This is a genomic window from Thermotoga sp. Mc24 (genome assembly GCF_000784835.1).
Taxonomy (GTDB): Bacteria; Thermotogota; Thermotogae; order Thermotogales; family Thermotogaceae; genus Thermotoga.
This window is the reverse complement of the sequence record NZ_JSFH01000004.1, coordinates 1-57,671: the sequence shown is the minus strand read 5'-3', so window position 1 is coordinate 57,671 and position 57,671 is coordinate 1. Positions and strand designations below refer to the sequence as shown.

Sequence of the window (57,671 nt, the reverse complement as noted above, 5' to 3'; positions counted from 1 at the left end):
TTGAAATTTCCGAGAGTCAAATAAGAAGAACCGTTGAGGTAGAGAGAGTGGCTGAAGAAACTCGTATCGTTCTGAAAAACGTAGGAGAGATAGATCCCACTCGTATAGAGGAATACATCGCAAGAGACGGTTACTTTGCCCTCGCCAAAGCGCTCCAGATGAAACCAGGAGAGATAATCGAAGAGATAAAACGAAGCGGGCTGAGGGGAAGGGGTGGAGCTGGTTTTCCAACGGGTCTGAAATGGGAATTCACCTACAAAGCTTCTGCTGATCAGAAATATGTCCTGTGCAACGCCGATGAAGGAGAACCCGGTACCTTTAAAGACAGGCTCATCATGGAGGGTGATCCTCATTCTTTGATAGAGGGCATGATCATAGCGGGGTACGCGGTTGGTGCAACGAAGGGCTACATATACATAAGGGGAGAGTATCACAGTTCGATAGAAATCCTGAAGAAAGCCATAGAACAGGCCTACGAGTACGGATTTCTCGGTGAGAACATCCTTGGAAGTGGATTCAACTTCGATCTGAAAATAAGACTCGGAGCGGGAGCATATGTAGCAGGAGAGGAAACGGCGTTGATAGAGTCCATCGAAGGAAAACCTGCTCGGCCCAGATTGAAACCTCCTTACCCCCCCACCTTTGGCCTTTTCGGGAAACCCACCGTCGTGAACAACGTGGAAACCTTTGTGAATGTTCCAAGGATAATAATGAACGGTGCGGAGTGGTTTAAAAAGTTCGGTACTGACTCGTCACCAGGCACAAAAGTGTTCTCCCTCGTGGGTAATGTGGTGAGAAAGGGAATCGTGGAAGTGCCAATGGGGGTGACGGTGAGAGATCTCATCTTCAAATTTGGTGGAGGAGTTGAGGGTGGCAGGAAGTTGAAAGTTGTGCAAACGGGTGGTAGTGCGGGAACGTTCATCGGACCAGACAAACTCGACGTTCCACTCGATTTTGATTCTTACGCAAAGTACGGAGTTTCCCTTGGATCAGGAGTGATTCTCGTTGCTGACGAGACTCACTGTGCGGTGGATCTCGCACTCGCTGTTATGAGGTTCTTCGAGCACGAATCGTGTGGAAAATGCACACCGTGTCGGGAAGGTACAAGGATGATCGTCAACATTTTGGAGAGAATAAGCAGAGGCGAAGGCAAAAAAGAGGATCTTGATACGCTGAGGGAGATCGCTCGGAACGCGGGAGAAACTTCTTTCTGCGGGCTGGGTCAGAGTATTCCGGTTCCTCTGCTCTCGATCGTTGACAACTTCGAAGAAGAATTCAGAGCCCACATAGGTGCTAATAAATGTCCGGTGGGTGTGTGTGAGTTCATAAAGAAGAAGGAAAAGAAGAAAATCGGTGTTAGAAAACCATAAAGAGGGCGTCAAAGAGACGCCCTCTTCTTTTGATAAAATCTTTTTCAGGGGTGCACTGAGTGGAATTCTCGATCGTCATACTGATCGGTTATCTGACGAAGAAATTTTTCGAAAAAGATACTGGTAAGGTCCTTTCGAAACTCGTGGTGAACTTCACGTTGCCAGCGGCGATCTTTTACAGTTTTTCCACCTCACGTTTTCACTTTTCGAAGTTCGCTTTCACCGCAACGGGTGTTTTAAGTAACCTCCTTCTCATCTTTCTTGCTTTTCTGTTTTTCTCCCGAATAAAGGATCCAAGAGTGAGAATTCCGATCGTTCTCTCTTTCATTGGTTTCAACACGGGATTGTTCATGTACCCTCTGGCGGAAAGCCTTTGGGGAGAAGGATCGGTGGTTAACTTTGCCTTGTTCGACCTGGGAAATTCTTTCTTCATATTTGGTGTGGGGAAGGCAGTGGCTGAGCAAAATAAAAAGGGAATACTGAAGGTTTTCACCTTTCCACCGTTTCTGGTTCTCCTCGTCGGGATAACGATGAACATCTTCAAAGTAGTTCCACCTGGTATTGTTCTCGATGCTGCGCGGACGATAAAGAACGCGAATGCTTTCCTCGTGTTTTTTCTTGTGGGATACTATCTCAGCTTCAGATCGGTTTACGACAAATTCCGTCTGATTTTAATGGCGGGACTCGTAAAGTATGCTGCCGGGTTGCTTGTTGCTCTGATCGCAGTGAAGATCTTCTCTCTTTCTTCTTTCGAAGAGATGAACCTGTTTCTTTCGCCACTTCTTCCTTCTGCTATCATGACACTCGTGTACTCGGTCGAGAAGGGTTACGATGCGGAACTCGCGAGTGGGCTCATCACTTTCTTCACGGTTGTTTCAACGTCCATAATCATGGTGATAAACTACACATGGGGGTGACGTGAATGTGGCTGATACTCAGTGACACTCACGATAACATGGAAGTTTTGAAAAAGGTGGAAGAACTCGTATCTGAGAAGAACATCGAAAGAATTTTCCACTGTGGAGACTTCGTTGCACCGTTCACACTTGGAAGATTGATCAAAGAAGGGGTGGATTTTTACGGTGTTTTTGGAAACAACGACGGAGAGGTGCTCCTGCTAGACAAAAGATCCGGCGGGAGAATCAAGAAACCACCCATTTCCCTGGAGATCGATGGTTTAAGAATAGCAATGATGCACGAACCCGTTCTTCTGGATGCGATCGTTCATTCCCAGGAGTTCGATCTGATTCTCTACGGGCATACTCATAGAGTGGATGTGAGAAAAGAAGGAAAGACTCTCGTGGTGAATCCTGGAGAAGCGTGCGGTTATCTTTCCGGTAAGAGCACAGTCTATTTGTTCGATCCCAGAACACGTGAAGGAGAACTTTTGGAGCTCTGATAACGTTCCACGAACCTTCTGGAAGAGTAAATGATATCTCCGGCACCGACGAAAAGGAAGACGGTGTTCTCACTCACGGGAATTATCTTTTCCAGTTCCGGAAGTTTCTCAACGAAATACGCTTCTTTTCCAAGCGATCTGAGGGAATCCCAGATCATCTTCCCTGAGATGTTGTTTTTCTTTTCTTCGAACGCGTCGTAGACTTCCGTGACCACAACCTCATCTGCCAGCTGAAGCGCCTTTGCGAAGTTTCCATCTTCCCTTTCCAGTCTGGAGTATCGGTGCGGCTGGAATATCACCACGATTTTTTCGTTTTCGAAGACTTCTTTTGCTGTCTGAAGAAGGTTTCTTATCTCGTCTGGTGTGTGGGCGTAGTCGTCTATCACATAGATGTTCGTTTCCGGATCGTGAAACGCGATGGAAAAACGTCTGTGAACTCCCCGGAATGTCTCCAGTGCTTCGAGCGCTGGGGCCAGATCGTACCCGAGTGAGTCGAAGAGTGCTATCACTGCCAGAGCGTTCAAAACGTTGTGAAAACCGGGAACCTTGAGTTTGAACTCGAGATATCTCTTTCCATTTTTCTCCACTACAGCCTTTTGTTCAGCGCGAGAAGCGCTTCTCATTTCGAGAGTGTATGTACCCTTCTTCACGCCAAAAGTCACATCACCGAGATGAGAGGTGAGTTCGTCCTCTGCGAAGGTGACAACCAGGTCAGTGTTCCTGCTGATCTTTTCGAAGGCCGATCTGTATCTGGACAGAGAGTTTCCGTAGTTTTCCAGATGATCTCCTCTGGCGTTTGTGATTATGAGGTAGTTTGGGGAGAACTCTGAGAAGAACTCTTCACTCTCGTCAAGTTCGTAAACTATGGGCCCGTTTCCTTTCTCGTAGTTTCCATGTTCGAGGGAATCCATTATGCCTCCAAGAAATACTGTTGGAGACTTTCTCAAATGTTTCAAAACGTGCGCAACCATGGCCGTTGTTGTGGTTTTTCCATCGGTTCCGGTTACAGCGAACTCTTCCTTTTTCTCTCGTTTCAGAATGTCTCGGAAATAATGCAGTCTGTTCTCGAGTGGAACCCCTTCCATCCTGGCGCGTACTATCTCCGGGTTGTCGTCACGAACGGCGGGGGTTTTTACAACCAGATCGGGATCGTACCAGTTGTCTGCGGAGTGTGGTACAAAAATCGGAATTCCTAATTTTCTTAGATAAGCGGTTCTTTCTGTTTCCTCTATATTTGAACCGTAAACATCGTTTCCATTCAAGAATTCGTGCAAAGCTACGGCACTCATTCCTATTCCACCAATTCCTACGAAATGAATTTTCACATTATCTCCCCCAGTATTTCCTCAGATATTTTGGAAGCAGGGTTTTCTTTCATCTTCTCTATTTTACCTTTTTTCACTACTTTATCAATAGACTCGATTATTTTCCGGGGAGACGTCTCTTTTTCTCTGATAACAATGCCGTACCCCAGTCTTTCTGCTTCAAGAGCGTTTTCAAGCTGGTGTGATTCAGCGGAGCCTTCCCATGGTATCAATATTCCGGGAACACCGTAGTACATCATTTCTGCGATTGTACTCGCTCCTGCTCTTGAAATGGACGCGATCGCTTTCTTCCAGTAGGCTCCCACAGGATCTATGTAAGTTAGCGCTGTTACATTTGGAAAAGCGGAAAGTCTTTCTGTCCAATCGTCTGACCCTGTGGAATGTACAAATAGAATCTCCGGAAGTTCCGGGTACACCTTTTCCATCAGTTCGTTTATCGCTTCACTCCCCAGACTTCCACCGAGAACGAGCACGAAATCCTTCAAAGGTGCTTCTTTTTCTGTTTCTCTCACCGGACATCCAGTGACGACGATTTTATCCCGCCATTCCCTCAGATAATCTCGTGTTCTCTCGAAAGAGACGAAAACTTTCTTCGCGTACTGCGAGAGAACCTTCACTGCGAGCCCTGGAACGACGTTTTGTTCGTGGACAAAGATGGGTATTCCAAGATCCTTAGCGGCCAAACCCACAACTCCAGATATGTATCCGCCCGTGAGGATTATTAAATCCGGTTTGAAGCGCCTCAAATGTTTCTTCACCTCGATTGTAGCAATTCCTATCTTCAAGGCTCTCCACAGGTTTTTTGGATGGTGGAGCGGTCTGTGCAAACCTCTGACATCGATTACAACTGTTTCGAACTCCGGATGATCCTTTCTCACAACCCTTTCATCGATTTTGCCTTTTACGGCGAAGAACAGAACCTTCACATCAACTCTTTTCACAAGCGCCTCGAGGATGGCCAGAAGCGGGTAGAGATGTCCACCGGTTCCACCGCCAGCTGCAACGACCTTTATCACTCTCTTTCACTCTCCAGAATCATATTTCCGATTATTCCAAAACCCATCATCACGGAAAGAAGGGAGCTCCCTCCATAGCTTACCAGGGGAAGGGTTACTCCTGTGACTGGAAGAATTCCGGATATGACACCGACGTTCGTCATCACCTGAAGCATTATCAAAATAGCGAAACCAGAGATGAACGTCCTGACTGATGGAACCGTGTGCATTTTCGTGGCAACCTTCACAAGACTGTGAACTAATCCATAAAATGAGAACAGGACGACTCCCAAGCCTATGAAACCAAGCTCTTCACCCACTATGGCCAGCACGAAATCACTGGTTACCACGGGCACGAAGAGCTTTTCTTCACCGAGAACCAGCCCTTTACCAAGCGTACCACCGTTTCTTATAGCGTTCACCGCTTCAATAACCTGTTCTGAGACGTTCCCTCTCAGATACGATACGAGTCTTTCCATCTGGTAATTTCTCAGAAAATGTTCCAGAACACCGGTTTTATACATGGAAATAAAAAGGAAAATCGTTACCAGAAAGAAGCTCAGCACATAAATCCCGCGAGTTTCAGCAGCGTAAAGTGTGAGGATGACCGTGAAGACGAGAAGCACGAAAGTGCTGAAATCGGGTTCGATCAGAACAAGGAAGAATAGAGGAGAAACGAGGAGAATCGGCTTCAAAAATCCCCTGAAGAGCCTTTTCATGAACAGGGAGTTCTTTTCGACGTACCACGCAAGAAACAGAAGAATGTAGATTTTGACCAGTTCGGATGGCTGGAATGAAAAGCTACCAAGATCGATCCATCTGTGTGCGCCCCTCTCACCCGAAGGGAGAAACAGCACGACTGTCAGAAGAACAAGGGAGAGGACGTATCCCCCCACTATGATTTGTTTTGAGAAGAGCAATCTGTGATCTGTGTAGAGGAAGACAACGAAAAAAACAATGGCCACTGCCAGTTTCATCAAATGGTTCAGCACCACGTGTGCGGTGTCGCTGGCTGGCTTCACATAATCCTGAACTATTTCAAAACTGCTGAGGGATATGAAGCCCACGCACAGGAGTACTATGACAAAGAAAACGAGAGATTTTTCGTTCAAACTTTATCCCCTCCGTGTCGTTTGAAGATCTCTCTGAAGTGCTCGCCTCTTTTTGCGTAGTTTTCGTACATATCAAAACTCGCTCCTCCCGGGCTGAGAAGAATCACATCACCTTTTTCGGAGACTTCCAGTGCTGTTTCGAAGGCTTTTTCCATATTTTCAACGATGCTGTGAGGAATTTTCTCCACAAATGGAGCGAGCTCTTTCGATATCTCTCCGAACATGATGAGATGTTTCAGCTTTGGCCTGGCTTTTTCCACGAAGAGAGAATAGTTTTCCTTTTTGCCGATACCACACATTATGAGAATTACCTTGTCGAAGTTGGAGAGCGCACCCAGTACCGCGTGTGTCGACGTGGCTTTCGAGTCGTTGTAAAAATGTCTTCCATCTATCTGACCCAGGTATTCCATTCTGTGTGGAAGTGGTTTGAAATCTCTGAGGAATTCTAAGAAACTTTCCAGTTCTTTGAACATCTCCATGTAAAGAACGGAAACTGCCAGTATGTTTTCCCTCATCTGATACGGATAGTTCCCAGGAAGTGCGTAACTTTTTCCGTGGACGATCAGTTCTCTCTCCGTGGCGAAGCTTTCATCTGTCCAGAAGGGAATTTTTCTGGATCTCACGCCTTTCAAATCCTTCAAGTGTTCGATGTGCTTGTTGTAGACGAACAGATCTCCTTCTGCCTGAAGAAAAGCCGGTTTCAACTTTGAATCAACGTACTCTTCTAAAGAAGAGTGCCAGTCTAAATGATCTTCGGATATGTTCAGAACGAGGAAGTTTGAAAGATAAGGTCTTTCGCTCCAGAAAAGCTGGAAACTGCTCATTTCCAGCACGTAATAGTCGTACTCTCCTTCCAGGGCTTCCACGGCTGGTGTACCAAAGTTTCCGCCAAGGAAAGTCTTGAGCCCCTTTCTGGAGAGTACATGGTACATGAGAGCGGCGGCGGTACTTTTTCCGTCGGTGCCCGTGATGCCTACGACCTTTTTTGGATCTGTGTTGTCCAGGAAAAACTGAAGCTCCGTGGATAGTTTCACGCCCTTGGAAGAAAGGAGTTCGATTATGCTTGTGTCTGGTTTTATCCCTGGGCTCACGTAGACAACATCGCACTCCAGAAGTTTTTCGGTATGTCCCCCTTCTTCGTATTCTACGGAGTATTCTTCCAGGAATTTTTTCGTTTCACTGTCCAGAGTTTTTGCTTCGCTCACGAAAAACTCTGCTTTTTGATGTTTCAGAAGATATTTCAGAAGGGATCTGTTGCTCTTTCCGAAACCCAGGAAACCTATCCTCATCCTATCACCCCGAAGACCTCAAGAGCAACAAGAGAAGACATCAGATTGAAGACGGTAAACACTGCCACGATCTTTTCCTCGCTCCATCCGAGTAGTTCAAAGTGGTGGTGCAGAGGAGACATTCTGAATATCCTGCGTTTGAAGATCTTGAAAGACCCCACTTGAAGGATAACGCTCAACGTTTCGACGACGGGAATCAGAAAGAAAAGCACCAGATAGAACTCCGTTTTTGTCAGAACAGAGACGGTTCCCAAAACCCCACCGAGTGTGATAGAACCCGTATCCCCCATGAAGATCTTCGCGGGTTTCGAGTTGAACACGAGAAATGCAAGAACACCGGCTACAAGGATCAACAGAGTGTCCTCTGAGATTCCCCTTTCTTTGAGGAAAAACCAGTAAGGGATGCTTCCGCTCACGTATATCCAACCGGCCAGACCGTCCAACCCATCCGTTAGGTTCGTGGCGTTCGAACTTCCGACGATAACCAAGAGTGCGAAGAGGTAATACCACTTTCCCATCTCAATCGCGGAGCCAAAGAAGTCGACGTTGGTTTCGGGACGTATCAGAAGCAACATAATGAAGGCTACAAGAGTCTGAAGCAGAGCTTTCTGATAAGTTTTCAATCCGGTGGAGTCTTTTCTTGCCACACTGAGAAAGTCATCCAGAAAACCAATGAGGAAGAAGAGAAACATGCCAAGCAACACTATCGTGTTTGTCTTAGAGATCATCCCAAACAAAAAACTGGTCAGAACGAACAGAATACCTCCCATGGTGGGGGTACCCTCTTTGTAACCGTGAAGGTCCGGACCTTCTTTCCTTATGTATTGCCCGATTCTTCTGTGTCTGAAGAGTTTTATGAGGATCGGATAAAGAACGAGGTTCAGGAGAAAATTCGCTGCTATCATTTTCTCTCCAACTCCTTCTCAAACATCTCAAGGACTCTCTCAATTCTCACCGCTCTTGAAGCTTTGAAGAGAACCACATCTCCTTCTGTTACTCTGGCAGCAAGATCTTTCGCTATATCTTCAGGATCGTCTGACTTCAGGATGATCTTTTCGGATTTGATCCATTCTGCCTCGGGCTCCGACAAAAAAACGTACACCCCATCTAGAACGTTCAGCTTTTTTCCCAGTTCTTCGTGAAACTCCTTCGATCTCTCTCCCAGTTCTTTCATCGCTCCGACAACGGCGAACTTTTTTCCGGGAAAGCGAAGAAGTGCCTCTATGGAAGTTTGAAACGCCTCAGGGCTTGCGTTGTACGTATCGTCCACGATCAGCACACCTTCTTTTTCTCTCACGTTGAAACGACCAGGAACGGTCTTCAGGCTGGCAAGATCGAAGATATCCACAGTTTCGCCCAAAGCTCTCATGACACACAGAGAAGCGGCGATGTTCAGAAGTTGCCCTCCGTTCCAGTACCCAGAGAGTTTAACTGTGAAAAGAGACTCGAAAGCTTCGAACTCTGCGATCGTGGAACCTTCGTAATACCACCAGCCTTTCAGAACCGAGTCCCCACTTTCTTTACCGAAGAACAGTGTTTTTCTGTAACGAGGCACTTCTCTTCTCAGATCGGAATCGTCGAAAAATGTTACGGCTGTTGCATTTTCTTTCGAGTACTTGATGATCTCCATTTTGGTTTCCATGATTCTCTCTCGTGTTCCAAAAAATTCGAGATGGGCGTTTCCAACGTTGAGGAGAACGGCGATATCTGGAGGAGCAATTTTGCACAGGTGGGCGATATCGCCGGGTTTGCTTGCAGCCATTTCAAGAATTAGGATTTCTTCTCCTTTGTAATCGTTGAGAATAGAGAGCGGCAGACCGTACTCTGTGTTCATATTTCCCGGTGTTTTGAAAACACTTCTTTTGTTCTTGAGAAGGTTGTACAATATTTCTTTCGTAGTGGTCTTTCCTGACGAACCCGTTATACCGACGACCGTGCCAGAAAAATTTCCGAGCTTTTCTCGGGCCAGTTTTGCAAGTGCGTCAACGGAACTTTCTACGAGAAATATTCTATCGGAATTCACTGTTTTTCTCTCAGCGATAACTGCATAAGCACCATTCTTGAGGGCTTCATCTATAAAATCGTGACCATCGAATCTTTTCCCTTTCACGGCAACGAACACGTCACCTTCTCTCACTTCTTTCGAGTTCAGAACGAAGCGCCTTGTGAGGAGATCTTTCATTGTGCATACCTCCCTTTCAGCTTGTCTCTTATGATCTCTTCCACAACTTCTCTGTCCTGGAACGGTACCTTCTTTTCTTCATCGATTATCTGGTATCTTTCGTGACCTCTTCCCGCTATGACAACAGAATCTCCTCTGTTAGCGATAGTTAGGGCCGTTTCAATGGCTTCCCTTCTGTCAAAGAGCACCAGATACGGTTTGCGTTTATCAATACCCTTTATCAAGTCTTCCATTATCTGTTCCGGGTCTTCTCCTCGTGGGTCATCGGTTGTGAGGATTACAACATCAGCGAGTTTTGAAGCGACCTCAGACATCATGGGACGTTTTCCTCTGTCGCTGTTTCCCCCGGCCCCGAAGACAACTATCACTCTTCCCTGAGAGATCTTTCTGACATTTTTCAAGAGCTTTTCCAGTGCGTCTGGAGAATGGGCGAAGTCGACAACAACGTTGAGCCCAATCTTCTTTGCTCCACGTACTACCTCGAATCTTCCCTCGACCCCTGTGAACGTTTCGAGGGAACTCGCCAGGTCTTTTGGATCGTATCCAAGCTGGTGAAGAGCAGCAATGGCGGCCGCGGCGTTGTAAGCGTTGAAATCACCTATCGCTTTTGTGAAAACCCTCAATAAACCATCGGGAGTTTCCAGAACGAACCGTGTCCCCTCCCAGTTCACCTCTATATTTCCCAGCCTGTAATCGGCGTTTTTCGATGTTCCGAAGGTGATTTTTCTCGATTTTCGATTGAAAGTGTCTGCCAATGATTCGTTCAGAATGGATATCCCGTCATCTTTCAACAGATCGAAGAGATGAAGCTTTGCTTTCAGATAGTTCTCGAATGTACCGTGAAAGTCGAGGTGATCGCGTGATATGTTGGTGAATATACCCACATCGAATCTGACTCCCTCGACTCTTTTTTGAACCAGTGCGTGAGAAGAAACTTCGAGAGAGAAGAACTTTCCCCCACCTTCCCTGTTTTCCTTCATGGCGGAAAGAATGGTGATCGCATCCGGAGTGGTGATGTCGTCGTAGTAGGAGTTTTCAAGAATTCTCTTCACAGCGGTGGTGAGAACGCTTCCTTTTTCTCCAAGGGAGGTGAGCATGTGGTAAATCATCACGGTTGTTGTGGTTTTACCGTTCGTTCCAGTGACTCCAAAGGTTAGAACGTCTTTCCAGGGCTCATCGAAGAAGAGACTGGCGACTTTTGCTTCAAAGTAACGCGAATCGAAAACCTGAATGTGAGGAAAATCGAGATCTATCTCCTTTTCAACAACAACTGCTACTGCCCCTTTTTCGATCACTTCGGGTATTATCTCGTGGGAATCGAATTTCTCTCCTTTTCTGCAGATGAAAAGATCCCCTTTTTTTACCTTAGAAGAGTGGTTAGACACACCTGTTATTTCGAGATCATAAGGCGCTCGAACTTCTAAAATGAGATCCTTTAAATTCGACACAATAGTTGATATATTCATAGTAGAACCACCTCTGAAGGAATTTTAACACTTTATTTAAAGCTTTTCCAGACAGGAGGTAGGAAAAATGATCTTAACTTATCATCTCGAGAAATGGAAAGACAGAGAAATTGTGAAAGTAGAACTGATGGAAGATGAATTCAAGGGGAGTTCAACAATAGTTCCCGAAAGATCGTTGGGGGAGCATTACAAGATTTTTGTGGCCGTGCTAGAAGAATATGAGGGGATCCTCAAGGAAGCAAAATCGAGTCAGATTTTTGGTCTTTTCGAGAGACTCGAGGCGCATTTTCCAGAACATCCGAAAGTGCTCTTCTCTTTATCGTGCGCCATGTTAGAGCTCTTTTCCAGCCGTTATGGAATAAAACTCGAGGAAATGTTCGATCTGCCAGACTTCGAACCAGAGGAGCTCGATTTTCCCTCCGGTGATTTTCTGATCTTCCCTGAGATGATTGGACACGTTCTCAGGGTGATGGGATTCATGTCCGCCATGAGAAGCTTTGGAGAAAGAGTTTATCTTGTTGTGAGAGAATATCCGGATTCTAACACCAATTTCATTGTAGATTTACTGAAAAAACTTTCAGACGGTTTTATAGAAGAGGGGTGGAGGTGATAGAATTTTTTGTGAACGAAGGAGGAGAGGTGTGAAGGATGAGGGTGCTTGGATTGATTCTTGCTGGGGGAAAAAGTGATCGTTTGTGGCCTCTGACAAAGGTGAGAGCCAGTGCGGCGGTTCCCGTGTTTGGGAAGTACAGGGCGATAGACTTCACCCTGAGCAACATGGTGAACTCCGGTATCAGAAAGGTGGGTATTCTCACTCAGTACAATCCGAGGAGTCTGATGGACCATCTGGGTTCTGGAAAGGAGTGGGACCTCGATCGGAAAAGCGGGGGACTGTTCATTCTCCAGCCTTACGTTGGGCCAAACAGAGAAGTTTGGTATAGGGGAACGGCGGATGCTATCTTCCAAAACATGACCATTCTGAGAAGGGGCGAGGAAGATCACGTTTTAATAGGTTCAGGAGATCACATCTACAAGATGATCTATAGAGATCTTTTCAGCTACCATCTGAAAAAGGGAGCAGACATCACCCTGCTTGTTAAAGAACTCGATGAAACGTACAACTTGAGTGAATATGGAATAGTTCAGCTCGACGATGACATGAGAGTGGTGGAGATAGAAGAAAAACCTGCCCATCCAAAAGGAAACATCGCGTTTCTCGGGGTTTATTTCATGAACAAAGAGTTGCTCAAAGAGCTTCTCTACGCAACGGTTCCTCAAGGAAAATACGATCTTCTTCTCGACATAGTGATTCCCAACCTCGACAGGTTGAAGGTCTACGCTTATAGGTTTGATGGCTACTGGAGAAATGTGAAGAAGGGAATAAAAGAGTACTACAGGATAAACATGGATATTCTGAGAAAAGAGGTGCGCGATGAGCTCTTCTACAGAAACGGGAAGGTATATACGAAGCTGAAAGATCTTCCTCCTCCAAAATTCACGACCACGGCCGTTGTTGAGAATTCTTTGATAGCGGATGGAAGCATTGTTTCCGGTACGGTGAGAAATTCTATCATTTTCAGAAACGTGCGAATAAAAGTCGGGGCCATAGTTGAGAATTCCATCATTATGGAAAGTACTGTTGTGGAAGAAGGTGCGGTTTTGAGAAACGTGATTCTGGACAAGAATTGTATTGTGAGAGAAGGTCGTGTCATTGAAGGAGACATAGAGTTACCCGTTTTTGAAAAAAGAGCGGTCTTGTGAGGTGAAATTTTATGGGAAACATCGTTGCGATGATACTGGCGGGGGGCCAAGGAACGCGACTCGGTGTTCTCACGGAGAGGATAGCGAAACCCGCTATCCCTTTTGGGGGGAAATACCGTCTCATAGATTTCACTCTGAGCAACTGTGTGAATTCTGGTATCTATAGAGTAGGGGTTTTGACCCAGTACAGACCTCATGTTCTTTCGAAACACATAGGTATCGGAAGACCCTGGGATTTGGACAGGAAAGATGGAGGGGTCGAAATTCTTCCGCCTTACGTGGGTAGGCATGAGTCTGACTGGTACAAAGGAACCGCCAACGCTGTCTATCAGAATCTTGAATTTCTCGAAGAAAACGACGCGGAACTCGTTCTCATTCTCTCGGGAGATCACGTGTACGCTATGAATTACAACGATCTCATAGATTATCATCTGCTCAAGGAGGCAGACGGGACGATAGCCTGCATGGAAGTACCCATCGAAGAGGCAAGCAGGTTTGGTATCATGATAACGAATGTGGATGGGAAAATAGTAGATTTTGAAGAAAAACCGGCAAAACCCCGATCGAATCTGGCGTCTCTGGGAATTTACGTCTTCAATTATGAATTCCTGAAGAAAGTTCTCATCGAAGACGAAAACGATCCGAACAGTTCTCATGATTTTGGAAAAGACGTGATTCCAAGAATTTTGAGAGAAAATCTCGGTTCTCTCTACGCGTTCAGATTCGATGGATACTGGAGGGACGTTGGTACGCTCAGATCTTATTGGGAAGCCAATCTGGAGCTTGTTCTTCCAGTGCCGCCTTTCAACCTCTACGATCCGAACTGGAGGTTTTTCACCCATACCGAGGAGATGCCACCCGCTTACGTGGCTCCTGGTTCGAAGGTTTCCACCTCTCTCGTGAGTGAAGGAGCAGAGGTGTATGGTAATGTTTTCAACTCTGTTATTTTCCAGGGTGTGAAGATCGGTAGAGGAACGGTGGTGAAGAACTCAGTCATAATGACCAGAGCTGAGATAGGAGAGAACTGCTATCTGGAAAACGTGATAATAGCAGAAAGTGTAAAAATAGGAAACAACGTCAGGATGGGAGTGGGTGAAGACGCTGAGAACAAACTGGATCCAAAGGTGTACTCTGGTCTCCTGACGGTGGTGGGGATGAATTCGGTGATTCCCGACGACATGGTAATAGGAAAGAACTGTGTCATAGGCATTGGTGTAGGACCTGAAGATTTCAAATCGAAAACTCTGGAATCGGGAGATTATGTGATACCCAGGGAGGAGTAGTGAGTGGATCTCTATTTTGTGAAGTTCAGGGTCACATCGAAGCTCACATCCGAGATCGTTCAGGGATATTTCCTCGGCAAACTCAATCAGATCCCTGAGTACGATTTTTTTGTGATGCCGGGTCGGTATGTTCGAAAGTATTCGGTAGATCTGAATCTCGGATTTGAGGAGTTCCTTGAAGATTTTAAAGCAAAAAAAGAACTGGCCTTGAAAGAAGTCTCAGAAGCTTCTGTCATAACGGATGAATTCCTCAATTTCTGGCTGATTCAAACCAGAAAACAGAATCTTAGACTGGTTGGGAGTGAGTTTTTCAGGCTCGTTGAAAGTGGTGATCACGAGGCACTCAAGGTCTTCATGGCCGACCTCTTCAGGGAGTGGTCTGAAAAACTGGAAGTGGAAGCGGTAGGAACCCCGCTGGACTATGAAGATGTTTCTCTTGAAGTGGTGAAAGAACATTTTGAAGAACTTTCGACTGATGAAGTTTTCAAATTGTTTCAGAGAGAAGATTTGAGAAATCTCCCAGAAGTGTTCCCAGTTCTTGATCCTTTGAACGGTGTGACCATAAGAGAGATAGAGGTAGAAAAGAAGATAGATTTTGTTATCCTGAACTACGGAAACGAAGAATTTTCGGAGAAGTTCAAAAGGTTTCTGAAGGAAAAGTTCGGAACGGAAAATGTGGCGAGTCTTCCTGGGAAGATCCTCTCGAAAGAGGTTGTAAAGACCAGAGAAGGAAATCTTTATCTTTTGAAAGTGGAATTTGAAGAAGGGATAATTGGAAAGGCCATAGTATCCCCGAATCTGAAGATAAAACGTGGTGAAAGCAGAGTGAAGATTTCCGATGAAGAGTGGATGGAAAAAATAGGAGAGATGCTCAGGGAGGGGGAAGAATCAAACCAGGAGAAATTGAAACTGAGAAAATCTCCTCAACCCGTTCAGAAAGCGGCGAGTTCAGATTTTCTTCTGGCTTTCGTACTAGCGCTTCTCGTCATGGGAATTCTTCTAATACTCTCTTATCTTCTTTTCAGTTAGGATCTCTTGTCATAGAGGTTCTTTTCGCTCTTTTCATCGTTACAATGGTCTTTTTCACGGTTTGCAGTGTTTCCATTCACGCAAGGAGGATCTTTTTGCTTTACAGAGAAAAAGGAGTGGCCGAGAGAACCGCGGATGGTGTGTTCATGAGGTTGGAAGCAAAACAGCCGATTCCTGAGTTCTTGAACGGCTTCGAGATCAGTGTGGAAGGGAGCAAGGTTCACCTGAGAAACCAAGAAAGAGAATACGAGTTTGAGGTGGAGAAATGATACTCAGAGCATCTTACGGAACGATTCAGAAAGTGAATGGAAAATCGTCTTTAGAAATGGACACCGCTTATTTCATGCTTGGGGAAAGGTGCGTTTACAACTGTCTGTACTGTGCTCAGTCACGCTCTTCCACAAGCCCGTCTCATTTTCTCTCCAGGGTCACCTGGAAGGAGATTTCAGAAGATCTGCTCAACAAATTGAACGATTGTTTCAAGAGGATCTGTATCCAAGTTGTTTCTTATGCTGGGTACAGAGAAGACCTCAGATCGATCATTCCGAGGTTTCGAATACCGGTTTCGGTGAGCGTCAGAGCTATCAGTGTGGAGGAGGTTACAGAGTATTTCAAACTGGGAGCCGACAGAGTGGATATCGCTGTGGATGTTCCCAACGAAACTCTCTTTGAAAAAATCAGAGGAGGAAAATACGAGAGACATCTCCATATTCTCGAGAAAGCAGCAGAAATGTTTCCCGGAAAAATCACGACACATGTGATAGTTGGATTGGGTGAAAGTGATAAAGACATTGTTGATTTCACGGTGTGGGCAAAGGAAAGAAACATCGTGGTTTCTCTGTTTGCTTTTACACCAATCAGGGGAACGGCGTTTGAAAACAGAGAAAGACCTTCCCTCGAGCGTTACAGAAAAATCCAGCTGGTAACTTACCTGCTCGAGAAAAACTTGATAAAGCCAGAGAACATAATTTTCGACTCAAATGGTAAAATTATCGACGTCGAATGGAGCGACGAGTTTCCAGAGGAAGCTTTAAAAACTCGTGGATGTCCTCACTGCACACGTCCTTACTACAACGAAAGTCCAAGAGGTCCCATTTACAACGTTCACTGGAGGTGAAACCGTGCTCACTTTCAAGGGAGGAGTACATCCTCCAGAAATGAAGGAATGGTCGAAGGATAAGCCTATTGAAAGGGTACCATTACCACAGAAGGTCTTCGTCTTTCTCTCCAACCACGCGGGAAATCCAGCGAAACCCGTGGTTTCTCCCGGTGACGAGGTAAAAACAGGTCAGGTCATAGGTGAACCTGAGGGTTTCATTTCCGCTTATCTGCACTCTCCTGTGACGGGAAAAGTGCTCGAGATAAATAAGATCCTGCATCCAATCCTTGGAAAGCCCATCGAAGCGATCGTTATAGAAAGAACCTCTGACGATGAGTGGGTCTACATAGAAACTGGGGATTTCGAACGTATGTCGAAAGAGGAAGTCCTGGAAGTCATCAAAAAAGCGGGAATCGTGGGCCTGGGTGGAGCGATGTTTCCTACCCACGTTAAACTCTCACCTCCTCCCGAGAAAAAAGTGGACACCTTGATCATCAACGGGGCGGAGTGTGAACCCGTTCTCACGATAGATCACAGGCTCATGCTAGAAAGAGCAGAGGATATCCTCCAGGGAATTCTGATAATGATGAAAGTTCTGGGAGTTCAAAAAGCCATAGTCGGTGTAGAAAGCAACAAAATAGATGCATATCACAATTTAAAAAAGGTTTTCAAGGGATATCCCGTCGATGTTGCTCTTCTCAAGACCAAATATCCACAGGGTGCAGAAAAGCAGCTCATATACGCGATAACTGGAAGGGTGGTACCGAGGGGAGGCCTTCCAATGGATGTCGGGGTGGTGGTTCAGAACGTCGGTACCTGTGTTGCTGTGAAGGAAGCGGTTGTCGACGGAAAACCACTCGTAGAAAGAGGCGTGACAGTCAGCGGTGATGCTGTGAAAAATCCAAGGAATCTGATCGTCAGAATAGGAACACCCGTGAAGGATGTTATCGACTACTGTGGTGGAATAGACGAGAACACGGAACGTGTCATCCTCGGTGGTCCCATGATGGGAATATCCATCACAAATCTGGACGTCCCTGTTATGAAAGGAACCTCTGGAATAACCGCGTTTCTTCCAAAGAAGCCTCAGCCTCAGAAACCATGTATCAGATGCAGTGAATGTGTTCAAGTTTGTCCGATGAACCTCCAGCCTTATCTTCTCTATCTCCTTTCCACGAAGAGAAAGTACGATGAAGCTGTGGAAAACGGCTTGATGGACTGTATAGAGTGTGGCTCGTGTACCTACACCTGTCCATCGAAGATAGAACACGTAAGATACATAAAACTGGCAAAAACAGTGTATCGTGCTACAAGGAGGGGTAAGAAATGAAGTTGATGAGCACTTACGCTCCTCATCTTCGGGAAGAGGATGACGTGAGAAAGATCATGCTGGATGTGCTCATAGCCCTTTCACCAGCAGTTATTGGAGCGGCTTATTTCTTCGGGTGGTACGCGCTCTTTCTCTGTATCGCAGGAGCGGTGACAGGGGAACTCTTCGATATATTCGTTATGAGATACCTGAGAGGAGTGAAGGATTTTGTTCCAGACGGGAGTGGGGCAGTGACAGGACTGCTTCTGGCGATGAACGTGAGCACAAGGCTTCCTTTCTGGGCTTTTTTGCTGGGACTTGTATTTGCCCTGGGGATCGGGAAACACGTGTTTGGAGGGCTCGGTCAGAACATCTTCAACCCTGCGCTTGTTGGAAGAGCGTTTTTGCTGATTTCTTTTCCTACTTACATGACCACCTGGGTTGTACCTGGGGCAGGATTCTGGAAATCTCCAGTGGATGTGGTAACGGCGGCAACCCCCCTCGCTCTTTTCAAAGAACAGGGCGTTTTCACTTCCTATTGGGATCTGTTCATAGGTAAGGTTGGAGGATCCTTAGGTGAAACGAGTGCACTTCTTCTCATAATTGGTTTCATTTATCTTCTTTTGAAAAAGAGAGTGAAGATATTCATTCCCGCCTCCTATATAGGAACGGTTCTTGTGTTTTCTTCGATAGCTTATCTAATGAATCCAAAGTACGGTGATCCGCTCTTTCACCTTTTGAGTGGTGGTCTCATGCTCGGTGCACTCTTCATGGCCACTGATATGGTGACGAGTCCCATCACCGAGAAGGGACAGGTGATCTTCGGGATTGGATGTGGCGTTCTCACGATGGCCATAAGACTCTTTGGAGCGTATCCTGAGGGTGTTTCATTTTCAATCCTTTTCATGAACGCGCTGGTTCCCCTGATAGACAGGTACACCAGACCACGCATCTTCGGTGAGGTGAAAGGATGAAAGATATCCTGAAGACAGGATTGATCCTCATGGTTTTCACAGCTATTTCTGGTCTTTTTCTTGGATTCGTGTATGTGGGAGTCAAGGGAAAGATTCAGGAAGCGGATAACGCGGCAAAGTTGAGCGCCATCAAATTCGTCCTGAAAGATCCCCTCACGGGAGATTATCTGGTGGATGAAAAAGAAATCGAGGAAGTCGTCAAAAAAACGGGCATAGAAACAGTTGTTCTGAAAGAGTACAAAGAAGGGGTAGTTCTTGGCCCCATGTACGAATTCGTGACGAAGGATGGCAGAAATGCGTACGTTCTGTCTGGATACGCACCCGGTTTTGGAGGAAACGTGACCGTTGTGGCATGTTTCATAAAAACGGAAGATGGATTCATGCTCAATTCCGTGCGAGTAATAGATTATTCTCAGGAGACGCCCGGGCTCGGTGCAAAGATAGGAGAAGAAAACATCCAGAGACGTTTCTTTCCGGTTCCACCGGAAGGACTGAAAAACGGTCTGAAAGTCGACAAAGATGCGGGACTTCCAAAGGGTTCTTCTGAGGAGTTGAAAAAACAGGGTGTTGTGAAGGTAAGCGATGTAATGACGGGAGCAACGATCACACCAAGGGCCGTGGTGACCGCTTTGAACCTCATGTACAGGTACCTCGAGGAGGTGTCGAAATGAGTCGCTTGAGAGAGTTCACGAAGGGAATCATAAAAGAAAATCCCACTTATGTTCAGGTTCTCGGGATGTGTCCCACACTCGCCGTTACCACGAGTGCCATCAACGGTTTGGGGATGGGGCTCGCTACGACGGCCGTTCTCACCATGTCGAACGTGGTCATTTCGTTGATAAGAAAGATCGTTCCCGATAAGATCAGGATCCCAATATTCATCGTTGTTATCGCGTCTTTCGTTACCATGATAGATCTACTCATGCACGGCTTTGCCTACGATCTGTGGAAGACTCTGGGCCTCTTCATTCCTCTCATAGTGGTGAACTGTATCATAATGGGAAGGGCGGAATCGTTCGCTTCTAAACATGGAGTTTTGGATTCTATGCTCGATGGCCTGGGAGTGGGTCTCGGTTTCACGGGTTCACTGGTTCTTCTTGGAAGCATCAGAGAATTCTTCGGTAACGGTACGATTTTCGGTTACAGAGTGTGGGAGTTGAAAATATTCCTCGAAATTCTTCCACCAGGGGCCTACATAACACTCGGTCTCCTCTCTGCACTCTTCACCTACATCGGCATCAGGAGAAAGAAGAGAGGTGAAGCGAAATGAAGGTGTTTCTGCTTTTCTTCTCTGCCATATTCGTGAACAACTTCGTTCTGGCAAGGTTTCTCGGAATTTGTCCCTTCCTGGGGGTCTCCAAAAGGTTGGAAACGGCGACAGGGATGGGTATAGCCGTTACGTTCGTTATGACGGTTTCTGCTGCCATCAGCTGGTTTCTGGACAAACTCCTTATCTCCACGGGGCTTGAATTTCTGAAAACGATCGTCTTCATACTCGTAATCGCTTCTTTCGTCCAGTTCGTTGAGTTGTTTTTGAAGAAAACCAGTCCGGACCTCTACGAAGCGCTTGGTATTTTCTTGCCCCTCATTACCACGAACTGTGCGATCCTCGGTATGGTGCTTTTGAACAGTCTCATGAAGCTCAACTTTGTTGAGGCGGTCTTCCATGCACTGGGATCTGGCCTTGGGTTCGCCCTTGCTCTTGTGATATTCGCCGGAATAAGGGAAAAAATGGATCTCTACGACCTGCCGGAACCTTTCAAGGGAACCGCCATAGCTCTCATCACCGCGGGACTTCTTTCACTGGCTTTCATGGGATTCCAGGGCATGGTGAAGTTGTGAGGAGGTGAAGGAGTTGGAAGTCATCTACTCGACGCTCTTGCTCGCCGTTCTGGGTTTTGGATTCGGGGCTTTTCTTGCCTATTCTGCGCAGAAATTCAAGGTGGAAGAAGATCCACGTGTGAAGATGATAACAGGGGTTCTTCCTGGAATAAACTGTGGTGCGTGCGGTTTTGCCGGTTGTGAGGCTTACGCGAAGGCGATCGTGAAAGGTCAGGCAGAAACGAACAGGTGCCTCCCCGGAAGACCTCAGGGCGTCGAAGAGAAGATAAAGAAGATCCTCGAGGAGTACAAGAATGTCTCCTCTTGAGATGGCTCTGCTTGTTCATCACGGTGGGTTCCATCTCCAAGAATTGGAACCGGAATTACCCCTTGAAAAATTTTTGAAAAACGCGGATCCAAAAAGGACGAGAAAGTTCCAGGAAAAGTGTGGAAAAGAAGAGATAGAAAGGCAAGAGGCACTGATAAGGAAACACGATGTAAAGCTCGTTTCTTTCTGGGACGATGACTACCCTCAGCACTTGAGGGAGATCAGGTATCCACCTGCTGTTCTTTTTGTGAGGGGCAACACGGAACTCTTGAAAGAAAAATGTGTGGGAGTTGTAGGAACAAGGAGACCCACAGGTTACGGGGTGAATGTTACAAAGCGTTTCGTTAAACTTCTGAGTGAGTACTTTGTGATCGTCTCCGGTATGGCGCTCGGAATAGATTCTGTTGCACACAGGGAAGCTCTGAGTTCTGGAGGAAAAACGGTGGCGGTTCTCGGTACAGGAGTGGATGTCTTTTATCCACGGTCGAACGAACGGCTCTTCTACGAGATTGTGAGAAACGGGTGTGTTGTCAGTGAGTATCCAATGGGAACTCACGCTCGAAAACATCATTTTCCAGCGAGAAATCGAATCATAGCAGGTCTTTCGGATGTGATAATCGTCACAGAGGCTCCCCTCAAAAGTGGTGCACTCATAACGGTGAAGTTCGCCCTGGAGAGCGGTCGCGATGTGTTTGCCGTTCCCGGTGATATAGATAGGAAGACCAGCGAAGGTACAAACTATTTGATAAAGTCGGGTGCCTATCCCCTCACCGACGAGGAGGATCTTGAAATCCATTTTGGAATCAGAAAAAGCGTTTCTCCATCGCTCGATGACGACAAAAAGAAAATCTACGATCTGTTGAGAATTTCTCCAAGAACTGTCGATGATCTTGTTGAAGAGTTGGGATGGAACGTTTCGGAAGTCCTCAGGGTAATTTCGGAAATGGAACTGATGGGAATGATCTGGTTCGACGGTGGTGCATACAGATTGCTGGGGTGATAACGTGTTGGTTCTCACCAGAAGAGTAGGGGAAAAGATCATGATCGGCGAGGACATAGTGATAACTGTCCTGAAGATAGAAGGAAATTCTGTTAAAATTGGTATAGAGGCACCCAGATATGTGAAGATTCTTCGTGAGGAACTCTACGAAGAACTCAAGAGTGAAAACATAAAAGCTTCTGGGGTTTCAAAAGATGACCTGAAGGGGGTTTTGAAAAATGATAAAGGTTACAAAAGACCTGGTGCTTCATCTTGAAAATCTTGCAAGATTGGAACTCTCTGAAGATCAGAGAGAAAGTCTGATGAAAGATTTTCAGGAGATACTCGATTACGTGGAGCTCCTCAACGAAGTCGACGTAGAGGGTGTGGAGCCGATGTACACACCCGTTGAGGACAGTGCCAAACTCAGGAAAGGGGATCCGAGATTCTTTGAAATGCGAGACCTCATAAAGAAGAACTTCCCGGAAGAAAAAGACAGTCACATAAAGGTTCCCGGAATCCACAGATGATGGACTGGAAGGAAGCAGAAGAACTCGCGTGTAAATTTTTGAGGAAAAAAGGTTACAAAATTCTTGAAAGAAACTACAGAACAAAGTATGGTGAGATAGATATAATAGCGCGCGATGGGAAAGAGATAGTTTTCGTGGAAGTCAAAAGCGGAAATGGAAAAGTGGATCCTCTTGAAAGAATAGATCTCAGAAAAGTGAGAAACTTGGAACGAGCAGCGAGATTTTACATGATCCAGAACAAGTTGAATGGGCCGGCGCGGGTTGATTTTGTGAGGGTGACCCCTGAAAGAATAGACCATTTTGAAGCTATCTGGCTGGGGTGAGATGGTGAAGGTTGTCGCTACGAACAAAAAAGCCTACACGGACTACGAGATCCTGGAAACCTACGAGGCAGGTATTGTTCTCACAGGAACAGAAGTGAAATCCCTGAGGAACGGTTCTGTCAATTTCAAGGATTCTTTCTGTCGGTTCAAGAACGGAGAGCTTTACCTTTTGAATTTACACATTCCACCTTACAGCCACGGAGGAGTTTACAACCACGATCCTGAAAGGCCGAGAAAACTGCTTCTTCACAAAAGGGAACTGAAGAGACTCATGGGTAAAGTGCAGGAAGAGGGAGTAACGATAGTTCCACTGAAGATATACTTCAACGATCGCGGGATCGCAAAAGTGGAAATAGCCGTTGCTCGAGGAAGAAAGAAATACGATAAGAGAGAGGCGATAAAAAAGAAGGAGATGGAAAGAAAGATCAGAGAATACATGAAGTATTCGAGATAGTTATGGTATACTCTTGGAGAGAGAAATCAGACTCATGGGAGGGCATGATCATGGCAAAGAGATGTGAAGTGTGTGGAAAGGCTCCCAGATCCGGAAACACCGTTAGTCACTCGGACAAGAAGTCAGGAAGATGGTTCAGACCCAATCTTCAGAGGGTAAGAGTAGTGCTTCCAGATGGAACGGTTAAGAGAATGAGAGTCTGCACTTCCTGTCTGAAGGCTGGTAAGGTGAAGAAGTACGTAGGACAGGTTTCGGAGGTGTGAGCGGGCTGTTGGCCCGCATTATTTATGGTCATAGTAAGGTTCAGGGTTCCTTTTTGGTATAAGTTCATCATGGTTCTGCTATGGGTTGTGAGCTTTGACCTCACAATTTTCCTTTTTTATAAACCTCTCCACTTGATTTTGAGGATTTTCTTCCTGATTTTGGATATAATCTTTGGTGTATGGGTGCTCACTCTCTTCAAGAAAGAGATAGTGATCGATGTAGAAAAAAACAGAGTGGTTCTGGAGAGGAAATCTTTTGATTTTTCTTCGATTGAGAGAGTTGAAAGGTACGGGATGTCGATTGTTTTCTATTTGAATGATGGAACACGTCGTGTTTTCTCTCATCCCGTGGAGGATTTTGAACTTTTGAAGAAATTGATTGACGAGAAGGGAAGTGGTTGTTTTGAAGCTCGGTGATTTGATGCCAAGAGATCTGTTAAAACAGGAACTGTTTGTTCAGGATTTGAAGAGTCATATCAACGACAACGTTGAAATCATCCTGAAGGTTAGGAGTAAAAAACTCCAGGAAACAAAAGATAGTAAGAAATTCCTGATCATGACGCTGGAAGACAGGACGGGAACCGTCAGGGCTGTGGACTGGTACAATGCTGAGCTCAACGATCAACGCTTGAAAGAAGGGACCGTCGTCAGGGTGAAAGGCAGAGTGGTATTTTTTGAGAACAGAATACAGATAAACCTGGATAACGATTACGGCGCCATAAAGATTTTGAAGGACGACGAATACGATTACACGAAATTCGTTGCACAGTCGAAAAAAGACCTGGAGGTTTTGAAGAAAAAACTTTTTGTTCTTTTGGATCAAGTAAAAGATCAGCACTACAAAAAACTCTTGAAGGCTTTCTTTGAAGATAAAGAGTTCTCTGAAAAATTCTTCAGATCACCGGCGGGTATGAGAGTTCATCACGCCTACATAGGCGGTCTTCTGGAACACAGTGTCACGGTCGCTGAGATCTGCAGAGAGATCAGCAAATATTACTCTCTCGACAGAGATCTTCTCATAACTGGAGCCCTTCTTCATGATGTTGGGAAGGTGGAAGAGTACAAGATCACAGAATCCGGGATCGAAGTGACCACTGAAGGGGAGTTGAAGGGTCATATAGCGATAGGGGCGGCTATGATCAGGGAAATGGGGAAAAAGTTGTCTATTCCAGAACACAAGATCCTCGAGTTGGAGCACATAATCCTTTCTCACCATGGAGAACTCGAGTGGGGATCACCCGTGGTTCCAAAAACGATAGAGGCTTTAATAGTTCACCACGTTGAGAACTTGGATTCCAAGATAGCTCGATTCATTGAGGTTATTGAAAGTTCCGAAACGGATCAGGGATGGACAGAGTACGATAAGAATCTGGGAAGGAGAATCTTTTTAAGAGGTGAAGTAACTGATGAATAGGAAAGTGAAGAAATACATCGTCGTTGAGTCTCCTGCCAAGGCGAAGACGATCAAGAGTATTCTTGGAAACGAATACGAAGTCTTCGCTTCGATGGGTCATATCATAGATCTTCCCAAAAGTAAATTTGGGATAGATCTGGAAAAGGATTTCGAACCGGAATTCGTGGTAATAAAAGGAAAAGAAAAGGTGGTCGAAAAGCTGAAAGATCTTGCAAAAAAGGGAGAACTGCTCATCGCTTCTGATATGGATAGGGAAGGAGAAGCTATAGCCTGGCACATAGCCAGAGTGACGAACACTCTTGGGAAGAAGAACAGAATCGTGTTCTCTGAGATCACTCCTCGCGTGATAAGAGAAGCCGTTAAAAATCCTCGAGAAATTGACATGAAGAAAGTTCGAGCACAGCTTGCAAGGAGAATTCTGGATAGGATCGTTGGTTATTCTCTGAGTCCGGTACTCTGGAGAAATTTTAAAACCAACCTGAGCGCTGGCAGGGTCCAATCGGCTACACTGAAGCTCGTTTGTGATAGAGAGAGAGAAATCCTCAGGTTTGTACCAAAGAAGTACCACAAGATCACCGTCAAATTCGATGGTCTCACGGCAGAAATAGATGTGAAAGAAAAGAAGTTTTTCGACTCTGAAACGTTGAAAGAGATCAAGAGTATAGACGAACTCGTCGTAGAGGAGAAAGAGGTTTCTTTGAAAAACTTTTCACCTCCAGAACCCTTCAAAACCAGTACCCTCCAGCAGGAGGCGTATTCCAAACTGGGTTTCTCCGTTTCCAAAACCATGATGATCGCCCAGCAGTTGTATGAAGGTGTAGAAACGAAAGATGGACACATCGCGTTCATAACCTATATGAGAACAGATTCAACGCGTGTATCGGATTACGCGAAAGAGGAAGCCAGGAATCTGATAACAGAAGTCTTTGGAGAGGATTATGTTGGTTCGAAAGGAGCAAAGAGAAAAAGCAACACAAAAATACAGGATGCGCACGAAGCGATTCGTCCCACGAACGTTTTCATGACACCCGAGGAAGCGGGGAAATACCTGAATCCTGACCAGAAAAAACTCTACGAGTTGATATGGAAGAGATTTCTCGCTTCTCAGATGAAGCCTTCTCAATACGAAGAAACTCGCTTTGTCCTGAGAACAAAAGACGGAAAGTACAGATTCAAAGGAACGGTGTTGAAAAAGATTTTCGATGGATACGAAAAGGTGTGGACGACGGAAAGAAACACAGGGGAGTTTCCTTTCGAAGAAGGAGAATCTGTGAAACCGGTGGTTGTAGAAATAGAAGAACAGGAAACCAAACCAAAACCAAGGTACACTGAAGGTTCACTCGTGAAGGAAATGGAAAGGCTTGGTATAGGTCGTCCCAGCACCTACGCATCCACGATAAAGCTCCTGTTGAATAGGGGTTACATAAAGAAGATCAGAGGTTATCTCTATCCTACTGTCGTTGGAAGTGTTGTCATGGATTATCTGGAGAAAAAGTACTCCGACGTTGTTAGCGTTTCTTTCACGGCTGAAATGGAGAAGGATCTCGATGAAGTCGAACAGGGCAAGAAGACAGACAAGATCGTCTTGCAAGAGTTTTATCAATCCTTTTCCAGTGTGTTCGATAGGAACGACAGGATTGTGATCGATTTTCCAACGAACCAGAAATGTTCGTGTGGAAAAGAAATGAGACTCTCTTTTGGGAAATACGGCTTCTATTTGAAATGTGAGTGTGGTAGCACCAGAAGTGTGAGGAACGACGAAATTGCGGTCATAGACGATGGAAAGATATTCCTGGGGAGGAAAGACAGTGAGAGTGGCTCTCCTGATGGGAGGAGTATCAAGGGAAAGAGAAATCTCCCTGAGAAGCGGAGAAAGGGTAAAAAAAGCTCTTGAAAAACTTGGGTATGAATACACCGTTTTTGATGTTAAAGAGGATTTTCTCAAAGAAGTGGATCAGTTAAAAAGTTTTGATGTGGTCTTCAATGTTCTCCATGGAACTTTTGGTGAGGATGGAACGCTTCAAGCAATTCTGGATTTTTTGGGAATTAGATACACCGGGTCCGATGCGTTTTCAAGTATGATTTGCTTTGATAAACTAGCAACTTACAGGTTTTTAAAAGACATCGTCGAGATACCTGATTTCATAGAGATCAGGGAATTCATGGAAACTTCTCCCCTCGGGTATCCCTGTGTGGTAAAACCGAGGAGGGAGGGTTCAAGTATAGGAGTGTTCATTTGTGAATCAGATGAGGAGTTTCAACACGCAATCAAAGAAGATTTACCACAATATGGAAGTGTTATTGTTCAAGAGTACATCCCCGGCAGGGAGATGACCGTGTCTATTTTAGAGACAGAAAAAGGTTTCGAGGTCCTTCCCATTCTTGAGTTGCGACCGAAGCGTCGGTTCTACGACTACGTTGCGAAGTACACGAAAGGTGAAACTGAGTTTATTCTTCCTGCTCCTTTGAATCCTTCGGAAGAACGACTCGTCAAGGAAACAGCCCTCAAAGCATTTGTGGAAGCTGGTTGCAGAGGTTTTGGAAGAGTGGATGGTATTTTCAGCAATGGTAGGTTCTACTTTCTGGAAATCAACACAGTGCCAGGTTTAACAGAAACCAGTGATCTTCCAGCAAGTGCGAAAGCGGGGGGGATCGAGTTCGAGGAACTCGTTGAAATCATCTTAAAAAGCGCCTTTTTGAAGGGAGAGGTGAGAGCATGAAATTTATAGAAAGAATGCTCCCGGAGGAGTCTCCTATTGATCTTCTCATAAATCTTTCCAGAAGAGGCGAATCGGCTGTTGTACTTCTCAAGGATGCTATCGAGGATTACTTCGCCGGAAAATTCGGGGAAGGCCACCTCAATCGTGTGATCTCTCTGGAGCGAGAGTCGGATGAGATCAAGTCAAAGCTGAAGAGGATGTATCTCAAAATGAAGTACACCTACTTCGAGAAAGATGACTTTCTTTACATAGTTCACAAAGCAGATGAGATTCTCGACCTTGTCAGGGATATCGTCATTATGCTCGATATGAACAGGGTTGAAAATGTGCCGGAGAATATCAAAGAGTTGTTCAGGGAACTCGTTGAAAACGTATTTGATACTATCAGAGAAACCACCGAAGTAATCGAACAGCTCCGCGTACTCGCGGAGAGCGATTTTTCACCTTTTGAAAAAGAAAAGGAAGAAAGAGAAATATTTGACGTGTCCATGGAGGAGAGGGAAGTCGACGCAATATCAAGAAATCTTGGTAAAAAACTCTATTCCCTCAAGAACAGTATGAATCCAATAGATCTGATGTTCCTGAGCAAAGTGGCAAGACTTATTTCGAAGATCGCCGATCAGGGCAAAGATATCACAAAGAGGATAAATTCCATCCTTAGATGAGGAGGGAATAACGTGACAATACTTATCGTAGCTGGCATACTTGGTTTCATCATGGCTTTCTCCATAGGAGCCAACGATGTGGCGAATTCCATGGCGACAGCCGTTGGGGCAAAGGCCATAACTGTACGACAGGCAGCAACTATAGCGATGTTTCTCGAGTTTCTTGGGGCAATTATGTTCGGCTCTCATGTCTCCCAAACGATCGTCAAAGGAATAGTGGAAGTGGAGAAAGTTCAACCGGTGGAACTAATGTATGGTTCGCTGTCGGCACTGATTGCAGCTTCACTGTGGATCCTTATAGCGACCAACTGGGGTTATCCTGTTTCCACAACTCATTCCATAGTCGGAGGAATGATTGGATTCGGTCTTGTGGCAGTGGGCGTAGATGGTATAAACTGGAAAACATTCCTATTCATAGTATTTTCCTGGATTGTTTCCCCTGTTTTCGGCGGTTTGATCTCTTTTGTGATATTCAAGCTGATCTCTCTCTCAGTGTTCCACACAAAAAATCCGAAGAAATCTTCCACTATAGCTATCCCGTTTTTCATATCCCTCGCGGTTTTCACAATGACATCTCTTTTTGTAAAAAAGACGCTCAAACAGTCTCTCAGTGAATCCCTTATTCTTGGTATCATTTTTTCCATTGTAACATTTTTTGGAATTCACTTCACTGTGAGAAAACTGGTGAACAAAACAAAGAATGTGTACGATGCGGTTGAGAACGTGTTCAAACGCGCTCAGATTCTCACTTCCTGCTACGTTTCTTTCTCCCATGGAGCCAACGACGTCGCCAATGCTGCGGGTCCTGTAGCAGCGGTCATGATCGTTGCGTCAACGGGTGTTGTTCCAAAAACCGTGGAGATACCGTTTCTGGCACTTCTTCTTGGAGGAATTGGGATCTCATTGGGAGTGTTCTTCTTTGGGCAAAAAGTGATGGAAACGGTGGGGGAGAAAATAACGACGCTCACAAATTCCAGAGGATTCACCGTGGATTTTTCCACAGCGACGACTGTTTTGCTTGCTTCGTCACTTGGTCTTCCTGTCTCCACGACACACGTTGTGGTGGGAGCTGTCACGGGTGTTGGTTTTGCCAGAGGACTCGAAATGGTGAACGTTGGTGTGTTGAAAAACATCGTTATATCCTGGCTTCTCATAGTACCAACGGTGGCAGCGACTTCTGCAGCTGTTTATTGGGTTCTGAAGCTGATATTAAAATTCTAATGGGGGTGTGATGATGAAAATAACCGTTACGACTCTTGAATTGAGAGACAAAATAACCATTGCTTCAAAAGCACTTGCTAAAAAATCTGTGAAACCCATTCTTGCCGGATTCCTTTTCGAAGTGAAAGATGGAAATTTCTACATCTGTACGACCGACCTTGAAACGGGAGTCAAAGCAACCGTGAACGCCGCTGAAATCTCCGGTGAAGCACGTTTCGTGGTACCGGGAGACATCATCCAAAAGTTGGTCAAAGTTCTTCCGGATGAAATCACAGAACTTTCTTTAGAGGGTGATGTTCTTGTTATAAGTTCTGGAAGCACCGTTTTCAGAATTACCACCATGCCCGCGGATGAATTTCCTGAGATAACGCCGGCTGAATCTGGAATAACTTTCGAGGTCGATATTTCGCTCCTCGAAGAGATGGTTGAAAAGGTCATCTTCGCTGCCGCCAAAGATGAATTTATGCGAAATCTGAACGGAGTCTTCTGGGAACTCCACAAGAATCTTCTCAGGCTGGTTGCCAGTGATGGGTTTAGACTCGCACTTGCAGAGGAACAGATAGAGAATGAGGAAGAGACGAGTTTCTTGCTCTCTTTGAAGAGCATGAAAGAAGTTCAAAATGTGCTGGACAACACAACGGAGCCGACTATAACGGTGAGATACGATGGAAGGAGAGTTTCTCTGACGACAAACGACGTGGAAACGGTGATGAGAGTAGTCGACGCTGAATTCCCCGATTACAAAAGAGTAATCCCCGAAACTTTCAAAACAAAAGTGGTGGTTTCCAGAAAGGACCTTATGGAATCGTTGAAAAGAGTGATGGTAATCGCCAGCAAGGGAAGCGAATCTGTGAAGTTCGAAATAGAAGAAAACGTCATGAGGCTCGTGAGCAAAAGTCCAGATTATGGAGAAGTGATCGATGAAGTTGAAGTTCAGAAAGAGGGGGAAGACCTCGTGATCGCTTTCAACCCGAAGTTCATCGAGGACGTTTTGAAGCACATTGAGACTGAAGAAATAGAAATGAACTTCGTGGATTCCACCAGCCCCTGTCAGATCAATCCACTCGACATTTCTGGATACCTCTACATAGTAATGCCCATCAGATTGGCGTGAGGTGGTTGATTTGAGACCTGAGGACGATCGTGTCTACGATGTGATCGTTGTGGGAGCTGGTCATGCAGGAATAGAGGCGGCTCTTGCGGCCGCGCGGATGGGTTTCAGGGTACTTGTTCTCGCGGTTAATCCAGACACCGTAGGATGGGCCCCGTGCAATCCCGCCATAGGTGGTCCGGCAAAGGGTGTTGTGGTTCGCGAAATAGACGCTCTTGGTGGAGAGATGGCCAAAACCACCGACGAGACGATGATAAACATACGAATGCTGAACGTGAGTAAAGGACCCGCTGTGAGGGCTTTAAGGGCTCAGATAGACAAGATCTTGTACAGCAGAACGATGAAAAGAAAGCTGGAAACGAATCCGAACATAGTACTAAGGCATGGCATCGTTGAAAAGATTCTGACGGAGAAAGGAAAGGTTAAAGGGGTTGTAGACAATTACGGGATAGACTACCTGGGAAAGGCTGTGATTGTGACAACAGGGACTTTTCTGAGAGGAAAGATATTCATCGGTCGTTCCACGTTTCCAGCAGGTCGGATGGGAGAGTTTCCGGCGACAAAACTCACGGAGAGTCTCATAGAACTGGGATTCGAGGTTGGTAGATTCAAGACAGGAACGCCGGCTCGTGTGTTGAAACGCTCTATAAACTTTTCTGTCATGGAAAGGCAAGACACTTCGGATGAACCCCTTGCTTTTTCCTTCTTTGACGAACCGAGAGTGCTTCCGAAGGATTACCCCTGCTGGCTGACCAGAACGAACCCGGAGACCCACAGCATAATAAGACAGTATCTGGAATTTTCGCCCCTGTATGGAACGGTCAAACTCATAGAAGGAGTAGGACCAAGGTACTGTCCTTCCATAGAGGACAAGGTCGTCAAATTCAAAGACAAAGAATCGCACCAAGTTTTTGTGGAACCGGAAGGAAGAGACACAGAAGAGTACTACCTGAACGGTTTGAGTACGAGTCTTCCCTATGAAGCACAAATAAAGATGATAAGAAGTGTGAAAGGGTTGGAAAACGCTATCATCACTCGTCCTGCCTATGCGATAGAATACGACTATATAGATCCCAGACAGCTCTATCCCACACTCGAATCAAAACTTGTGGAGAATCTCTATTTTGCAGGTCAGGTGAATGGGACGAGCGGATACGAGGAAGCGGCTGGGCAGGGTATAATCGCCGGTATAAACGCTGCTCTCAAACTCCGTGGAGAGTCTCCCCTCATTTTGAAGAGATCCGAGGCTTACATTGGTGTTCTGATAGACGACCTGGTAACAAGGGGAGTGGATGAACCGTATCGACTTCTCACTTCGAGGGCCGAGTATCGTCTCCTTCTCCGACACGACAACGCTCATCTGCGACTGGCAAAGTACGGTTATCGAGTGGGACTGATTCCCAAGTGGTTTTACGAAAAGGTACTGAGTCTTGAACGTAGAATAAACGAAGAGATCGAACGTTTGAAGAAGGTCGCTGTGAAACCTTCTGACAGGATCAACGATCTTTTAACTTCTCTGGGAACCAGTCCTCTCAAAGAGTCGGTCTCTCTATATCATCTTTTGAAACGTCCTCAGTTGAGTTACAGTACGCTGAAGTTTCTGGATCCAAACCCCATGGATGATCCAGAAGTCGTGGAGCAGGTGGAAATAAACGTGAAATACGAGGGATACATCCAGAAGATGTTTGAAGAGGTCGCTGTCTTTGAAAAGTATGAAAATTACGAGGTACCGTACGATTTAGATTACGACGCGGTTCCAAATCTCTCCACAGAAGCGAAGGATAAATTGAAGAAGATCAGGCCAAGATCCATCGGTCAGGCTATGAGAATCCCGGGAATAAACCCTTCCGATATTTCGAACCTCATAATCTACCTGGACAAGAAGAAACAATGAGACTGGACAGGTATCTTTCGAACAGTGGTGTGGGAACAAGAAAAGAAGTGAAAAAACTGATAAAACAGGGCAGGGTGACCGTTAACGGGAGAGTGGTGCTCGATCCTGGTCATTCTGTGTCGGAGAACGATGTTGTTGTACTCGATGGTGAGACGGTGAACTTTCACAGAAAGGTTTACATTCTCTTCCACAAACCTTCAGGATACGTGACCAGCACGAAAGATCCCCATTCGGAAACCATCATGGAATTTCTTCCCCCATTGAAAGGAATCTTCCCCGTTGGAAGACTCGACAAAGACGCCGAAGGTCTCCTGATAATAACGAACGATGGTGATTTCGCTCATCGCGTGACTTCGCCGAAATGGTCTGTAGAAAAAGAGTACATCGTGAAGGTAGAAGGAGAAATCACAGAAGACAAGATAGAAAAGTTGAAAAATGGTGTGACTTTGAGGGACGGTTTTTTCGCGAAAGCGAAATGTGTGGAGAAACTGTCGAACGACACGTTGAAGATAGTTATAACGGAGGGTAGGTATCATCAGGTCAAACGGATGACGGCTGCTGTGGGTCTAAGAACAGTGCACTTGAAGAGAACAAGAATCGGTGAACTCGTTCTACCCGATGATATGAAACCCGGAGAGTACAGATTTTTGAGTGAAGAGGAGGTGAAGAAGGTTTTTGAAGGAGAGAATAAGAAAGAAAATACTCCTCGCTCCTGAAGAGCCTGGTGTTTACATCTTCAAGGACAAAGGTGTTCCCATCTACATAGGAAAAGCAAAGATATTGTCCAACAGATTGAGGAGTTACCTCAATCCCCAGACGGAGAAAGTGTTCAGAATCATCGAAGAAGCGGACGAACTGGAAACGATCGTTGTGATGAACGAAAGGGAAGCGTTCATACTCGAGGCAAATCTCATAAAAAAGTACAGGCCGAAGTACAACGTTCGTCTCAAAGACACGGATTTCTATCCTTACATCAGGATATCCGATGATGAGATACCGTACGTTGAAATCGTGAAGAGAAGATCAAAGGAGGGAACGTACTTTGGCCCCTACACCAGCGTTCAATTCGTAAAAAATCTACTGGAAATCCTTCAGAAGATAATGGGCTTCAGAACTTGCAAATCCGATTTGAGAAGGATAAAGAGGCCCTGTTTCCTTTACCATCTTGGCAGGTGTACCGGTCCGTGCATTGGAAACGTAGAATCGCATGAAGAGGCGATAAGAAGGCTGAAAGAGTTTCTCTCTGGGAACATGGGAGAAGTCTTCGATTATTTGAAAGAAAAGATGGAGACTCACAGTAAAATGCTCGATTTCGAGAACGCTGCAAAGTACAGGGATCTTCTTTTGAATCTGTCGAATGTTCTGGAATCTCAGGGTGTGGTTTTTGAAGAAAACATCAACTGTGACGTTTTGGTCCACGCACACGACCTGTTCGTCGTTTTGAGGGTCAGAAATGGTTATCTCGTAGGAAAGATCTCCTTTGAAATGGAAGGGGGAAGTGTGGAAGATTTCATCAGAGAATACTACGTATCCGGAAGAGGTGATATACCGAAAAATCTCATTCTGGAGAGTAATCTGGACGAAATGGATTACTCTTCTCTCGGTTTTGAGTATGTGGGTCCACCACGTTCCACCACAGAAGCGGATCTTCTCGAGAAAGCAAAGAAGAACCTGGAAAACGAGTTGAAAATGAGAGGGCTGAAGAAGGAAGCGCTCGAAGAATTGATGAAGCTTCTGAATTTGAAAGATTTCCCGTACAGGATAGAAGGGATCGATGTTTCTCATCTTCAGGGAAAACACACCGTGGCTTCTCTGGTGGTGTTCGAGGATGGATTTCCCAAAAAGAGCGATTACAGACGTTACAAGATTGAACAGGATCATCCCGATGATTACGAATCGATAAGAACGGTCGTGAAAAGAAGATATTCGAAACACCCTCTTCCAAATCTTCTGTTCGTGGATGGTGGAATAGGTCAAGTAAACGCCGCTATCGAAGCGTTGAAGGAAACAGGAAAGGACTGCCCTGTCGTTGGCCTCGCGAAGAAAGAAGAGACCGTTGTCTTTGAAAACAGAGAAATACACCTTCCACACGATCACCCAGTTTTGAGGCTCCTTGTTCAGATAAGAGATGAAACGCACAGATTCGCTGTGAGTTACCACAGAAAACGAAGAGAGAAAGAAACACTCAAGTCCGTCCTTGATAGTGTGCCTGGGATAGGTCCCATCAGAAAGAAAAAGCTCATCGAACACTTTGGTTCTCTGGAGAATATTCGTTCTGCCTCCCTGGAGGAAATAGCAAGGATTGTTGGTAGTAGTGAAATAGCACGAAGAGTCCTGGATGCTTTGTAAATTTTCTGTAACTGATTCTAAATTTTGTCCTATTTTTCGAAATTCCGCTTTTTATGGGTGTTTTAGAACTTCCAGACTTCGAAGTGCTTTTCTAAAGGGACTTGCAACACCCCGCTGTAAAATGGTATATTTACAAGCAGTGAGAAGAACGCTTTACAACCCTAGAAAGGAGGGGGTTTCATGAACAAAAAGGAACTCATCGACAGAGTGGCGAAGAAAGCAGGTGCGAAGAAGAAGGATGTAAGAGTGATTCTCGACACCATCCTCGAAACGATCACAGAAGCTCTCGCGAAGGGTGAAAAGGTTCAGATCGTTGGATTCGGAAGCTTCGAAGTGAGAAAAGCCGCCGCAAGAAAAGGCGTGAATCCTCAGACAAGAAAACCCATCACCATTCCCGAGAGAAAGGTTCCGAAGTTCAAACCTGGAAAAGCTCTCAAAGAGAAGGTCAAGTGATAGGGGAAGGGGAAACCCTTCCCCTCATTTATTTTCCAACACAGAAGTTGGAGAATATGGTATCCAGCAGGTCTTCTCTGAAGCTCCTTCCCGTCACTTCATCGAGAAGATTGAGGGCTCTCTCCAGATCTATAGAAGCCATATCAACTGGCATTCCTTCCTTCAAAGATCTTATGGCGTCCTCTAAGTGTGCTTTAACGTTTTCAAGCAACTGCTTCTGTCGAAGGTTTGTGATGAGAGAATCAGAACCTCTTTCAAAGATCTCCTGAGTTTCTCTGTAGATGGCTTCCTCCAGTTTTTCGAGTCCTTCTCCTTTCAGGGCAGATATCTTCACCATGTGTCTGTCTGTTCCGAGTTTGTTCTTTATCTCCTCCTCGTTTATCTTCTCCACCACATCCACTTTGTTTATCACCACAAGATAGCGTTTGTTCTTTATCCTTTCAAGGATTTTTCTGTCTTCTTCATCGAGAGGTGAAGATGCGTCGAGCACAAACAGTACTATGTCGGCTTTCTCTACCTCCTGAAGAGTCCTCTCTATTCCCAGTCTCTCGACCAGATCGTTTGTTTCCGATCTCACACCCGCTGTGTCGACTATCCTGAAAAGTATTCCTTTTATGACGATTTCTTCGCTGATAACATCCCTCGTTGTTCCGGGTATATCTGTGACGATAGCCCTGTCCTCGTTCAAAAGTCTATTCAGAAGAGTGGATTTCCCCACGTTGGGCTTTCCCACGATAACCATCCTGAGCCCTCTGTTGAGAAGAATACCCGCATCTGCTTTTCTCAGTTCTTCTGTGAGTTCTTCTTTTATTTGCTCCAGTTTGGTCACCACTCCGCCCGTGTCCGTCTCTATTTCATCTGGATAATCCAGTTCTACCCGTATCTCAGCAAGAATTTCTATGAGGTCTCTTCTTAGATTCTCAATGAAACCCCTCAATCCTCCCTTGAGATTTCTCAAGGAGAGTTTCAAACCGGTTTCACTTTTCGCTTCTATGAGGTCTCTTACAGCCTCCGCCGAAGTGAGATCCATTTTTCCATTTAAGAAAGCCCGTTTTGTGAATTCGCCGGGTTCGGCCATTCGTGTGCCAGATCTTAAGAAGAGATCCAACATCTTCTTTACCACGAGCGGTCCACCGTGACACATCACCTCTACCATGTCCTCTCCTGTGTAGCTCTTCGGTGATTTATAGAAAATGACTACTACCTCATCCACATCCTCTCCGTTTTCATGGATCCATCCGTGGATTGCCCTTCGTGGAATGATTTTCGATCGTGTTCGAAGGTGTTTCTGAACGACCTTCCAGCTATCTGGACCGCTCAACCTGAGAATCGCGATTGCCCCTTTTCCGTGGGGAGTGGCTACAGCGACAATGGTGTCCACACTCTCATCTCCCGAGAGATTTCAGTATTTTTACCGCTTCGGAAGCGTTCTTTGCGTAGTAGTCCGCTCCTAACTCCTTTGCGAGTTTTTCGTTCAGGGAAGCGCCACCCGCTATGACAGGGATTTTCAGGTTCTTTTCTTTGAGCTTTTCCACAACTTCCTTTATTCTGCTGACAGTGGTTGTCATCATTGCAGACAGACCGAGTGCAACGGGTCTTTCTCTTTCCACGGCTTCCACTATTTTCGATGTATCCACGTCCTTTCCAAGGTCCACCACGCGGTACCCGCTGCTTCTGATCACAGATGCCACTATGTTTTTTCCTATGTCGTGCACGTCACCCTTGACTGTTGCAATGACGAATGTTTCTCCCTGACTGTCTGATGGAAGCATCGATGTCAGTTTGTCGAACACGGGTTTCACCGTTTGAGCAGCGAGGATGAGTTGCGGCAGAAAGATCTTTCCTTTATCGTAGAGTTCTCCAATACGTTCCATCGCTGGCCTCAGGTGTTCTTCTATGATGGAGAGAGGATCTTTTTTCTTCAGAAAATCCTCCACGAGCTTCTCGAGTTCCGACTGGTTTCCGGAGAGTATAACTTCAACCAGTTTTTCTTCCTTCACTTCAGCTCTGGGAAGTTCCTTCTTTTCGAGTACCACAAGTGCACTGTTCAGAGTCTTCATCAGTGTTTCGTCGAAAGGATTCATGATGGCAGAACTCAAACCTTTAGATACTCCAAGAACGAGGAAAGCGGTGTTGTAATAACTTCTGTCAGGAAGGCCGAAAGACAGGTTGGAAAGGCCCACTGTTGTGTTGAAACCTCTGCTTGAGATGAATTCTATGGTCTTCAGCACTTCCACCGGTTTCCCTTCTGCGCCGAGAGGCAGAACTCCTGGATCGAAAATCACCCTATCTAAGAAGTCGTGTTTCTCTAAGATTTTCAAGGCCTTTTCGAAGTATCCTTTTCTCTCTTCGAAGCTTTTTGGAACGTCTTTTCCCATCAAAAGTACGATGAGTGTGCCTCCGTACTTCTTCAACAGGCCTATTTTTCTTTCGAGATCTTCTTCATCTACCTTGGACGAGTTGAAAAGAGGCCTTCCCGGGTAGACCCTGAGTGCTTTCTCTGCGAGGTCTACGCTCTGGATGTCCAAGGAAAGAGGAACGTTTGAAACATACGGAAGTGTTTGAACGATTTTTTCCACGTATCGTATGTATATCTGAGATTCTATGCCGAAGTTCACATCGAGTACTTCCGCACCTTTTTCCACCTGTGTTTTCGCTTCGTTGATCACGATCTCTTCGTTTCCTTTCTGCATCTCTGCCCAGAGCTTCTTTCTACCTGCAGGGTTTATCCTCTCTCCTATGACAACAAAATGGTCGAACGTCACGAGTTTTGAAGGGGAAGAGACAGCGAATATTCTCTTTTTCTTTCTTTTTTGAAGAGGTTTTCTGTTTCCGAGAACTTTTCTGAAGAGCTTCACGTGCTCAGGGGTGGTCCCGCAGCAACCTCCGAATATATTCACACCGAGTTCGTAGTAGGAATCTATGTGAACGGCAAAGTCGTGTGGTTTCAAAGGATACACGGTTTTCCCGTTCTCCACGATGGGCTTTCCCGCATTAGGTTCCACTACGAGGAACTTGTCTGTGTACTGAGACAGTTCCTGAAAAATGGGGAGGATCTCTTCGGGTCCGAGTGAACAATTTATACCGAGGGCATCGACATCCAGTTCATCGAACGTGATGGTGAAGTTCGCGGGATCTGTCCCTGTGAGACTTCTTCCCTTCTCGTCGAATGTCATGTGGGCAATCAGGAAAACATCGCGGGAGACTTCCCTCGCTGCGAGTACAGCGGCTTTCAGTTCGAGAACGTCCGAGAACGTCTCAAAGATGATTCCATCGACACCTTCTTCGACCATTATCTTCACGGTTTCTCTGAAGTTCTCGTAGAACTCTTCGAACAAAGTGTTTCCGAGTGGATACGGAAGCTCTCCTGTTGGGCCGATATCTCCAAAAACAAGCTTCTCTCCAGCTGCTCTTCTTGCGATTCTCACAGCGTTTCTCACAATAGGATCCAGTTTGTCCGCCAGTCCATGTTTTCTCAGTTTCATCCTTGTGGCACCGAACGTGTTCGTCAGAATGACATCCGAGCCACTCTCTATGTAACTTCTATGAACCTTCAGCACCACATCGGGTGCTTTTATATTCAGCTCTTCGGGAAGATCATCGTATCCGTACTTCATGAACTCTGTCCCGTAAGCTCCATCCAGGAGCAACACTCTTTCTGAAAGCAATTTTGAAACCTCATGTCTGTTTCTCATTCTTCTTTTCCCTCCAGCCCACGAACGCTGTGATGGTTTTTCTGGGAACGAGCACATAGGAGTCTTCTATCACATTGACGTCCACTTCATCTTTGAAAATTTCGACGATCTTCTTGTTCAAGGAAAGTGGAAGATCACCGTAACCAGGTGAAATTCTGAAACTTCCCTCCAGGTTGAATCTTTCCATTCTGAGTTCTGCGTCTACTTTTCTCAAAGCGTACTCCACCATCTCTGAAGCAATTCCATCGATGAAAAATGCAAGAAGATCCTCCCCGTTTCTAAAGTACTCCTCTATCTTTTCGTCTACCCTCTTTCCAAGTGTTGCAAGAAAAACCGTGATGATTTTACTTCCAGAAAGGTGTTTCTCTGCGAGTTCACCCGTGAGTTTCATGCTATCGAAAGAGAGGGGGTTGTCCACATCAAAATCTCGCCACAGAACCACGGGTCTCGCTACATTGAGTAACTCTTCGTATGCCCTTTCCACTGTTCTCCTGAATTCTTTGGGTATATCCTCCGCTCTTCCGAAACCGAGCTTTGCCTTCAAAACGTTGTCTGGAATCTTTATCTCGCTGGGGTCTATTTCAACTTTTGGCAATTTCTACCACCTTCCTGATCTTTTCGAGATCTTTCACGATGGCCACTATGTAGAAACCATCCAGTACATCTTTTGTCTCTTCAACGAATCTGAGCACACTTTCAAAGCTTTTTTCTTTCAAGTAATCATCACCTTTCTCCGCGGAATTCACTATCTCATCTGGTATTTCTATTCCGGGAACGTTCGAGAAGTAGCTCATCTGTTTTTCATTTTCAAAGAAAACTATCGAAGCGAGGATTTTCGTGCTCAGTTCTTCCTTGATCTTTTTCGCTACCTCGCTGTTGAAAAGCGGCTGAGTGACGAGAAAATCAACGCCGGCTTCGACCTTCTGTTTAGCCCTTTTCATATCCTCATCGCTGAGGGGATTCAGTGCTCCACCAACGAAGAAATCGGTTTTTCCATAGATCTTGTTTCCGGCAAGATCTGTTCCTTCGTTCATGAGCTTTGTGAGTCTTATGAGGTCTAAAATATCTATATCGTTAACGGAAGTCGTGTCGGGGTAATCACCGTGTGAAGGGTTGTCTCCGGACAGGAGGAGCAGATTCTTCACTCCGAGGGCATGACAACCCAAAAGATCAGATTGTATCCTTATCATATTCCTTGTGTTCTTCGTGAAGTGCATGAGAACTTCTTTTCCGCTTTCCACAAGAAGGTGAGAAACAGCCCAGGGAGCCATTCTCACTCTCCCCATTGGCATATCGGTTACCGTGAACGCGTCGATGCCTGTCTCCCAGGCTTCTTCAGCGAATTCCATGAACTTGCTCAGGTTTGTGCCTCTCGGTGTTAACACTTCCAGAACAACACACTTTCCCATTTCAAGGGATCTTCTCAACGCACTACCTCCTTTCCTGTGTTATCATAAGTTTTGGTGAAGAAAAAAGAAGGAGGTTCTGAACATGAAAAAATGGATTGTCTTTATCCTGCTGATTGTCACGGCCCTCTCTTTTTCACAAATATTAAACTATGTACCGGAGAATTTCAAGGTGATTCGATATGTGAAGGATTTATCAGAGTTCTACTCTGAGGTCAAACGCCTTCCCACCGGCCGGTTTCTGACAGAAACTCTCGGCCTCGAGATGATGATACAGGGTGTTCTGGAGTCCCAGCTCCTCAGCAGAAATATAGAGCCATCCGACTTCTACGATCTCCTCTCTCACGAATTTCTCTTTGTACAGCTCGACAACGAAGACACTTGCTTCGTTCTGGGACCATCTGAAAAGGCAAAGAAACTGAAAGACAGCATAAAGTCTCTTATTGTCGATCTACTGGGAATGGAAGATGCGGTCGTTGTTGAAAAAGATGGGTATCTCTTCTTGGGAACAGCTAAAGCAGTGAACGCTTCTCTGAAAGGTGGGGGGGAGATTCCCGATACTCTGGGAAAGACTGATTTCTTTGGCTACGGTTTGCTGCAGGGGGATAAATATTCCTTCACTGTTGTGAGCACAAAAGAATCCGCAAGTGATCATCTCTCAATAAAGGTGGAAATCACTCCAGCGGATGATACCTCCAGAAACTTCCTCGAAAAAGTCGGACAGCCGAGGGAAATCCCGTCCGATTACTACACGTTCGGCGAATTGACGGTGATTTTCAACACGGAGAACTACGACGGACTGTTAGACGTTCTCTCCAGCGCAGGGTTTTCCATGGAAAGTGAAAATCTTCCTGTTCAGCTTCCCGAGTCGGATATTGAGAAAGTTGTCAAAAATCTCTTTGAAGAGCTCGAGCCTCCGATGTTCTTGAGTGCGAATGTGTCTTCGGCAGTTATGGACCTGATAGCCGGATCCACTCCCACAAATCTCGAAATCGTTGCAAAAGCCAAGCTGAAATCTCCTGATGCCGTGGAAAATGCTTTAAAAACCGCAGGAGTTCAGTACAGAAAGGAAGGCAAATGTTTTGTTTTGGAGAATGGATTATCGATTTGCACAGAGGATGACACGGTCGTTCTGAAAAGTAAGCAGTTCTCTCCCAGAACCCTTGGTATCAAATCTGAGAAGAACGACGTTTTCTTCCTCTTCCTCGATATGAAGGCTCTCATGGAATCGCTTGTGGGAGAAGGTGAAGAAGCCTACGTCTTCGCAAGAGGATTCTACAAAGATGGAAAAATGGTTTTCCATGTTAACGTGAAATGATACCGAAGTTAATCGTGTGGTTTTGATCTTATAATAAATTCTTGGATACGAAAGGAAAAGGAGGGAGTCAGAAGATGGCAAAGAAATACGTGTACTTCTTCGCAAACGGTAAGGCAGAAGGCCGGGCAGACATGAAGGATATCCTCGGTGGAAAAGGCGCCAACCTCGCGGAGATGACCAACCTTGGAATTCCTGTTCCTCCCGGATTCACCATTTCTGCGGAAGTCTGTAAGTACTACTACGACCACGGAAGAACTTATCCGGAAGAGCTGAAAGAACAGGTTGAAGAGGCAATGAGAAGACTCGAGGAAGTTACCGGGAAAAAGTTCGGTGACCCCAACAATCCACTCCTTGTTTCTGTCAGATCTGGTGCAGCCATTTCAATGCCTGGAATGATGGACACCGTCCTCAACCTTGGTCTCAACGATGAGACAGTGAAGGGGCTTGCAAAGCAGACGAACAACGAAAGATTCGCCTACGATGCTTACAGAAGATTCCTTCAGATGTTCGGTGATGTGGTTCTGAAGATACCACACGAAAGATTCGAAAAGGCACTCGAAGAACTCAAGAAGGAGAAAGGTGTGAAACTCGACACTGAACTGGACGCAGAAGACCTCAAAAAACTCGTTGAGAGATACAAACAGATCTACAAGGAAGCAGGAAAAGAATTTCCACAGGATCCCTGGAAACAACTCTGGCTTGCCATCGATGCGGTGTTTGGTAGCTGGATGAACGAGAGGGCCATCAAGTACAGAGAAATCCATGGGATCAAGGAAGGAGATCTACTCGGTACGGCTGTGAACATCGTTGCGATGGTGTTCGGAAACATGGGAGAAGACTCCGGAACGGGTGTCGCTTTCACAAGAGACCCGAACACTGGAGAGAAGGAACCTTACGGAGAATTCCTTCCCAACGCGCAGGGTGAAGACGTTGTTGCGGGTATTAGAACTCCTCTCAAACTTGAAGAGCTGAAAAACAGAATGCCAGAGGTCTACGATCAGCTCCTCGAAATAATGGAAAGACTCGAAAAACACTACAGGGATATGCAGGACATCGAGTTCACCATCGAAAAAGGTAAACTCTACCTGCTCCAGACAAGAAGTGGAAAGAGAACATCTCAGGCAGCCATCAAAATCGCCGTCGATATGGTCCACGAAGGACTCATCACCAAAGAAGAAGCGATTCTCAGGGTGAGACCCGAAGACGTTGAACAGGTGCTCCATCCAGTGTTCGATCCAAAAGAAAAAGCCCAGGCAAAAGTCATCGCGAAAGGACTTCCTGCGTCTCCAGGTGCCGCGACGGGTAAGGTCGTCTTCAACGCCAAGAAAGCCGAAGAACTCGGTAAAGCAGGTGAACAGGTTATTCTTGTGAGACCTGAAACCAGCCCCGAAGACGTCGGAGGAATGGCTGTCGCACAGGGAATCCTGACCTCCAGAGGAGGAATGACCTCCCACGCTGCCGTTGTTGCAAGAGGAATGGGTAAGCCAGCGGTCGTCGGAGCAGAATCTATAGAAGTTCATCCAGAGGAAGGGTACTTCAAAGTGGGAGATGTTGTTGTAAAAGAGGGAGAATGGATCTCCATCGATGGAACGACCGGTGAGGTTCTCCTCGGGAAAGTGACAACCATAAAACCACAGGGTCTTGAAGGACCTGTCGCAGAGCTTCTGCAGTGGGCCGATGAGATCAGAAGACTCGGTGTGAGAACCAACGCAGACATACCAAGAGACGCGGAAGTTGCGAGAAAATTCGGTGCTGAAGGAATCGGACTCTGTAGAACAGAACACATGTTCTTCGAAAAGGATAGAATACCCAAGGTTAGAAGGATGATTCTTGCAAAGACGAAAGAAGAAAGAGAAAAGGCCCTGGACGAACTCCTGCCACTCCAGAAAGAGGACTTCAAAGGATTGTTCAGGGTCATGAAGGGGCTTCCAGTCACCATAAGGCTCATAGATCCTCCTCTTCACGAATTCCTGCCACAGGAAGATGAACAGATCAGGGAAGTTGCCGAGCAGATGGGAGTTTCCTTCGAAGAACTCAAGAACGTCGTGGAGAATCTTAGGGAACTCAACCCGATGCTCGGACACAGGGGTTGTAGGCTCACCATTACCTATCCTGAAATTGCCGTGATGCAGACCAGAGCTATTATCGGGGCAGCCATCGAACTCAAGAAAGAAGAGGGAATAGATGTAATACCTGAAATCATGATTCCTCTCGTGGGACACATCAACGAGCTCAGGTACCTGAAGAAGATCATCAAGGAAACGGCCGACGCTCTCATAAAAGAGGCCGGTGTCGAGCTCACTTACAAGATCGGAACCATGATCGAAGTTCCAAGGGCCGCTGTTACCGCCCATCAGATAGCGGAAGAAGCTGAATTCTTCAGCTTTGGTACCAACGACCTCACGCAGATGACCTTTGGATTCAGCCGAGACGACGTTGGAAAGTTCCTGCCTGAGTACCTCGAAAAAGGCATTCTCGAACACGATCCGTTCAAGACGTTGGATTACGACGGTGTTGGAGAACTGGTGAGGATGGGCAAGGAAAAAGGAAGAAGTACAAGGCCCGATCTCAAGGTTGGAGTCTGTGGAGAACACGGTGGAGATCCGAGATCCATACTGTTCTTTGACAAGATCGGACTCGACTACGTTTCCTGTTCGCCGTACAGGGTACCCGTCGCCAGACTTGCAGCGGCTCAGGCAGCTCTCAAGAACAAGAAGTAATTGAAGGCCGGGCTTGTCCCGGCCTTTACATTGAAGGAGGTGTTACAATGCCTTACGTAAAGAACACAAAGGAAATTTTGGAAAAAGCCAGCAAAGAAAGATACGCTATCGGTGCATTCAATTTCAACAACATGGAATTTCTTCAGGCGATTCTTGAAGCCGCCGAAGAAGAAAAGGCACCAGTCATTGTCGCTACATCGGAAGGGGCAATAAAGTACATAGGAAAAGGCGATATAGAGGCTGGTGCAAGACTTGCCGTTGAAATGGTGAGAACTTACGCTGAGAAACTTTCGGTCCCTGTCGCGCTCCATTTGGACCATGGAAGAGACTTTAAAGTCATCATGGCAGCTATAAAGGCTGGTTATTCTTCGGTGATGATCGACGCTTCACATCTTCCATTCGAGGAAAACCTTAGAGAAACGAAGAGGATCGTGGAAATAGCTCACGCGGTTGGTATAAGCGTAGAAGCGGAACTCGGAAAACTCAAGGGCATAGAAGACAACGTGGTGGAAAAAGAGTCCGTCCTCGTCGATCCGGAGGAAGCAAAGGTATTTGTGAAGGAAACAGAAGTGGATTTCCTGGCCCCTGCCATTGGAACCAGTCACGGTGCGTTCAAATTCAAAGGGGAAGCACAGCTCGACTTTGAACGACTGAAGAAAGTGAAGGAATACACTCAGATACCGCTCGTTCTTCACGGAGCTTCCATGGTTCCACAGGATGTAGTGAAACTGGCGAACGAATACGGCGCCGAACTTTCCGGCGCGAAAGGTGTTCCTGAAGACATGTTGAAGAAAGCTATAGAACTTGGTATCAACAAGATAAACACAGACACCGATCTGAGGATCACCTTCGTCGCGTATCTCAGGAAGATTCTCTCAGAGGACAAGTCTCAGATAGATCCCAGAAAGATTTTTGGGCCTGTCTTCGAACAGGTGAAAGAAATCGTCAAAGAGAGAATCAGAATATTCGGATCCAGCGGAAAGGCGTGAGGTGAAGAGAGAATGAAAGTACTGGTGATAAACTCGGGGAGTTCCTCAATAAAGTACCAGCTCATCGAGATGGACGGTGAGAAAGTTCTCTGTAAAGGTATCGCAGAAAGAATCGGCATCGAAGGTAGCAGGCTGGTCCACAGGGTGAACGACGAAAAGCATGTGATAGAAAAAGAACTTCCGGATCACGAAGAAGCGTTGAAGCTCATATTGAACACATTGGTTGATGAAGAACTTGGAGTCATAAAAGATCTAAAGGAGATCGATGCCGTTGGTCACAGGGTGGTTCACGGTGGTGAAAGATTCAAAGAATCGGTACTTGTGGACGAGGAAGTACTCAAAGCGATCGAAGAGGTTTCACCTCTTGCGCCGCTTCACAATCCTGCGAATCTCATGGGAATAAAAGCTGCTATGAAGCTCCTTCCAGGAGTACCAAATGTGGTTGTTTTCGACACAGCTTTCCACCAGACGATTCCTCAGAAAGCATATCTCTACGCTATACCGTACGAATACTACGAGAAATACAGAATCAGACGCTACGGTTTTCACGGTACAAGTCACAGGTACGTTTCGAAGAGAGCGGCGGAGATCCTCGGGAAAAAACTGGAGGAACTCAAGATCATCACCTGTCACATAGGAAACGGTGCTTCGGTAGCCGCCGTGAAATACGGGAAGTGTGTCGACACTTCCATGGGATTCACACCGCTCGAAGGACTCGTTATGGGTACGAGGTCCGGTGATTTGGATCCGGCAATTCCCTTCTTCATCATGGAAAAAGAAGGTATATCTCCTCAGGAGATGTACGATATACTGAACAAAAAAAGCGGAGTCTACGGACTCTCAAAGGGATTCAGTTCGGACATGAGGGACATCGAAGAGGCTGCCTTGAAAGGAGACGAATGGTGCAAGCTCATCCTCGACATCTACCACTACAGGATCGCCAAATACATAGGTGCGTACGCTGCTGCGATGAACGGCGTCGATGCCATAGTCTTCACAGCCGGTGTTGGAGAAAATTCTCCAATCACGAGGGAAGATGTGTGTTCTTACCTGGAATTTCTCGGAGTAAAGCTTGACAAGCAGAAGAACGAAGAAACAATAAGAGGAAAGGAAGGCGTAATCTCCACTCCTGATTCCCGTGTGAAAGTCCTGGTCGTTCCCACAAACGAAGAGCTCATGATCGCAAGGGATACGAAAGAGTTAGCCGAGAAGATTAGCAAGTGAAGAGAGAGGTGATTCGCAATCCTCCCAAAATACAGAATCATCGAAAAATTTCTGATCGACGAAATAAAATCTGGAAAGTATAAGCACGGAGACAAGCTCCCCACTGAAAAGGAGTTAATGGAAAGATTCGACGCTAGTCGGGAAACGGTGAGAAAAGCCCTCGAAAGGTTGGTAGTTAAAAACCTGGTCATCAGAAAGCCAGGACTTGGAACGTTTGTGAACATAGAAAAGAAAAACAAGGTCGTTGGCATTCTTGTCCAACAGATCACAAGTTACATATTTCCATACATAGCACTCGGCGCCGAAGAGGTCTTGTTTGCGAACGGGTACAAGATGCTTCTTGGAAACGCTTCTGAAGACTCCCACAAAGAGAGACAGATAATAAACGAATGGCTGGAAGTAGGTGTGGATGGTCTGATAATAGACCCTGTCTACAGCGCCACCAAACGTTCCAACAGAGATTTGATAGAAGACATAGCAAAAAAAGGCACGAAGGTGGTTTTGGTACACACCAACTGGGATATAGAAGGTGTGGGAAGTGTTGTTCTCGACGACTGGTACGGAGGAGAAAAAGCAGCGGAGATATTTTATCAGTACGGACACAGAAATGTGGCGGTGTTGTATAAAACAATACACCTTCCCAGTGTGGTAAGAGCCCAGGCCTTTCTGAAACGAGGAAGAGAACTCGGTTTCGAAAAAGTCCACGAGAAATCTTTTCATGTTTCGGAGTTCACCGGTATTGTTATGCAGAGTGCTTTTGAGCTTCTATCTTTACCGAAGGATCAGCGTCCAACCGCGGTTTTCTGCTACAATGATGCAACGGCTCTTCAGTTTTTCCTTGCAGCAAAGAGAATGGGTCTGAGTATACCAGAAGACGTTTCTGTCATAGGTTTCGACGATGCTCCCATAGGTGATTTCAGAGAGATTCTGACCACCTTTGAACATCCCAAGGAAGAAGTTGGAAAGAAAGCAGTCGAGATCCTTTTGAAGATGATCGATGGTGAAAAGCCCGAGAAATATGTTTTCAAACCAAAACTCATTATGAGAGAGTCGGTGACGTATCCAAAAAAATGAGGGGCTTTCGCCCCTCTTTCATCTTTTCAAAAGCCCCCAGTAGAGTTCGTTCCATCTCAGTTCTTTTTTGAAGTCCTCGAGATCCAAATTCTCATCGATGACGACGTATTCGATTTCCAATGCCTCCGCCCAGTCGATGAGGTATTCTACGTCAATGGCTGTTGAGAAGGCAGTGTGGTGTGATCCTCCAGCGAGTATCCATGCAGTAGTTGCCCTCTTGAAATCAGGCAGCGGTTTCCAGAGGACCCTGGCTGTCGGGAGTTTTGGCATCTTCCTCTCTATGGGAACGGATAAAACCTTGTTCACAACGAGTCTGAACCTGTTGCCCATATCAACGATCGATGCGTTAACGGCTGGTCCTTCCTGACCATCGAAGACAAGACGGGCAGGATCTGCTTTCCCGCCGATGCTGAGAGGGTGAACCTCTATTCGTGGTTTTTCCTTTGCTATCGTTGGACATACCTCGAGCATGTGAGCCCCTAAAACGAGTTCGTTTCCGGGAGTGAGGTGGTAAGTGTAGTCTTCCATAAAAGAAGTTCCGCCGGGAAGACTCGTTCCCATTACCTTGATGGCTCTAACCAATCCCGCTGCTTTCCAGTCACCTTCTGCACCAAAACCGTATCCTTCCTCCATGAGTCTCTGGACCGCGAGCCCGGGAAGCTGTGGAAGATCGTGCAGGTCCTCGAACGTGGTGGTAAAGCCAACAGCGTTCTTTTCTTTCAAAAATTCTCTCAGAGCAATTTCTATTTTCGCCTGCTCTCTTATTGCTTTGAGACTGTATTCATCCTCTGGCATGATGTATTTTTCTCTGTATTCTTTGAGAAGTTCCTCTACTTCGCGCTCTGGAACGGCTTTCACTCTCTCTGCAAGTTCTCCAACTCCCCAAGTGTTTATGGACCAGCCGAGTTTTATCTGTGCTTCTACTTTGTCGCCTTCGGTGCTGGCGACTTCTCTCATGTTGTCACCGAACCTGACTATCTGTCCCATTCTTCCATCCTGTATCGCACAGGCCACTCTCATCCACTTTGCGATCTTTTCTCTGACTTCTTTCTCTTCCCAGTGTCCCACCACAACTTTCCTTGGAAGTCTCATCCTTGCATGTATGAACCCATGCTCTCTGTCTCCGTGTGCGGACTGGTTCAGGTTCATGTAATCCATATCGATCGTATCCCATGGAATCTCTCTGTTGTACTGCGTGTGAAGGTGAAGCAGGGGTTTTTTGTTTATGGAGAGTCCCCGTATCCACATCTTCGATGGGGAAAAAGTGTGCATCCAGACGATAACCCCTGCGCATTTGGGGTCTGCGTTTGCCTTCTCAAAGATTTCCGTGATTTCAGAAGAACTCTTCAAAACCGGCTTTAAAACGATCTTTGAAGGGAAGATGGGGTCATCGTTCAGTGAATCCACGATCTTACTTGCCTGTTGCTCCACCTTTTTCAGGGTTTCCAGACCGTAAAGATACTGACTTCCAACGAGAAACCAGAACTCGTACTGCTTGAGATCTATCATTCTCCGACCTCCTTTCTCATGGTTTCATCCTTTTAGTATAACATAAAAGTACGTACCATTATACGTATCATGTCCGTTTCTGCGGAGATTTATGTTAACTAATTGACTATAAGATAATTCTTTGTTGACAGATATGATATACTACCATCGGTACGTACCGTTATCCACTATTTTTAAGCAGGGGGGATCCGTATGAAGAGATTTTTACTGGTGATCTTTCTCATCGTCACCTCGTTGATCTTCTCAATCAAGATCTCCGTTCTCTGCTCCCCAGACAACGCGGACGCCCTGAAGTGGCTTGCCCAGGAGTTCATGAAACAGAATCCCGACATTCAGGTTGAAATCGTACCTCTTTCGTGGGAAGTACTTTATCCGAAGCTGCTGCAGGATCTCAGATCTCAGGCTGGATCGTTCGACGCTTTCACTTACGATGTGATGACCACTGGAGCCGTCTCTTTCGGACTGGTTGACCTTGGAGAGTTCATGAAACAACATCCAGAACTTGTTCCAGAAGATTACGATTTGAACGATTTTATCCCACAGGTTCTGGAAGAATCTGGAAAGTGGAAGGGAAAACTCATCGGGCTTCCGTTCTACAACAACACAATGCTCTTCTATTACAGAAAAGATCTCTTTGAAGATCCAAGGATAAAACAAGCGTTCAAGGAAAGATACGGTAGAGAACTCACCCTCCCGACCACCTGGGAAGAAGTTGTGGAAATAGCAGAATTCTTCACCAAAAAATACAACAAGAGCTCTCCAACAGACTACGGAATCGCCCTCATGTTCCCGAGAACCCACACACTCTTCTACATGTATCTGCTGTTTTTCGGTGAGTACAGGAACGCACCACTCGGTATTATGAAGCATGGAACCGCGGATCTTGAATTCGGTGAATACTTCACAGCGGATCACAAACCAGCCTTCAACAGTGAGGAAGGATTGAAAGCGCTCGAAATGATGAAAAAACTCATGCCTTACAGTCCAGATCCGCTCGGCTCTGATTACGGTGAAACGATCGAGTACTTCAACCAGGGACTCGTTGCTATGGTACCTCAATGGACGGGACCGTATCTGATCTTCAAGAGCACCCTCGGTGAAGATAAAGTCGGGATCATTCCCATGTCGGGTCGATCCGTGAGTGGTCAATGGGCACTCGGCATCAACAAATTTATACCTGAGGAAAAGAAACTCGCTGCGTTCAAATTCATCATTTTCGCCACCAGCAAATGGGCTGACAAGAACAAGTTCCTGAGATTCGCCGTCGCTCCTGCCAGAATCTCAACACTCCAGGATCCCGAGGTGAGGGCCGCTGATCCGAGAGTTCCCGCCCTCGAGGTAACGTACGTTTCTCAGACCCACAGGCCAAGGATTCCAGAGGAACCAAGACTCGAAGACATCACTGTTGAGACCTTCTCCAAGATCCTCTCTGGAGAACTCCCGCTCTCCATGGAAACGCTGAACGATCTCGCAAAGAAATGGGAAGAGATTCTTGGAAAATAAGGAGGTGAAGAGGGGGCGCTCTGCCCCCTTTTGCCATGAGAAAAAGAATTGTTCCCTGGTTGATGGTCCTTCCCGTTCTCGCTCTTTTCCTTGCAATGACGATCTATCCCTTTGGTTTCATGATCTGGGCTTCTTTCAGAGATTACGATCTTTCAAAGAGTGCGGAGACTCACTTCATTGGTCTTTCGAATTACTTCCAGATTTTCAGAGATTCAACCGCTATCGAATCCATGAAGTTCACCGCTAAACTTCTGGCTATCGCAGTTCCTGTGGAGCTCGTCCTCGGTGTTCTCATCGCTTTTCTGATAAGGGGCGTCAAGGGAGAAAAGATAATCAGGTCTTCTCTCCTTATTCCCATGATGATTCCACCGGCAGTTTCCGGGGTTGCCTGGAAGATGTTGTACAACTTTGCCTTTGGACCGGTGAACTGGTTTTTGTCACTCTTCGGTGTTCCCAAAATTTCGTGGCTTGGAGATCCATTCTATGCACAACTGGGGATCATTATCATAGACGTCTGGCAGTGGACTCCTTTCATTTTTCTCATGATATACGCAGGTCTTCAGTCGATACCTCAGGATCTCATCGACGCAGCCCGAGTGGATGGAGCCGATTGGGGAAGAGTCTTTTTGCACGTGGAGTTTCCTCTTCTAAGACCTTTGATTCTGGTTGCTCTTGTTCTAAGAATCATAGACTGTCTGAAGACCTTCGATATTGTCTTCATGACAACCTGGGGTGGCCCAGGATCTGCGACCCACACCTACAGTTTCTACATCTACAAGGTAGGTATTTCTTTTGGATGGAACATCGGTTACGCCTCTGCGTTGAGTGTTCTGCTATTGATTGTGGCGATAGTCCTCGTGAATGTAGTGTTCAGGCTTGTGAGAATGAGACAACAACTGGGGTTTGGGGGTGAGGAGTGATGAAAAAAATCCTGACGATTGTGAGATACATCCTGATCGCCATTTGTCTGATATTTTTCCTTTTTCCCGTTTACTGGCTCGTGATCACGGCCTTTAAGCCTTCAGACGAGTGGTTCACCATGCCTCCTAGATTCTTTCCGACAAAGCCCACGCTTGCTAATTTCTTTGGAGCAAAAGAGACAGAAGTTTTCGGTGGAACAACCGGTTCTATTGAGAACATCTTTCCGTACTTGAGAAACAGTATCGTGGTTGGTGTATCTGTAGCACTTATAGGAACGGTAATCAGTGCCCTCGCTGCCTATGCTATAGCCCGCTACAGGGTAGGAGGTCCATTCCTGGCGGAGTGGATCATCTCCATCAGAATGCTCCCACCTATTGTGTCAGCCGTTCCCCTGTACGTGATATTCACAAAACTGAGACTCATCAACACCTGGTGGGCTCTCATTCTGTCACATCTTGTCATAGTTGTGCCTCTCGGGGTCTGGCTTCTTATCAGCTTTTTCAGAGAGATACCAAGGGAGATAGATGAAGCGGCCTATGTAGATGGAGCTACTCCCTTTCAAGCGTTCTTCTATGTGGTTCTTCCGCTCAGTGCTCCAGGACTCGCAGCGGTTGCAGTGCTTTCTCTCATTCAAAGCTGGGGAGAGTTCCTTCTGGCCCTTGTTTTAACGAACGATGCACGTGCTCAAACGCTACCCATTTTCCTTGGAAGATACATCACTGGCTGGAGGGTTGCCTGGGGACCTCTTTCGGCTGCAGGAATCGTCACAATGCTTCCCGTTGTGGTCTTTGCTCTTGTTGCCCAGAGGTATCTAATCAGAGGCCTCACCTTCGGAGCGGTGAAAGGATAGTTTGTGAAAAAATGAGAAACCATAAGAAAAGAGCTTTTAAACGGAAATATTTGTATCTATTAAGGTATAACATGCAATATTTGTCCAGAAATATACTTGATTTAACAAAAATGGACAATGTAGAATTTGCGTAAAGAATAATGTACGTACCTAAATGTATGAAAAGGAGGAATATCGTTTATGTCCAAAATCGTAGAAGTTTCCAAAAGTCCCTACGCAAAGCTCAAAACGATACCTGTTGGTTCTGTGAGGGTAAATGGATTCATGGGTAAATATTTTGAAACTCTCGTCAACGTAACCCTTCCCACACAGTACGATCTTCTGGAGAACACAGGAAGGCTCGACAACTTCAGAATCGCCGCTGGCAAGATGGAAGGATCTTACAAAACATTTTTCCCGTTTGACGACACAGACGTGTACAAATGGGCTGAGGCAGTGTCCTTCGCCTTGGCGAACAGGAAACTGCCAGAACTAGAAAAGATCCTCGACAGCGTGATAGAAGAGGTGAAAGCTGCTCAGGATGAAGACGGTTACCTTGGAACCTATCTTTCTGGAGAGAGAAAAAAAGAGCGATGGACGAACCTTGCGTGGAATCATGAATTGTACAACGCAGGTCATTTGATTCAGGCGGCCGTTGCGCACAGAAGAGTGACAGGAAAGAACACTCTTTTCGAAGTGGCAAAAAGATTCGCAGATCACATCTATAGCACCTTCGGCCCTGAGAAGAAAGAGGGAGCACCCGGGCATCCTGAAGTGGAGATGGCCCTTGTGGAGCTCTACAGAGAAACAGGAGACAGAAAATATCTGGACCTTGCAAGGTACTTCATTTACGCACGTGGAAAAGGGCTTGCCAGCGTTCCCAGAAATCCAGGGCCGGAGTATTTCATCGATCACAAACCTTTTGTGGAACTGGAGGAGATCACAGGCCATGCAGTGAGGGCTCTGTATCTCTGCTCTGGTGCCACCGATCTTTATCTTGAAACAGGTGATGAAAAGATCTGGCAGGCTCTCAACAAACTCTGGGAGAATTTTGTGACGAAGAAGATGTATATCACAGGAGGGGCGGGTTCCAGGCACGACTGGGAATCCTTCGGAGAAGAGTATGAGCTTCCAAACAGAAGATCCTACGCTGAGTCCTGTGCCTCGATAGCGAATTTCATGTGGAACTTCAGGATGCTTCTTGCAACGGGTGAAGGGAGATTTGCAGATGTTATGGAACAGGTTCTGTACAACGGACTTCTCTCCGGTATATCCCTCGATGGGAAGCACTACTTCTACTTCAATCCACTTGAAGACCTCGGGAGAACAAGAAGACAGAAATGGTTCGATTGCGCGTGCTGCCCACCAAACCTTGCCAGGTTCATAGCGTCTTTTCCGGGATACATGTACACCACTTCGGACGACGGTGTTCAGGTCCATCTGTACGAGAAAAGTACAGCCAGGCTCGATTTCAAAGGTTCGGTTGTGGAGATAGAACAGGAAACGGACTATCCATGGAGTGGAGAAGTGACCTTCACCGTTGAAACGGATATTGAAGAACCATTCTCCATCTATCTCAGAATTCCTTCCTGGGCAGATGACTTTGTTCTCAGGGTGGACGGAAAAGCGGTGATAGCAAAGCCACAGAACGGTTATGTAAAACTGAACCAGAGCTGGAAAGGGAAACACACAGTGGAACTTTCACTTCCCATGAAAGCGGTGTTTATCGAGGCACACCCGTTCGTGAGAGACGACCTTGGAAAAATTGCAGTGAAAAGAGGTCCCGTTGTCTACTGTATAGAACAAGCAGATAACCCGGATTTCCATGTTTGGACACTGGTGTTGAACTCAGAAAGCCTGAAGGAAGAAAAAAGAAAGATACTGGACAAGGAGGCTGTTTTCCTCAAAGGAACTGGAAGAGCACTGGACATCTCTGAATGGGAGGGGAAACTGTACAGAAAGCTGTCTGAGGTTAGGGAAAAAACGGTAGAGTTCACTCTCATTCCCTACCATATGTGGGCTAACAGAGAACCGGGTGCAATGGCGGTGTGGTTGAAAAAAGAGTGAAACATCAATACTTCCAGAATACATTTAAGAGGAGGTGTCAGTCTATGAGGAAATTACTTTTATTTGTGATCCTTTTGGTGGGGTTTGTTTTAACAGTTCTAGCAGGTGACACAATAGTCATTCGCTATGCTCACTGGAACGCTCTACCGCCAGATCCATACAATTATGTGAAGGCTTTTGAAGAAAAGTATCCTAACATCAAAGTAGAATTCATACAAATACCTGAAGCTGAGTATTCCCAGAAACTTAGAACCATGGCGCTTGCAGGAAATGCTCCTGATGTTCTTTGCCTTTGGGAAGCTGATATGGCAGACTTTGCAAAGGCAGGTTGGATAATTCCTCTTGACGATTACATCAAACAGAGCAAAGAATTGAGCCTGGACGATTTTATACCCGCGGTTAAGCAACTGATGGAATTGCAGGGACATCTTTATGGTTTACCGTGGTGTTTTGCAACAGAAATTATGTACTACAACAAGGATTTGTTCGACAAGGCAGGAATACCGTATCCAAATGAGAACTGGACTTGGAAAGATTTTGAGGAAGCTGCAAAAAAGTTGACAGTTGTTGAGAATGGAAAAGTTGTGCAATATGGATGCGATGCCATAAGTTTCCAGGGACTGTGGTACTCATTAATAGGGACATTCGGAGACAAAATAGTGGATGAGAAAGGAAGGTTCGCTATTGGAGAAGGTGCTAGGAAGTTTTTGAAATGGTGGTATGACTTAACAAACAAGTACAAAGTGGTAGCTCCTCCGCAGGTTTCCACATCTGGTGTTGTATCTGCTGACCTTTTCATGGCAGGAAAAGCCGCAATGGCTTTCAATGGAAGTTGGATGACATCGGTTTACAAGGATATTACCGACTTCAACTGGGATATAGCTCCTATTCCTAAGGGTGTGAGGCATTATTCAACACTTCATACGGGCTTCTTTGCCATCAATGCAAAAAGTAAAGTAAAGGATGCAGCGTGGAAATTCATAGAATTCTGTATGAGTGAAGAGGGGCAGAAGCTGATCAATACAGCTTATAGTAACCCATCAGCTCGTGTTTCTATCCTTAAGAAGGGTTATTACAAAGTTGAAGGGCCGAAAGGGCCTCGAAATTGGGATGCTATAGAAAAAACAGCGGAGTTTGCAGAATGGGGATACACACTGTTACCTCCTGGACTGACTTTTGATTTAGTAAAAGATTTCAATGCCGCAATTCTTGGCCAAATTTCCGTTGATGAAGTTATTGAAAGAGCTATAGAAAAGGCAAAAGATATTTTAGGGGAAGACAGAGTGGCAACAGAATAACTGGTGGGGGCTTTGCCCCCACATTGAAGGGTAGAAAATTATAGTAGTTAAGGAGGTTCAATATGCACAGAAAAAACGCATGGGCTTATCTTTTTGTGTCCCCATGGATCGTCGGCTTTATACTCTTTACAGGTGGGCCCATCTTAGCAGTTATTCTTCTAAGTTTTTATAAATGGGATTTAATAACTCCCCCCCAGATGGGTAGGGTTTGCAAATTATGTAAGGATGTTCCGAAGTGGCTCAGATTTTTGGATAGTTCTAAGGTTTACACTTTTATATACATTCCTTTCCGTTGTAGTATCTGTTGGTTGGGCTCTCTTTACTGCTCTTCTTCTGAACCAAAGGGTAAAGGGTGCAAAAATATTCAGCTTCTTTTATTTTGTCCCAGCGGTTGTTCCGATGATTGCTCTGACTTTCGCTTTTCAGTTGATTTTCAACAAGGAATTAGGAGTGATGAATTACCTATTGACATTATTGGGAATAAAAAACACCCCAAACTGGCTGATGGATCCACATTATGTAACATGGCTGGTAGCTATTCTGAATATTTACACCTTTTATACTGGTCAAATGATGTTGATATTTGATAGTGCTTTGAAAGAAGTTCCTAAGGAGCTCTATGAAGCAGCGGAAATAGACGGTGCAGGACCTTTCACTCGATTTTTTAGAATCACACTGCCTGCGATATCTCCCATTCTTCTCTTTAACCTGGTCACCGCTACGATAAACTCTCTGAGTGCTTCATTCACACTTATTTATCCTCTCACTGGAGGAGGGCCAGGGAAAGTTACCCAAGCAATAAGTCTGGATATCTACTACAACGCTTTTAAGACGTTCAGATTGGGTTATGCAAGTGCAGAAGCAGTAATATTGTTCATTATTTCCGCAATTGTTTCATTGTTGATGTTCGTACTGTCGAAGAAATGGGTCTATTATGAAGTTTGATGGGGAGGAACTCATATGAGAAAAAAAAGCGACAGTAGGACTTCAATATGTCTTGATGATACTGGTTGCCATTATAATGTTTTTCCCAATCCTTTGGATTATTGGTTCTTCCTTTAAGCCACTCGTGGAATTCAGTTCGTATCCCCCAAGGCTGTTTCCAAAAAACTTCACGTTGAAAAATTATTATGAAGTCTTTACAAACAGCAAACTTCCTATTTACTTGCGTAATACGTTGATTCTCATGTTAGGAAATACTGTGGGTACGCTTCTTTCCAGTTCTCTTGTCGCTTATCCTCTGGCACGGATGGATTTTAAAGGGAAAAAGTTAATATTCGCTTTGATACTCGCCACCATGATGGTTCCAAGTTACGTTACGATCGTTCCACAATACATTCTCTTCAGATACTTTGGATGGCTTGATTCTTTCTTACCAATAATAGTTCCTGCCTTTTTTGCTTATCCATATAATGTGTTTCTTTTCAGACAGTTTTATAGAACGATTCCCAAAGAACTGGATGAAGCGGCTAAAATTGATGGTTGTAATGAATGGCAGATTTTTTGGAAAATAATAGTGCCCGTTTCTAAGCCCATCTTTATAACCATAGGTGTCCTTTCTTCCATATACTGGTGGAACGAATTTTTCGTCCCTATGGTTTTCATCAACTCGGAAGAACTGAAACCCCTGAGTGTGGGTATTTACAGTTTCTCGAGAACAACTTTCATTGTTCGATGGGATTTAATAATGGCAATGGCAACGATCATGATAATACCACCAATGATTCTCTTCCTTGTGGCTCGTGAATACATAACGGCAGGAATAAAAACAACGGGATTAAAATAAAAAAGAGCCCCACGAAGGGGCTCTTTTATTGAACAAAGTGCAAAGAAGACACCATTTTCTATAAGGTGGAGATGAATTTGCAATTTAATTTGTGCCAAAATGTTAATATATCACATATAGAAGTGAAAAAGAAGGTTCTTGAATCTCAAGGAGTAATCTCAAAGGAAGGATAAGCATGCTCATAACCTACAAATTTCGTATTTACCCTACGAAG

56 protein-coding genes (1 of these 56 running past the window's edge) are annotated in these 57,671 nt (G+C 45.6%); 44 read left to right on the top strand and 12 right to left on the bottom strand.

Annotation, left to right across the window (positions count from 1 at the left end; genetic code table 11):
* The 3 genes in view from nuoF to MC24_RS01005 are tightly spaced (at most 59 nt apart) and all read left to right on the top strand, a layout consistent with a single transcriptional unit that may run on beyond the window.
* Positions 1-1,370, top strand: partial view of an NADH-quinone oxidoreductase subunit NuoF gene (gene nuoF, locus MC24_RS01015; protein WP_038051700.1) — the 3' portion only. Its footprint begins 268 nt before the window's first position; 1,370 of the gene's 1,638 nt are visible here — the last part of the coding sequence; its start codon lies beyond the left edge, outside the window; its stop codon occupies positions 1,368-1,370.
* A 59-nt stretch (positions 1,371-1,429) separates the two neighbouring features.
* Entirely contained in the window at positions 1,430-2,287 is an 858-nt protein-coding gene (locus tag MC24_RS01010; protein ID WP_012896187.1) for an AEC family transporter, read from the top strand.
* 5 nt (positions 2,288-2,292) lie between these two features.
* Positions 2,293-2,769 (top strand): metallophosphoesterase, encoded by a 477-nt coding sequence (locus MC24_RS01005; RefSeq protein ID WP_038051697.1) that lies wholly within the window; start codon positions 2,293-2,295, stop codon positions 2,767-2,769.
* On the opposite strand, the gene murC is transcribed toward MC24_RS01005, so the two are convergent.
* Genes murC through MC24_RS00970 form a run of 7 tightly spaced genes read right to left on the bottom strand, consistent with a single transcriptional unit; the run spans position 2,721 to position 11,138 of the window.
* The gene (gene murC / locus MC24_RS01000) at positions 2,721-4,094 is read right to left on the bottom strand and encodes a UDP-N-acetylmuramate--L-alanine ligase (RefSeq protein WP_038051695.1); all 1,374 of its coding nucleotides are present in this window, start codon (positions 4,092-4,094) and stop codon (positions 2,721-2,723) included. The two genes, MC24_RS01005 and murC, sit on opposite strands and share 49 nt — an antisense overlap.
* The gene (gene murG, locus MC24_RS00995) at positions 4,091-5,110 is read right to left on the bottom strand and encodes an undecaprenyldiphospho-muramoylpentapeptide beta-N-acetylglucosaminyltransferase (RefSeq protein ID WP_038051693.1); all 1,020 of its coding nucleotides are present in this window, start codon (positions 5,108-5,110) and stop codon (positions 4,091-4,093) included. Before murG ends, murC begins: the two co-directional genes overlap by 4 nt.
* Positions 5,107-6,201, bottom strand: a complete 1,095-nt coding sequence (locus MC24_RS00990; RefSeq protein WP_038051690.1) for an FtsW/RodA/SpoVE family cell cycle protein — start codon at positions 6,199-6,201, stop codon at positions 5,107-5,109. The genes murG and MC24_RS00990 overlap by 4 nt, the downstream gene beginning before the upstream one ends.
* Positions 6,198-7,490, bottom strand: coding sequence for a UDP-N-acetylmuramoyl-L-alanine--D-glutamate ligase (gene murD / locus MC24_RS00985; protein WP_038051687.1), 1,293 nt, complete (start codon positions 7,488-7,490; stop codon positions 6,198-6,200). The genes MC24_RS00990 and murD overlap by 4 nt, the downstream gene beginning before the upstream one ends.
* Positions 7,487-8,395, bottom strand: a complete 909-nt coding sequence (gene mraY, locus MC24_RS00980) for a phospho-N-acetylmuramoyl-pentapeptide-transferase (RefSeq protein WP_038051684.1) — start codon at positions 8,393-8,395, stop codon at positions 7,487-7,489. The genes murD and mraY overlap by 4 nt, the downstream gene beginning before the upstream one ends.
* On the bottom strand, positions 8,392-9,672 hold the full coding sequence (locus tag MC24_RS00975; RefSeq protein WP_038051682.1) for a UDP-N-acetylmuramoyl-tripeptide--D-alanyl-D-alanine ligase: 1,281 nt from the start codon (positions 9,670-9,672) through the stop codon (positions 8,392-8,394). Before MC24_RS00975 ends, mraY begins: the two co-directional genes overlap by 4 nt.
* Positions 9,669-11,138, bottom strand: coding sequence for a UDP-N-acetylmuramoyl-L-alanyl-D-glutamate--2,6-diaminopimelate ligase (locus tag MC24_RS00970; RefSeq protein WP_038051677.1), 1,470 nt, complete (start codon positions 11,136-11,138; stop codon positions 9,669-9,671). The genes MC24_RS00975 and MC24_RS00970 overlap by 4 nt, the downstream gene beginning before the upstream one ends.
* 67 nt (positions 11,139-11,205) lie before the next feature.
* Between MC24_RS00970 and MC24_RS00965 the strand changes: the two genes are divergently transcribed.
* From MC24_RS00965 to hup, 29 genes are all read left to right on the top strand, one after another.
* Positions 11,206-11,748, top strand: a complete 543-nt coding sequence (locus tag MC24_RS00965; protein ID WP_038051674.1) for a hypothetical protein — start codon at positions 11,206-11,208, stop codon at positions 11,746-11,748.
* 38 nt (positions 11,749-11,786) lie between these two features.
* Positions 11,787-12,899 (top strand): glucose-1-phosphate adenylyltransferase subunit GlgD, encoded by a 1,113-nt coding sequence (glgD, locus tag MC24_RS00960; protein ID WP_038051671.1) that lies wholly within the window; start codon positions 11,787-11,789, stop codon positions 12,897-12,899.
* Between the two features lie 11 nt (positions 12,900-12,910).
* Positions 12,911-14,182 (top strand): glucose-1-phosphate adenylyltransferase, encoded by a 1,272-nt coding sequence (locus MC24_RS00955; RefSeq protein ID WP_038051668.1) that lies wholly within the window; start codon positions 12,911-12,913, stop codon positions 14,180-14,182.
* Positions 14,183-14,185: 3 nt separating this feature from the next.
* On the top strand, positions 14,186-15,211 hold the full coding sequence (locus MC24_RS00950) for a DUF4899 domain-containing protein (RefSeq protein ID WP_038051665.1): 1,026 nt from the start codon (positions 14,186-14,188) through the stop codon (positions 15,209-15,211).
* Between the two features lie 95 nt (positions 15,212-15,306).
* Positions 15,307-15,480 carry a hypothetical protein gene (locus MC24_RS00945; protein WP_012896198.1) on the top strand — a complete coding sequence of 58 codons (174 nt, stop codon included), beginning with the start codon at positions 15,307-15,309 and terminating at the stop codon, positions 15,478-15,480.
* Positions 15,477-16,328 (top strand): radical SAM protein, encoded by an 852-nt coding sequence (locus tag MC24_RS00940; protein ID WP_038051662.1) that lies wholly within the window; start codon positions 15,477-15,479, stop codon positions 16,326-16,328. The genes MC24_RS00945 and MC24_RS00940 overlap by 4 nt, the downstream gene beginning before the upstream one ends.
* A gap of 4 nt (positions 16,329-16,332) precedes the next feature.
* Positions 16,333-17,640, top strand: a complete 1,308-nt coding sequence (gene rsxC, locus MC24_RS00935) for an electron transport complex subunit RsxC (protein WP_038051660.1) — start codon at positions 16,333-16,335, stop codon at positions 17,638-17,640.
* Positions 17,637-18,593 carry an RnfABCDGE type electron transport complex subunit D gene (locus MC24_RS00930; protein WP_038051658.1) on the top strand — a complete coding sequence of 319 codons (957 nt, stop codon included), beginning with the start codon at positions 17,637-17,639 and terminating at the stop codon, positions 18,591-18,593. The genes rsxC and MC24_RS00930 overlap by 4 nt, the downstream gene beginning before the upstream one ends.
* Complete coding sequence (locus MC24_RS00925; RefSeq protein WP_038051653.1) at positions 18,590-19,264, top strand: RnfABCDGE type electron transport complex subunit G; 675 nt, start codon at positions 18,590-18,592, stop codon at positions 19,262-19,264. The genes MC24_RS00930 and MC24_RS00925 overlap by 4 nt, the downstream gene beginning before the upstream one ends.
* Positions 19,261-19,863, top strand: a complete 603-nt coding sequence (rsxE, locus tag MC24_RS00920) for an electron transport complex subunit RsxE (RefSeq protein WP_038051649.1) — start codon at positions 19,261-19,263, stop codon at positions 19,861-19,863. Before MC24_RS00925 ends, rsxE begins: the two co-directional genes overlap by 4 nt.
* On the top strand, positions 19,860-20,435 hold the full coding sequence (rsxA, locus tag MC24_RS00915; protein ID WP_012896204.1) for an electron transport complex subunit RsxA: 576 nt from the start codon (positions 19,860-19,862) through the stop codon (positions 20,433-20,435). Before rsxE ends, rsxA begins: the two co-directional genes overlap by 4 nt.
* Before the next feature lie 13 nt (positions 20,436-20,448).
* The gene (locus MC24_RS00910; RefSeq protein WP_012896205.1) at positions 20,449-20,742 is read left to right on the top strand and encodes an RnfABCDGE type electron transport complex subunit B; all 294 of its coding nucleotides are present in this window, start codon (positions 20,449-20,451) and stop codon (positions 20,740-20,742) included.
* Complete coding sequence (gene dprA / locus MC24_RS00905) at positions 20,729-21,742, top strand: DNA-processing protein DprA (RefSeq protein WP_038051645.1); 1,014 nt, start codon at positions 20,729-20,731, stop codon at positions 21,740-21,742. The genes MC24_RS00910 and dprA overlap by 14 nt, the downstream gene beginning before the upstream one ends.
* A 4-nt stretch (positions 21,743-21,746) precedes the next feature.
* Entirely contained in the window at positions 21,747-21,998 is a 252-nt protein-coding gene (gene csrA, locus MC24_RS00900) for a carbon storage regulator CsrA (RefSeq protein WP_038051642.1), read from the top strand.
* Entirely contained in the window at positions 21,961-22,251 is a 291-nt protein-coding gene (gene gatC / locus MC24_RS00895; protein ID WP_038051635.1) for an Asp-tRNA(Asn)/Glu-tRNA(Gln) amidotransferase subunit GatC, read from the top strand. The genes csrA and gatC overlap by 38 nt, the downstream gene beginning before the upstream one ends.
* Entirely contained in the window at positions 22,248-22,574 is a 327-nt protein-coding gene (locus MC24_RS00890; RefSeq protein ID WP_038051632.1) for a YraN family protein, read from the top strand. The genes gatC and MC24_RS00890 overlap by 4 nt, the downstream gene beginning before the upstream one ends.
* Before the next feature lies 1 nt (position 22,575).
* A complete protein-coding gene (gene smpB, locus MC24_RS00885) occupies positions 22,576-23,028 on the top strand; it encodes an SsrA-binding protein SmpB (protein WP_038051628.1) in 453 nt (150 codons plus the stop codon).
* A gap of 50 nt (positions 23,029-23,078) precedes the next feature.
* Positions 23,079-23,291, top strand: coding sequence for a 50S ribosomal protein L28 (rpmB, locus tag MC24_RS00880; protein ID WP_156104994.1), 213 nt, complete (start codon positions 23,079-23,081; stop codon positions 23,289-23,291).
* A gap of 69 nt (positions 23,292-23,360) precedes the next feature.
* A complete protein-coding gene (locus MC24_RS00875; RefSeq protein WP_235280271.1) occupies positions 23,361-23,708 on the top strand; it encodes a hypothetical protein in 348 nt (115 codons plus the stop codon).
* 4 nt (positions 23,709-23,712) lie between these two features.
* The gene (locus tag MC24_RS00870; RefSeq protein ID WP_235280270.1) at positions 23,713-24,705 is read left to right on the top strand and encodes a 3'-5' exoribonuclease YhaM family protein; all 993 of its coding nucleotides are present in this window, start codon (positions 23,713-23,715) and stop codon (positions 24,703-24,705) included.
* Complete coding sequence (gene topA / locus MC24_RS00865; RefSeq protein WP_038051617.1) at positions 24,698-26,599, top strand: type I DNA topoisomerase; 1,902 nt, start codon at positions 24,698-24,700, stop codon at positions 26,597-26,599. The genes MC24_RS00870 and topA overlap by 8 nt, the downstream gene beginning before the upstream one ends.
* Entirely contained in the window at positions 26,514-27,425 is a 912-nt protein-coding gene (locus tag MC24_RS00860) for a D-alanine--D-alanine ligase (RefSeq protein WP_012896211.1), read from the top strand. The genes topA and MC24_RS00860 overlap by 86 nt, the downstream gene beginning before the upstream one ends.
* Positions 27,422-28,090 (top strand): DUF47 domain-containing protein, encoded by a 669-nt coding sequence (locus tag MC24_RS00855; protein ID WP_038051616.1) that lies wholly within the window; start codon positions 27,422-27,424, stop codon positions 28,088-28,090. The genes MC24_RS00860 and MC24_RS00855 overlap by 4 nt, the downstream gene beginning before the upstream one ends.
* A gap of 12 nt (positions 28,091-28,102) precedes the next feature.
* Positions 28,103-29,311: an inorganic phosphate transporter gene (locus tag MC24_RS00850; RefSeq protein WP_038051615.1), complete on the top strand. Its 1,209-nt coding sequence runs from the start codon at positions 28,103-28,105 to the stop codon at positions 29,309-29,311.
* A 13-nt stretch (positions 29,312-29,324) separates the two neighbouring features.
* Complete coding sequence (gene dnaN, locus MC24_RS00845) at positions 29,325-30,425, top strand: DNA polymerase III subunit beta (RefSeq protein ID WP_011943272.1); 1,101 nt, start codon at positions 29,325-29,327, stop codon at positions 30,423-30,425.
* Between the two features lie 10 nt (positions 30,426-30,435).
* Positions 30,436-32,316, top strand: a complete 1,881-nt coding sequence (gene mnmG, locus MC24_RS00840) for a tRNA uridine-5-carboxymethylaminomethyl(34) synthesis enzyme MnmG (RefSeq protein ID WP_011943271.1) — start codon at positions 30,436-30,438, stop codon at positions 32,314-32,316.
* Complete coding sequence (locus tag MC24_RS00835) at positions 32,313-33,032, top strand: pseudouridine synthase (protein WP_012896213.1); 720 nt, start codon at positions 32,313-32,315, stop codon at positions 33,030-33,032. The genes mnmG and MC24_RS00835 overlap by 4 nt, the downstream gene beginning before the upstream one ends.
* A complete protein-coding gene (gene uvrC, locus MC24_RS00830) occupies positions 32,992-34,665 on the top strand; it encodes an excinuclease ABC subunit UvrC (RefSeq protein WP_038051613.1) in 1,674 nt (557 codons plus the stop codon). Before MC24_RS00835 ends, uvrC begins: the two co-directional genes overlap by 41 nt.
* 180 nt (positions 34,666-34,845) lie before the next feature.
* Positions 34,846-35,118, top strand: a complete 273-nt coding sequence (gene hup, locus MC24_RS00825) for a DNA-binding protein HU (protein WP_012896215.1) — start codon at positions 34,846-34,848, stop codon at positions 35,116-35,118.
* Between the two features lie 28 nt (positions 35,119-35,146).
* On the opposite strand, the gene mnmE is transcribed toward hup, so the two are convergent.
* Genes mnmE through MC24_RS00805 form a run of 4 tightly spaced genes read right to left on the bottom strand, consistent with a single transcriptional unit; the run spans position 35,147 to position 40,240 of the window.
* Positions 35,147-36,499: a tRNA uridine-5-carboxymethylaminomethyl(34) synthesis GTPase MnmE gene (gene mnmE / locus MC24_RS00820; RefSeq protein ID WP_012896216.1), complete on the bottom strand. Its 1,353-nt coding sequence runs from the start codon at positions 36,497-36,499 to the stop codon at positions 35,147-35,149.
* A gap of 4 nt (positions 36,500-36,503) precedes the next feature.
* Positions 36,504-38,813 carry a homocysteine S-methyltransferase family protein gene (locus MC24_RS00815; RefSeq protein WP_038051610.1) on the bottom strand — a complete coding sequence of 770 codons (2,310 nt, stop codon included), beginning with the start codon at positions 38,811-38,813 and terminating at the stop codon, positions 36,504-36,506.
* Positions 38,797-39,408, bottom strand: a complete 612-nt coding sequence (locus tag MC24_RS00810; protein ID WP_038051608.1) for a methionine synthase — start codon at positions 39,406-39,408, stop codon at positions 38,797-38,799. Before MC24_RS00810 ends, MC24_RS00815 begins: the two co-directional genes overlap by 17 nt.
* Positions 39,395-40,240: a methylenetetrahydrofolate reductase gene (locus tag MC24_RS00805; RefSeq protein ID WP_038051605.1), complete on the bottom strand. Its 846-nt coding sequence runs from the start codon at positions 40,238-40,240 to the stop codon at positions 39,395-39,397. The genes MC24_RS00810 and MC24_RS00805 overlap by 14 nt, the downstream gene beginning before the upstream one ends.
* A gap of 64 nt (positions 40,241-40,304) precedes the next feature.
* On the opposite strand from MC24_RS00805, the gene MC24_RS00800 reads away from it, so the two are divergent.
* The 5 genes from MC24_RS00800 (at position 40,305) to MC24_RS00780 (ending at position 47,544) form a co-directional block, all read left to right on the top strand.
* On the top strand, positions 40,305-41,537 hold the full coding sequence (locus tag MC24_RS00800) for a hypothetical protein (protein ID WP_038051603.1): 1,233 nt from the start codon (positions 40,305-40,307) through the stop codon (positions 41,535-41,537).
* Positions 41,538-41,611: 74 nt separating this feature from the next.
* Entirely contained in the window at positions 41,612-44,257 is a 2,646-nt protein-coding gene (gene ppdK, locus MC24_RS00795) for a pyruvate, phosphate dikinase (protein ID WP_038051601.1), read from the top strand.
* Between the two features lie 47 nt (positions 44,258-44,304).
* Positions 44,305-45,246, top strand: a complete 942-nt coding sequence (gene fba / locus MC24_RS00790) for a class II fructose-1,6-bisphosphate aldolase (RefSeq protein ID WP_038051600.1) — start codon at positions 44,305-44,307, stop codon at positions 45,244-45,246.
* A 12-nt stretch (positions 45,247-45,258) separates the two neighbouring features.
* Entirely contained in the window at positions 45,259-46,470 is a 1,212-nt protein-coding gene (gene ackA, locus MC24_RS00785) for an acetate kinase (protein ID WP_038051599.1), read from the top strand.
* Positions 46,471-46,488: 18 nt separating this feature from the next.
* The gene (locus MC24_RS00780; protein ID WP_081953052.1) at positions 46,489-47,544 is read left to right on the top strand and encodes a GntR family transcriptional regulator; all 1,056 of its coding nucleotides are present in this window, start codon (positions 46,489-46,491) and stop codon (positions 47,542-47,544) included.
* An 18-nt stretch (positions 47,545-47,562) separates the two neighbouring features.
* Here MC24_RS00780 and araA read toward each other — a convergent pair whose 3' ends face one another.
* Positions 47,563-49,053: an L-arabinose isomerase gene (araA, locus tag MC24_RS00775; RefSeq protein WP_004082981.1), complete on the bottom strand. Its 1,491-nt coding sequence runs from the start codon at positions 49,051-49,053 to the stop codon at positions 47,563-47,565.
* A gap of 192 nt (positions 49,054-49,245) precedes the next feature.
* On the opposite strand from araA, the gene MC24_RS00770 reads away from it, so the two are divergent.
* The 7 genes from MC24_RS00770 to MC24_RS00740 all read left to right on the top strand — a co-directional run bounded on the left by MC24_RS00770 (position 49,246) and on the right by MC24_RS00740 (position 57,457).
* Positions 49,246-50,556: an ABC transporter substrate-binding protein gene (locus MC24_RS00770; protein WP_038051596.1), complete on the top strand. Its 1,311-nt coding sequence runs from the start codon at positions 49,246-49,248 to the stop codon at positions 50,554-50,556.
* Positions 50,557-50,591: 35 nt separating this feature from the next.
* Positions 50,592-51,476, top strand: coding sequence for a carbohydrate ABC transporter permease (locus tag MC24_RS00765; protein ID WP_038051595.1), 885 nt, complete (start codon positions 50,592-50,594; stop codon positions 51,474-51,476).
* Positions 51,476-52,327, top strand: coding sequence for a carbohydrate ABC transporter permease (locus MC24_RS00760; RefSeq protein WP_004082987.1), 852 nt, complete (start codon positions 51,476-51,478; stop codon positions 52,325-52,327). The genes MC24_RS00765 and MC24_RS00760 overlap by 1 nt, the downstream gene beginning before the upstream one ends.
* A 180-nt stretch (positions 52,328-52,507) precedes the next feature.
* A complete protein-coding gene (locus tag MC24_RS00755) occupies positions 52,508-54,373 on the top strand; it encodes a glycoside hydrolase family 127 protein (protein WP_038051583.1) in 1,866 nt (621 codons plus the stop codon).
* Between the two features lie 44 nt (positions 54,374-54,417).
* The gene (locus MC24_RS00750) at positions 54,418-55,671 is read left to right on the top strand and encodes an ABC transporter substrate-binding protein (RefSeq protein WP_008193763.1); all 1,254 of its coding nucleotides are present in this window, start codon (positions 54,418-54,420) and stop codon (positions 55,669-55,671) included.
* Positions 55,672-55,896: 225 nt separating this feature from the next.
* Positions 55,897-56,616, top strand: coding sequence for a carbohydrate ABC transporter permease (locus MC24_RS00745; protein ID WP_200883235.1), 720 nt, complete (start codon positions 55,897-55,899; stop codon positions 56,614-56,616).
* Between the two features lie 55 nt (positions 56,617-56,671).
* On the top strand, positions 56,672-57,457 hold the full coding sequence (locus tag MC24_RS00740; protein WP_052125260.1) for a carbohydrate ABC transporter permease: 786 nt from the start codon (positions 56,672-56,674) through the stop codon (positions 57,455-57,457).
* Positions 57,458-57,671: the final 214 nt, after the last annotated feature.

Excerpts from the sequence above, each read along its gene's own strand:
- MC24_RS01005 (WP_038051697.1), top strand. The coding sequence starts at position 2,293 with ATGTGGCTGATACTCAGTGACACTCACGATAACATGGAAGTTTTGAAA.
- murD (WP_038051687.1), bottom strand. The coding sequence starts at position 7,490 with ATGAGGATAGGTTTCCTGGGTTTCGGAAAGAGCAACAGATCCCTTCTG.
- mraY (WP_038051684.1), bottom strand. The coding sequence starts at position 8,395 with ATGATAGCAGCGAATTTTCTCCTGAACCTCGTTCTTTATCCGATCCTC.
- MC24_RS00975 (WP_038051682.1), bottom strand. The coding sequence starts at position 9,672 with ATGAAAGATCTCCTCACAAGGCGCTTCGTTCTGAACTCGAAAGAAGTG.
- MC24_RS00970 (WP_038051677.1), bottom strand. The coding sequence starts at position 11,138 with ATGAATATATCAACTATTGTGTCGAATTTAAAGGATCTCATTTTAGAA.
- MC24_RS00965 (WP_038051674.1), top strand. The coding sequence starts at position 11,206 with ATGATCTTAACTTATCATCTCGAGAAATGGAAAGACAGAGAAATTGTG.
- glgD (WP_038051671.1), top strand. The coding sequence starts at position 11,787 with ATGAGGGTGCTTGGATTGATTCTTGCTGGGGGAAAAAGTGATCGTTTG.
- MC24_RS00955 (WP_038051668.1), top strand. The coding sequence starts at position 12,911 with ATGGGAAACATCGTTGCGATGATACTGGCGGGGGGCCAAGGAACGCGA.
- MC24_RS00940 (WP_038051662.1), top strand. The coding sequence starts at position 15,477 with ATGATACTCAGAGCATCTTACGGAACGATTCAGAAAGTGAATGGAAAA.
- MC24_RS00930 (WP_038051658.1), top strand. The coding sequence starts at position 17,637 with ATGAAGTTGATGAGCACTTACGCTCCTCATCTTCGGGAAGAGGATGAC.
- MC24_RS00925 (WP_038051653.1), top strand. The coding sequence starts at position 18,590 with ATGAAAGATATCCTGAAGACAGGATTGATCCTCATGGTTTTCACAGCT.
- rsxE (WP_038051649.1), top strand. The coding sequence starts at position 19,261 with ATGAGTCGCTTGAGAGAGTTCACGAAGGGAATCATAAAAGAAAATCCC.
- rsxA (WP_012896204.1), top strand. The coding sequence starts at position 19,860 with ATGAAGGTGTTTCTGCTTTTCTTCTCTGCCATATTCGTGAACAACTTC.
- dprA (WP_038051645.1), top strand. The coding sequence starts at position 20,729 with ATGTCTCCTCTTGAGATGGCTCTGCTTGTTCATCACGGTGGGTTCCAT.
- gatC (WP_038051635.1), top strand. The coding sequence starts at position 21,961 with ATGATAAAGGTTACAAAAGACCTGGTGCTTCATCTTGAAAATCTTGCA.
- MC24_RS00890 (WP_038051632.1), top strand. The coding sequence starts at position 22,248 with ATGATGGACTGGAAGGAAGCAGAAGAACTCGCGTGTAAATTTTTGAGG.
- smpB (WP_038051628.1), top strand. The coding sequence starts at position 22,576 with ATGGTGAAGGTTGTCGCTACGAACAAAAAAGCCTACACGGACTACGAG.
- rpmB (WP_156104994.1), top strand. The coding sequence starts at position 23,079 with ATGGCAAAGAGATGTGAAGTGTGTGGAAAGGCTCCCAGATCCGGAAAC.
- MC24_RS00875 (WP_235280271.1), top strand. The coding sequence starts at position 23,361 with ATGGTTCTGCTATGGGTTGTGAGCTTTGACCTCACAATTTTCCTTTTT.
- MC24_RS00870 (WP_235280270.1), top strand. The coding sequence starts at position 23,713 with ATGCCAAGAGATCTGTTAAAACAGGAACTGTTTGTTCAGGATTTGAAG.
- topA (WP_038051617.1), top strand. The coding sequence starts at position 24,698 with ATGAATAGGAAAGTGAAGAAATACATCGTCGTTGAGTCTCCTGCCAAG.
- MC24_RS00855 (WP_038051616.1), top strand. The coding sequence starts at position 27,422 with ATGAAATTTATAGAAAGAATGCTCCCGGAGGAGTCTCCTATTGATCTT.
- dnaN (WP_011943272.1), top strand. The coding sequence starts at position 29,325 with ATGAAAATAACCGTTACGACTCTTGAATTGAGAGACAAAATAACCATT.
- MC24_RS00835 (WP_012896213.1), top strand. The coding sequence starts at position 32,313 with ATGAGACTGGACAGGTATCTTTCGAACAGTGGTGTGGGAACAAGAAAA.
- hup (WP_012896215.1), top strand. The coding sequence starts at position 34,846 with ATGAACAAAAAGGAACTCATCGACAGAGTGGCGAAGAAAGCAGGTGCG.
- MC24_RS00815 (WP_038051610.1), bottom strand. The coding sequence starts at position 38,813 with ATGAGAAACAGACATGAGGTTTCAAAATTGCTTTCAGAAAGAGTGTTG.
- MC24_RS00800 (WP_038051603.1), top strand. The coding sequence starts at position 40,305 with ATGAAAAAATGGATTGTCTTTATCCTGCTGATTGTCACGGCCCTCTCT.
- ppdK (WP_038051601.1), top strand. The coding sequence starts at position 41,612 with ATGGCAAAGAAATACGTGTACTTCTTCGCAAACGGTAAGGCAGAAGGC.
- fba (WP_038051600.1), top strand. The coding sequence starts at position 44,305 with ATGCCTTACGTAAAGAACACAAAGGAAATTTTGGAAAAAGCCAGCAAA.
- ackA (WP_038051599.1), top strand. The coding sequence starts at position 45,259 with ATGAAAGTACTGGTGATAAACTCGGGGAGTTCCTCAATAAAGTACCAG.
- araA (WP_004082981.1), bottom strand. The coding sequence starts at position 49,053 with ATGATAGATCTCAAGCAGTACGAGTTCTGGTTTCTCGTTGGAAGTCAG.
- MC24_RS00770 (WP_038051596.1), top strand. The coding sequence starts at position 49,246 with ATGAAGAGATTTTTACTGGTGATCTTTCTCATCGTCACCTCGTTGATC.
- MC24_RS00765 (WP_038051595.1), top strand. The coding sequence starts at position 50,592 with ATGAGAAAAAGAATTGTTCCCTGGTTGATGGTCCTTCCCGTTCTCGCT.
- MC24_RS00760 (WP_004082987.1), top strand. The coding sequence starts at position 51,476 with ATGAAAAAAATCCTGACGATTGTGAGATACATCCTGATCGCCATTTGT.
- MC24_RS00755 (WP_038051583.1), top strand. The coding sequence starts at position 52,508 with ATGTCCAAAATCGTAGAAGTTTCCAAAAGTCCCTACGCAAAGCTCAAA.
- MC24_RS00750 (WP_008193763.1), top strand. The coding sequence starts at position 54,418 with ATGAGGAAATTACTTTTATTTGTGATCCTTTTGGTGGGGTTTGTTTTA.
- MC24_RS00745 (WP_200883235.1), top strand. The coding sequence starts at position 55,897 with ATGTTCCGAAGTGGCTCAGATTTTTGGATAGTTCTAAGGTTTACACTT.
- MC24_RS00740 (WP_052125260.1), top strand. The coding sequence starts at position 56,672 with ATGATACTGGTTGCCATTATAATGTTTTTCCCAATCCTTTGGATTATT.